Annotated in this window: 57 protein-coding genes (2 of these 57 running past the window's edge); 45 read left to right on the plus strand and 12 right to left on the minus strand. The window is 73.5% G+C overall.

The annotated features are described in order from the left end of the window. A protein-coding gene (locus tag ACQPZA_RS10795; RefSeq protein ID WP_433280153.1) for a class I SAM-dependent methyltransferase crosses the window boundary here: on the plus strand, positions 1 to 181 show its end. 572 nt of this gene lie to the left of the window's left edge; 181 of the gene's 753 nt are visible here — the last part of the coding sequence; its start codon lies off the left edge, out of view; its stop codon occupies positions 179 to 181. A gap of 11 nt (positions 182 to 192) precedes the next feature. On the opposite strand, the gene ACQPZA_RS10800 is transcribed toward ACQPZA_RS10795, so the two are convergent. The 3 genes from ACQPZA_RS10800 to ACQPZA_RS10810 are packed head-to-tail and all read right to left on the minus strand — an operon-like array spanning position 193 to position 2,953. Beyond that, positions 193 to 972, minus strand: coding sequence for a DUF4097 family beta strand repeat-containing protein (locus ACQPZA_RS10800; RefSeq protein ID WP_433280155.1), 780 nt, complete (start codon positions 970 to 972; stop codon positions 193 to 195). Positions 973 to 974: 2 nt separating this feature from the next. Beyond that, on the minus strand, positions 975 to 1,658 hold the full coding sequence (locus ACQPZA_RS10805; RefSeq protein WP_433280157.1) for a response regulator transcription factor: 684 nt from the start codon (positions 1,656 to 1,658) through the stop codon (positions 975 to 977). Further along, positions 1,655 to 2,953, minus strand: a complete 1,299-nt coding sequence (locus ACQPZA_RS10810; RefSeq protein WP_433280159.1) for a sensor histidine kinase — start codon at positions 2,951 to 2,953, stop codon at positions 1,655 to 1,657. Before ACQPZA_RS10810 ends, ACQPZA_RS10805 begins: the two co-directional genes overlap by 4 nt. 148 nt (positions 2,954 to 3,101) lie before the next feature. Here ACQPZA_RS10810 and ACQPZA_RS10815 point away from each other — a divergent pair, with 148 nt between their 5' ends. The 7 genes from ACQPZA_RS10815 to ACQPZA_RS10845 all read left to right on the plus strand — a co-directional run bounded on the left by ACQPZA_RS10815 (position 3,102) and on the right by ACQPZA_RS10845 (position 9,846). Continuing rightward, on the plus strand, positions 3,102 to 4,595 hold the full coding sequence (locus tag ACQPZA_RS10815; RefSeq protein ID WP_433280161.1) for a potassium/proton antiporter: 1,494 nt from the start codon (positions 3,102 to 3,104) through the stop codon (positions 4,593 to 4,595). 4 nt (positions 4,596 to 4,599) lie between these two features. Further along, positions 4,600 to 5,193 carry a signal peptidase II gene (gene lspA, locus ACQPZA_RS10820; protein WP_433280163.1) on the plus strand — a complete coding sequence of 198 codons (594 nt, stop codon included), beginning with the start codon at positions 4,600 to 4,602 and terminating at the stop codon, positions 5,191 to 5,193. A gap of 37 nt (positions 5,194 to 5,230) precedes the next feature. Further along, complete coding sequence (locus ACQPZA_RS10825) at positions 5,231 to 6,115, plus strand: RluA family pseudouridine synthase (protein WP_169399539.1); 885 nt, start codon at positions 5,231 to 5,233, stop codon at positions 6,113 to 6,115. 13 nt (positions 6,116 to 6,128) lie between these two features. After that, positions 6,129 to 6,806, plus strand: coding sequence for a hypothetical protein (locus ACQPZA_RS10830; protein WP_433280165.1), 678 nt, complete (start codon positions 6,129 to 6,131; stop codon positions 6,804 to 6,806). 96 nt (positions 6,807 to 6,902) lie between these two features. Beyond that, positions 6,903 to 7,619, plus strand: coding sequence for a DUF998 domain-containing protein (locus ACQPZA_RS10835; RefSeq protein ID WP_433280167.1), 717 nt, complete (start codon positions 6,903 to 6,905; stop codon positions 7,617 to 7,619). After that, a complete protein-coding gene (locus ACQPZA_RS10840; RefSeq protein ID WP_169400147.1) occupies positions 7,616 to 8,596 on the plus strand; it encodes a hypothetical protein in 981 nt (326 codons plus the stop codon). Before ACQPZA_RS10835 ends, ACQPZA_RS10840 begins: the two co-directional genes overlap by 4 nt. A 53-nt stretch (positions 8,597 to 8,649) precedes the next feature. Beyond that, on the plus strand, positions 8,650 to 9,846 hold the full coding sequence (locus ACQPZA_RS10845; protein ID WP_312859561.1) for a glycosyltransferase: 1,197 nt from the start codon (positions 8,650 to 8,652) through the stop codon (positions 9,844 to 9,846). Between the two features lie 92 nt (positions 9,847 to 9,938). Here the strand turns inward: ACQPZA_RS10845 and ACQPZA_RS10850 are convergent, their stop codons facing one another. From ACQPZA_RS10850 to ACQPZA_RS10860, 3 genes are all read right to left on the minus strand, one after another. Next, complete coding sequence (locus tag ACQPZA_RS10850) at positions 9,939 to 11,045, minus strand: glycosyltransferase family 4 protein (RefSeq protein ID WP_433280170.1); 1,107 nt, start codon at positions 11,043 to 11,045, stop codon at positions 9,939 to 9,941. Then, positions 11,042 to 11,971, minus strand: a complete 930-nt coding sequence (locus ACQPZA_RS10855) for an alpha/beta fold hydrolase (RefSeq protein ID WP_433280172.1) — start codon at positions 11,969 to 11,971, stop codon at positions 11,042 to 11,044. The genes ACQPZA_RS10850 and ACQPZA_RS10855 overlap by 4 nt, the downstream gene beginning before the upstream one ends. Before the next feature lie 176 nt (positions 11,972 to 12,147). Then, positions 12,148 to 12,279, minus strand: a complete 132-nt coding sequence (locus tag ACQPZA_RS10860; RefSeq protein WP_433280174.1) for a hypothetical protein — start codon at positions 12,277 to 12,279, stop codon at positions 12,148 to 12,150. 154 nt (positions 12,280 to 12,433) lie between these two features. Between ACQPZA_RS10860 and dnaE the strand changes: the two genes are divergently transcribed. Together dnaE and ACQPZA_RS10870 are read left to right on the plus strand one after the other, a co-directional pair. Then, positions 12,434 to 15,982, plus strand: a complete 3,549-nt coding sequence (dnaE, locus tag ACQPZA_RS10865; RefSeq protein WP_433280176.1) for a DNA polymerase III subunit alpha — start codon at positions 12,434 to 12,436, stop codon at positions 15,980 to 15,982. Positions 15,983 to 16,085: 103 nt separating this feature from the next. Further along, positions 16,086 to 16,418: a GYD domain-containing protein gene (locus tag ACQPZA_RS10870; protein ID WP_433280178.1), complete on the plus strand. Its 333-nt coding sequence runs from the start codon at positions 16,086 to 16,088 to the stop codon at positions 16,416 to 16,418. Between the two features lie 46 nt (positions 16,419 to 16,464). Here the strand turns inward: ACQPZA_RS10870 and ACQPZA_RS10875 are convergent, their stop codons facing one another. After that, the gene (locus tag ACQPZA_RS10875; RefSeq protein WP_433280180.1) at positions 16,465 to 17,328 is read right to left on the minus strand and encodes a PaaX family transcriptional regulator; all 864 of its coding nucleotides are present in this window, start codon (positions 17,326 to 17,328) and stop codon (positions 16,465 to 16,467) included. Between the two features lie 216 nt (positions 17,329 to 17,544). On the opposite strand from ACQPZA_RS10875, the gene ACQPZA_RS10880 reads away from it, so the two are divergent. The 7 genes from ACQPZA_RS10880 to ACQPZA_RS10910 all read left to right on the plus strand — a co-directional run bounded on the left by ACQPZA_RS10880 (position 17,545) and on the right by ACQPZA_RS10910 (position 23,868). Then, positions 17,545 to 18,813, plus strand: coding sequence for an adenosylmethionine--8-amino-7-oxononanoate transaminase (locus ACQPZA_RS10880; protein WP_433280182.1), 1,269 nt, complete (start codon positions 17,545 to 17,547; stop codon positions 18,811 to 18,813). 137 nt (positions 18,814 to 18,950) lie between these two features. Next, entirely contained in the window at positions 18,951 to 19,958 is a 1,008-nt protein-coding gene (locus tag ACQPZA_RS10885) for a GNAT family N-acetyltransferase (protein WP_433280183.1), read from the plus strand. A 173-nt stretch (positions 19,959 to 20,131) separates the two neighbouring features. Beyond that, positions 20,132 to 21,283 carry an 8-amino-7-oxononanoate synthase gene (locus ACQPZA_RS10890; RefSeq protein ID WP_433280185.1) on the plus strand — a complete coding sequence of 384 codons (1,152 nt, stop codon included), beginning with the start codon at positions 20,132 to 20,134 and terminating at the stop codon, positions 21,281 to 21,283. Next, the gene (bioD, locus tag ACQPZA_RS10895; protein WP_433280187.1) at positions 21,280 to 21,987 is read left to right on the plus strand and encodes a dethiobiotin synthase; all 708 of its coding nucleotides are present in this window, start codon (positions 21,280 to 21,282) and stop codon (positions 21,985 to 21,987) included. The genes ACQPZA_RS10890 and bioD overlap by 4 nt, the downstream gene beginning before the upstream one ends. After that, positions 21,966 to 22,991: a biotin synthase BioB gene (bioB, locus tag ACQPZA_RS10900; protein WP_433280189.1), complete on the plus strand. Its 1,026-nt coding sequence runs from the start codon at positions 21,966 to 21,968 to the stop codon at positions 22,989 to 22,991. The genes bioD and bioB overlap by 22 nt, the downstream gene beginning before the upstream one ends. After that, entirely contained in the window at positions 22,988 to 23,194 is a 207-nt protein-coding gene (locus ACQPZA_RS10905) for a hypothetical protein (RefSeq protein ID WP_433280191.1), read from the plus strand. Before bioB ends, ACQPZA_RS10905 begins: the two co-directional genes overlap by 4 nt. Before the next feature lie 182 nt (positions 23,195 to 23,376). After that, positions 23,377 to 23,868, plus strand: a complete 492-nt coding sequence (locus ACQPZA_RS10910; protein ID WP_433280193.1) for a type II toxin-antitoxin system PemK/MazF family toxin — start codon at positions 23,377 to 23,379, stop codon at positions 23,866 to 23,868. Positions 23,869 to 23,970: 102 nt separating this feature from the next. Here the strand turns inward: ACQPZA_RS10910 and ACQPZA_RS10915 are convergent, their stop codons facing one another. Both ACQPZA_RS10915 and ACQPZA_RS10920 read right to left on the minus strand, forming a co-directional pair. Continuing rightward, positions 23,971 to 24,648 carry an LON peptidase substrate-binding domain-containing protein gene (locus tag ACQPZA_RS10915; RefSeq protein ID WP_433280195.1) on the minus strand — a complete coding sequence of 226 codons (678 nt, stop codon included), beginning with the start codon at positions 24,646 to 24,648 and terminating at the stop codon, positions 23,971 to 23,973. Between the two features lie 4 nt (positions 24,649 to 24,652). Beyond that, positions 24,653 to 25,351 carry an NUDIX hydrolase gene (locus ACQPZA_RS10920; protein WP_169399395.1) on the minus strand — a complete coding sequence of 233 codons (699 nt, stop codon included), beginning with the start codon at positions 25,349 to 25,351 and terminating at the stop codon, positions 24,653 to 24,655. 166 nt (positions 25,352 to 25,517) lie between these two features. On the opposite strand from ACQPZA_RS10920, the gene nadA reads away from it, so the two are divergent. The 3 genes from nadA to nadC are packed head-to-tail and all read left to right on the plus strand — an operon-like array spanning position 25,518 to position 29,043. Continuing rightward, complete coding sequence (gene nadA, locus ACQPZA_RS10925) at positions 25,518 to 26,525, plus strand: quinolinate synthase NadA (RefSeq protein WP_433280197.1); 1,008 nt, start codon at positions 25,518 to 25,520, stop codon at positions 26,523 to 26,525. Continuing rightward, on the plus strand, positions 26,522 to 28,180 hold the full coding sequence (locus tag ACQPZA_RS10930) for an L-aspartate oxidase (protein ID WP_433280199.1): 1,659 nt from the start codon (positions 26,522 to 26,524) through the stop codon (positions 28,178 to 28,180). Before nadA ends, ACQPZA_RS10930 begins: the two co-directional genes overlap by 4 nt. Beyond that, positions 28,177 to 29,043 (plus strand): carboxylating nicotinate-nucleotide diphosphorylase, encoded by an 867-nt coding sequence (gene nadC / locus ACQPZA_RS10935; protein ID WP_433280201.1) that lies wholly within the window; start codon positions 28,177 to 28,179, stop codon positions 29,041 to 29,043. The genes ACQPZA_RS10930 and nadC overlap by 4 nt, the downstream gene beginning before the upstream one ends. 95 nt (positions 29,044 to 29,138) lie before the next feature. On the opposite strand, the gene ACQPZA_RS10940 is transcribed toward nadC, so the two are convergent. Continuing rightward, a complete protein-coding gene (locus ACQPZA_RS10940) occupies positions 29,139 to 30,314 on the minus strand; it encodes a macrolide family glycosyltransferase (RefSeq protein ID WP_433280203.1) in 1,176 nt (391 codons plus the stop codon). 98 nt (positions 30,315 to 30,412) lie between these two features. Between ACQPZA_RS10940 and hisD the strand changes: the two genes are divergently transcribed. From hisD to hisB, 3 genes are read left to right on the plus strand one after another with little or no spacing between them, the layout of a single operon-like run. Continuing rightward, positions 30,413 to 31,732, plus strand: a complete 1,320-nt coding sequence (gene hisD / locus ACQPZA_RS10945; RefSeq protein WP_433280205.1) for a histidinol dehydrogenase — start codon at positions 30,413 to 30,415, stop codon at positions 31,730 to 31,732. Beyond that, positions 31,729 to 32,859 carry a histidinol-phosphate transaminase gene (locus ACQPZA_RS10950; protein WP_433280207.1) on the plus strand — a complete coding sequence of 377 codons (1,131 nt, stop codon included), beginning with the start codon at positions 31,729 to 31,731 and terminating at the stop codon, positions 32,857 to 32,859. Before hisD ends, ACQPZA_RS10950 begins: the two co-directional genes overlap by 4 nt. Then, a complete protein-coding gene (hisB, locus tag ACQPZA_RS10955; protein ID WP_433280209.1) occupies positions 32,856 to 33,458 on the plus strand; it encodes an imidazoleglycerol-phosphate dehydratase HisB in 603 nt (200 codons plus the stop codon). The genes ACQPZA_RS10950 and hisB overlap by 4 nt, the downstream gene beginning before the upstream one ends. Positions 33,459 to 33,491: 33 nt before the next feature. Here the strand turns inward: hisB and ACQPZA_RS10960 are convergent, their stop codons facing one another. Next, entirely contained in the window at positions 33,492 to 34,838 is a 1,347-nt protein-coding gene (locus ACQPZA_RS10960; RefSeq protein ID WP_433280211.1) for an MFS transporter, read from the minus strand. Positions 34,839 to 34,899: 61 nt separating this feature from the next. On the opposite strand from ACQPZA_RS10960, the gene hisH reads away from it, so the two are divergent. From hisH to ACQPZA_RS10995, 7 genes are all read left to right on the plus strand, one after another. Then, a complete protein-coding gene (hisH, locus tag ACQPZA_RS10965) occupies positions 34,900 to 35,535 on the plus strand; it encodes an imidazole glycerol phosphate synthase subunit HisH (RefSeq protein ID WP_169399386.1) in 636 nt (211 codons plus the stop codon). A gap of 246 nt (positions 35,536 to 35,781) precedes the next feature. Then, the gene (locus ACQPZA_RS10970) at positions 35,782 to 37,356 is read left to right on the plus strand and encodes a GMC family oxidoreductase (RefSeq protein ID WP_433280213.1); all 1,575 of its coding nucleotides are present in this window, start codon (positions 35,782 to 35,784) and stop codon (positions 37,354 to 37,356) included. A 62-nt stretch (positions 37,357 to 37,418) separates the two neighbouring features. Further along, on the plus strand, positions 37,419 to 38,189 hold the full coding sequence (gene priA, locus ACQPZA_RS10975) for a bifunctional 1-(5-phosphoribosyl)-5-((5-phosphoribosylamino)methylideneamino)imidazole-4-carboxamide isomerase/phosphoribosylanthranilate isomerase PriA (RefSeq protein WP_169399384.1): 771 nt from the start codon (positions 37,419 to 37,421) through the stop codon (positions 38,187 to 38,189). 1 nt (position 38,190) lies between these two features. Then, positions 38,191 to 38,964: an imidazole glycerol phosphate synthase subunit HisF gene (gene hisF, locus ACQPZA_RS10980; protein WP_169399383.1), complete on the plus strand. Its 774-nt coding sequence runs from the start codon at positions 38,191 to 38,193 to the stop codon at positions 38,962 to 38,964. Then, positions 38,961 to 39,332, plus strand: a complete 372-nt coding sequence (gene hisI / locus ACQPZA_RS10985; RefSeq protein ID WP_433280216.1) for a phosphoribosyl-AMP cyclohydrolase — start codon at positions 38,961 to 38,963, stop codon at positions 39,330 to 39,332. The genes hisF and hisI overlap by 4 nt, the downstream gene beginning before the upstream one ends. A gap of 295 nt (positions 39,333 to 39,627) precedes the next feature. Beyond that, entirely contained in the window at positions 39,628 to 40,287 is a 660-nt protein-coding gene (locus tag ACQPZA_RS10990; RefSeq protein ID WP_433280218.1) for a response regulator, read from the plus strand. 114 nt (positions 40,288 to 40,401) lie between these two features. After that, the gene (locus ACQPZA_RS10995; protein WP_433280220.1) at positions 40,402 to 41,421 is read left to right on the plus strand and encodes an amidohydrolase family protein; all 1,020 of its coding nucleotides are present in this window, start codon (positions 40,402 to 40,404) and stop codon (positions 41,419 to 41,421) included. Between the two features lie 28 nt (positions 41,422 to 41,449). On the opposite strand, the gene ACQPZA_RS11000 is transcribed toward ACQPZA_RS10995, so the two are convergent. After that, positions 41,450 to 42,103, minus strand: coding sequence for a TetR/AcrR family transcriptional regulator (locus ACQPZA_RS11000; protein ID WP_169399736.1), 654 nt, complete (start codon positions 42,101 to 42,103; stop codon positions 41,450 to 41,452). Between the two features lie 81 nt (positions 42,104 to 42,184). Between ACQPZA_RS11000 and ACQPZA_RS11005 the strand changes: the two genes are divergently transcribed. The 15 genes from ACQPZA_RS11005 to ACQPZA_RS11075 all read left to right on the plus strand — a co-directional run. Continuing rightward, complete coding sequence (locus ACQPZA_RS11005; RefSeq protein ID WP_433280222.1) at positions 42,185 to 43,798, plus strand: anthranilate synthase component I; 1,614 nt, start codon at positions 42,185 to 42,187, stop codon at positions 43,796 to 43,798. After that, on the plus strand, positions 43,795 to 44,382 hold the full coding sequence (locus tag ACQPZA_RS11010) for a Trp biosynthesis-associated membrane protein (protein WP_433280224.1): 588 nt from the start codon (positions 43,795 to 43,797) through the stop codon (positions 44,380 to 44,382). Before ACQPZA_RS11005 ends, ACQPZA_RS11010 begins: the two co-directional genes overlap by 4 nt. A gap of 43 nt (positions 44,383 to 44,425) precedes the next feature. After that, positions 44,426 to 45,250, plus strand: coding sequence for an indole-3-glycerol phosphate synthase TrpC (gene trpC / locus ACQPZA_RS11015; protein WP_169399739.1), 825 nt, complete (start codon positions 44,426 to 44,428; stop codon positions 45,248 to 45,250). 89 nt (positions 45,251 to 45,339) lie between these two features. Further along, positions 45,340 to 46,680, plus strand: coding sequence for a tryptophan synthase subunit beta (gene trpB, locus ACQPZA_RS11020; RefSeq protein WP_433282761.1), 1,341 nt, complete (start codon positions 45,340 to 45,342; stop codon positions 46,678 to 46,680). Then, entirely contained in the window at positions 46,677 to 47,489 is an 813-nt protein-coding gene (trpA, locus tag ACQPZA_RS11025) for a tryptophan synthase subunit alpha (protein WP_433280225.1), read from the plus strand. Before trpB ends, trpA begins: the two co-directional genes overlap by 4 nt. A gap of 156 nt (positions 47,490 to 47,645) precedes the next feature. Further along, positions 47,646 to 48,599 (plus strand): prolipoprotein diacylglyceryl transferase, encoded by a 954-nt coding sequence (lgt, locus tag ACQPZA_RS11030; protein WP_246267701.1) that lies wholly within the window; start codon positions 47,646 to 47,648, stop codon positions 48,597 to 48,599. Continuing rightward, on the plus strand, positions 48,596 to 49,231 hold the full coding sequence (locus ACQPZA_RS11035) for a DUF2461 domain-containing protein (protein WP_433280227.1): 636 nt from the start codon (positions 48,596 to 48,598) through the stop codon (positions 49,229 to 49,231). Before lgt ends, ACQPZA_RS11035 begins: the two co-directional genes overlap by 4 nt. Positions 49,232 to 49,294: 63 nt before the next feature. Next, a complete protein-coding gene (gene pyk / locus ACQPZA_RS11040; RefSeq protein WP_169399743.1) occupies positions 49,295 to 50,716 on the plus strand; it encodes a pyruvate kinase in 1,422 nt (473 codons plus the stop codon). 62 nt (positions 50,717 to 50,778) lie between these two features. Then, entirely contained in the window at positions 50,779 to 51,249 is a 471-nt protein-coding gene (locus ACQPZA_RS11045; RefSeq protein ID WP_433280229.1) for a GNAT family N-acetyltransferase, read from the plus strand. Next, positions 51,246 to 52,154, plus strand: coding sequence for an acyl-CoA thioesterase (locus ACQPZA_RS11050; RefSeq protein WP_433280231.1), 909 nt, complete (start codon positions 51,246 to 51,248; stop codon positions 52,152 to 52,154). Before ACQPZA_RS11045 ends, ACQPZA_RS11050 begins: the two co-directional genes overlap by 4 nt. A gap of 144 nt (positions 52,155 to 52,298) precedes the next feature. After that, on the plus strand, positions 52,299 to 52,868 hold the full coding sequence (locus ACQPZA_RS11055; protein ID WP_433280232.1) for a DUF3558 domain-containing protein: 570 nt from the start codon (positions 52,299 to 52,301) through the stop codon (positions 52,866 to 52,868). A gap of 218 nt (positions 52,869 to 53,086) precedes the next feature. Beyond that, a complete protein-coding gene (locus ACQPZA_RS11060; RefSeq protein ID WP_433280234.1) occupies positions 53,087 to 53,422 on the plus strand; it encodes a hypothetical protein in 336 nt (111 codons plus the stop codon). Next, on the plus strand, positions 53,419 to 54,792 hold the full coding sequence (locus tag ACQPZA_RS11065) for a hypothetical protein (RefSeq protein WP_433280236.1): 1,374 nt from the start codon (positions 53,419 to 53,421) through the stop codon (positions 54,790 to 54,792). The genes ACQPZA_RS11060 and ACQPZA_RS11065 overlap by 4 nt, the downstream gene beginning before the upstream one ends. A gap of 126 nt (positions 54,793 to 54,918) precedes the next feature. Then, a complete protein-coding gene (locus tag ACQPZA_RS11070) occupies positions 54,919 to 56,220 on the plus strand; it encodes an O-acetylhomoserine aminocarboxypropyltransferase/cysteine synthase family protein (protein ID WP_433280238.1) in 1,302 nt (433 codons plus the stop codon). Then, positions 56,217 to 56,285, plus strand: partial view of a CoA-binding protein gene (locus tag ACQPZA_RS11075; RefSeq protein WP_433280240.1) — the 5' end (the start) only. The gene runs 414 nt beyond the window's last position; only the first 69 of its 483 coding nucleotides appear in the window; the start codon lies at positions 56,217 to 56,219; the stop codon falls past the right edge of the window. The genes ACQPZA_RS11070 and ACQPZA_RS11075 overlap by 4 nt, the downstream gene beginning before the upstream one ends.

The raw sequence follows: 56,285 nt of genomic DNA on the forward strand, positions 1-56,285 counted from the left end.
GCGTGAGCTCGGGATCGAGCCGGCCGTGCAGCGGTGGGAGCGCGCGTCCGACCGCCGCGACCCGGTGTGGGTGGCCCGCAGGCTGTGCCTTCCCGAGGACAGGGTCCCGGAGGTGGACGCCGTGCTCGACGACCTGGACCGCGTCCGCACCGCGGCCACGCTGTCCTGGACGGTGGGCTGAGCGCCGGAGGATCAGAGCGAGGGACGGACGCGAACGTCGCCGTTCTCGCTGTCGAGCACGATCATGCCGGGTGCGGCGGCGTCCACGGGCACCAGCACCGACGCCTCACCGGTGGTGCTCCGCGCGTCGACCCGGTAGCCGGTGGCCGGCACCGTGACGTCGATCTGTCCGCTGAGGGAGTCCACCGCCAGCGAGCTCGGCGGCTCGCGCAGCTCCAGCCGCACGTCGCCCGACCTCGTCTCGGCGCGCACCACGTCGCTGCGCAGACCCCGGCCGCTGATCACCCCGGACATGACGGTGGCGTCGATCGGTCCGGCGAGGTCGACGAGTGCGATGTCGCCGGTGGCCCGCTCCACGGTGACCGGCCCGGTGAGGCCGCTCACCGTCACGTCCCCGGCGGTGCCCTCGACGTACACCGGGAACGACGGCGGGAGCTCCACGGCGTAGTCGACGTCGCAGTGGGTGGCCAGCAGCCCGCTGCAGGTGGCGTCGAGCCGCACGCCGGCCGAGGTGGTCTCCTCGGTCAGCTCCGGCTGGCCGAGCCCGTAGCGGACCACCGTGCGGATGTGTACGGCACCGTCGCTGCTGGGGGAGAGGGTGACCGTGCCGGCGTCGCTGGCCACGGTGAAGCGTTCGCCCGTGGGCGTGAGGGTGCTCGTCCGCTCGTAGGTGCCCGTCGCCGCTTGGGAGAGCAGCTGCAGCGCGCCGGTGCCGACCACGAGGACGACGAACAGCACGGCCGCCACCAGGACGCCCCGGCGGAGCCCTGCGGTCGGTTCGGTGGAGATCACGGTCAGTCCTCCAGGTATCTGAGCACGGCGAGGACCCGCCGGTGGTCGCTCGGCGCCGCCGGGAGGGCGAACTTGCCGAAGATCCCGCTGATGTGTTTCTCCACGGCCCCCTCGGTGACGGTCAGCGCCTCCGCGATGCCGTTGTTGGAGCGCCCCTCGGCCATGAGGGTCAGCACGTCGCGTTCCCGGGGCGTCAATCCGGCGAGCGGCTGGGCCCGCCGGGACCGCGCGAAGATCTGCGAGACGACCTCGGGGTCGAGTGCGGTGCCGCCGGTGCGCACCCGGTGCAGCGCCTCGACGAAGCTCTCGACGTCGGCGACGCGGTCCTTGAGCAGGTAACCGACGCCGCGGGTGTCGCCGGCGAGCAGTTCGGTGGCGTAGCGCTCCTCCACGTACTGGGAGAGCACGAGCACGGCCACCGCGGGCCAGCGGGAGCGGATCACCAGCGCAGCGCGCAGGCCTTCGTCGGTGTGGGTGGGTGGCATCCGCACGTCGGCGACGACGACGTCCGGCTGGTCGGCGGTCACGGCGCGCAGCAGCTCCTCACCGTCTCCGACGGCGGCCACGACGTCGAACCCGGCCTCGGCCAGCAGGCGGCAAAGTCCTTCGCGCAGCAGCACCGAGTCCTCGGCGACGGTGACCCGGGGGCGGGGGGACGCGGCCGGGCCGATGGGCGCGGCCGTCATCGGGCGGGCTCGCTGGTGGGCAGCTCGACGGTGAGCACGGTGGGGCCGCCGACGGGGGAGTCGACGCGCAGCTGGCCGTCCACTCCGGACACCCGGTCGGCCAGCCCGCGCAGCCCGGTCCCCCGCGCCGGGTCGGCGCCTCCGACCCCGTCGTCGCTGATGACGATCCAGACCGGGCCGGAGCCCTCCCGGCGCACGGTGACCGAGGCGTGGGCGGCGCGGGAGTGGCGGGCGACGTTGGTGAGGCCCTCGGCCACCACGAAGTAGCCGATCGCCTCGATGGTGGCGCTCGGCCGCTCGTCGAGGGCCACGGTGAGGTCGACCGGGACGGGACAGCGCACGGCGATGGCCGAGAGCGCCGCATCCAGCCCACGGTCGGTGAGCACCGGGGGGTGCAGCCCGCGGATGAGCCCGCGGAGGTCGGTGACGGCGTCCTTGGCCTGCTGGTGGGCGTCGTCGAGCAGCTCGCCGATGCCGCCGGGGTCCTGCTTGTAGCGGGCCTTGGCCCGGCCCAGCGTCATCCCCAGCGCGACGAGCTGCTGTTGCGTGCCGTCGTGCAGGTCGCGCTCGAGGCGCCTGCGCTCGGCCTCCCCGGCGTCGACGACCCGGGCGCGGCTGCGCTCCAGCTCGTCGACGCGGCGGGCGAGCGCCCCGGGCACCGGCCCCAGCAGCGCACGGGCGATCGCGATGTCGAGCGCCACGAGCCCGCGCACCACGGCGGGGGAGACGAGCAGCAGGACCAGTCCGAGGCCGGCGAGCAGGGCGCGGCCGCTGCCGGTGTCGGCGAACGGGATGCCGAACACGGTGGCGCCTTGGGAGGGCACCAGGAAGGTGAGCAGCGGCATCGCGAGCATCGCCACCGCGCCCGACAGCAGGAAGTACACCGCCCCCGAGGTCAGCACGCCCAGCGGCAGCGCCACGAGCTGGTACACACCGCGGCGCCGCACTCCGGGGTCACGCCACAGCGCGCCGCCGTAGCGCAGCGGGTTGAGGTCGCGCGGCGGCATCGACTGCGGGGCGATCCGGACGCCGAGGAGCAGGCGCAGCCGGGCGCACTCGATCCGGGCCAGCGCGACGCTCACCCAGGCCGTCAGGATCCACACCGGCAGCCCGAGCAGCGCGAACGGGAGCAGCATCACGGTGAAGAAGAGGCCGGTGAGCAGGACGAACGCGTAGGCCGCGCCGGCCACGCCGTCGAGGAGCAGGTGGGCGGCACCGAGCCAGGTGGACGGAGTGAGCAGGGCCCGCAGCGGATCGGGCCGTGCTCCGCCCACCGCCGGGGTGGTGATGACCATGCGAGCAGGCTAGGGACGGTCGGGGTGCGCGCACCATCCCGCAGGTCCCCGGTCGGGTCTCGGGATAACCCCCCGTCCTGATGACCGTTACGTCCCCCCGTACAGGCCCACCACCTGCGCCGATAACGTGTGGGAACGGAGGTGCGGGATGGCGAGCCTGGAAGTCGTGCTCGGCGTCGTGGCCGCCGTGGTGCTGCTCGGTGTGCTGGCCGTCCGCGCGTCGGTGCGCCTGGGGCTGCCCTCGCTCCTCATCTACCTCGCGATCGGCATCCTGCTCGGCGAGTCCGTGCTGGGTGTCCAGTTCAACGATGCCCCGCTCACCGAGTCGCTCGGGCTCGGGGCCCTCGTGCTCATCCTCGCCGAAGGTGGCCTGACCACGCGGTGGGCCGCGGTGCGGCCGTCGCTCGGGGTCGGCATCGCGCTCTCGACCGTGTCGGTGGTGGTGAGCATCGCGGTGGTCGGGGTGGCGCTGCACCTGCTGCTGGGCCTGGACTGGCGCGCGGCGTTCCTGTGGGGTGCGGTGCTCTCCTCCACCGATGCCGCGGCCGTGTTCAGCGTGCTGCGCGGCGTCGGCGTGCGGCCACGCCTCGCCGGCGTGCTGGAGCTGGAGTCCGGGATGAACGACGCGCCGGTCGTGCTCGCGGTCGTCCTGCTGGCCTCCGGGGAGGCGTTCAGCTGGACCACGCCGTTCCTCGTCGTGTACGAGCTCGCGGCAGGCGCGCTGATCGGTGCCGTGCTGGGCCTCGGTGGGGCCTGGGCGCTGCGGCGCGCCGCCCTGCCCGCCACCGGCCTGTACCCGCTGGCCGCGATCGCCGTCTGCGTCCTGGCCTACTCCGCAGGTCAGCTCGCGCACGCCTCGGGCCTGCTGGCCACCTACGTCGCCGCGCTCGTGCTGGGCAACGCCGACCTGCCGCACCGCGGCGGGGTGCGCTCCTTCGCCGAAGGGCTGGGCTCACTCGCCCAGATCGGGCTGTTCGTCCTGCTCGGGCTCTACGCCTCACCGCCCCGGCTCCTCGACGCGGTGGTGCCCGCGATCGTCGCCGGGCTCGTGCTGATCCTCGCGGCCCGCCCGATCTCCGTGGTGGCCGCGGCCCTGCCGTTCCGCGTGCCGTGGCGGGAGCAGGCCTTCCTGTCGTGGGCCGGCCTGCGTGGGGCGGTGCCGATCGTGCTGGGGCTGATCGCCCTGGTCGAGGGCGCGCCCAGCGCGCAGGCGCTGGTCGACGTCGTGTTCGTGCTCGTCGTCGTGCTCACGCTGGTGCAGGGTCCGACCCTGCCGTGGGTGGCCAGGCGGCTCGGGGTCGCACGCAGCGCCGAGCCGCGCGAGCTCTCCGTCGACGCCGCGCCGCTCGACGAGCTGAGCGCCGACCTGCTGCAGGTGCGCGTGCCGGTGGGCTCGCAGCTGCGCGGGGTGTACCTGAGCGAGCTGCGGCTGCCGCGGGGCGCCACCGTCAGCCTGGTGGTGCGCGACGAGGAGGCGTTCACCCCCACTCGGGAGACCCGCCTGCGCGAACGCGACCAGCTGCTCGTCGTCACCACGGCGCTGGCCCGCCAGGCCACGGAGGAGCGGATCCGCGCCGTCGACCAACGGGGCAGGCTCGCCCGCTGGCACGGCGATCGGGAGCCGAAGGGCCGTAGGGGATGATGGGGTGGTGAGCGAGTCAGCGAGCGAACCGACCACCCGGACCGACCAGGGTCTGGTCGCCAACCCCAAGGTCCGGTTGCTCGCCCTGATCGCCCTGCTGGTGCTGGCCGTCGACATCGTCACGAAGGTGCTGGCGGTCGCGGAGCTCGAGGACCGCGCGCCGGTGCAGCTGCTGGGCGGCCTGGTCTACCTGCAGCTCGTCCGCAACCCCGGAGCCGCGTTCTCGCTGGCCACGGGCTACACGTGGGTGCTCACCATCGTCGCCATCGCCGTGGTGGTGGTGATCCTGCGGGTGGCCAGGCGGCTGCGCTCCACGGGCTGGGCCGTCGCACTCGGCCTGGTGCTCGGGGGTGCGCTGGGCAACCTCACCGACCGGATCTTCCGGGCGCCGGGGCCGCTGCAGGGCCACGTCGTCGACATCGTCTCGCTGTTCACCCCCGACGGCCGCGCCTGGCCGGTGTTCAACACGGCCGACTCCTCGATCGTCTCGGGCGGGGTGCTGCTCGTGCTGCTGGCCCTGCTCGGCCGCGAGCTCGACGGCCGTCGCACGTCCGGCGAGAGCAAGGACCGCGCGGAGGACGGGTCAGTCGGTGAGTGACACCCGCCAGCTCCCCGTACCCGACGGCCTCGACGGCATGCGTGTCGACGCCGGCCTCTCCCGGCTGCTGGGCCTGTCCCGCACCGTGGTCGCCGCGCTCGCTGAGGACGGCCGCGTGGCCGTGGACGGCCGCGCCGCCGGGAAGTCCGACCGGCTGACCGCCGGGTCGTGGCTCGAGGTCGAGCTGCCCGAACCGGAGGCGCCCGCGGTGATCGCCGGGCCGGCCGAGGTCGTCGCCGGGCTCACCGTCCTGCACGCCGACGACGACATCGTCGTGGTCGACAAGCCGGTCGGCGTCGCCGCCCACCCGAGCCCCGGCTGGACCGGGCCCACCGTCGTCGGCGGCCTGGCCGCGCTCGGCTTCCGGGTCTCCACCTCCGGGGCGGCCGAGCGGCAGGGCATCGTCCACCGGCTCGACGTCGGCACCACCGGGGTGATGGTGGTGGCCACCTCGGAGCACGCCTACACCGTGCTGAAGCGGGCGTTCAAGGAGCGCACCGTCGACAAGCGCTACCACGCCGTCGTCCAGGGGCACCCCGACCCGTCCAGCGGCACGATCGACGCCCCGATCGACCGCCACCCGAAGCACGACTACCGGTTCGCGGTGGTGGCCGGGGGCAAGGCCAGCGTCACCCACTACGACACGATCGAGGCGTTCCGCGCCGCCTCGCTGCTGGACGTCCGGCTCGAGACGGGCCGCACCCACCAGATCCGCGTGCACCTCTCCGCACTGCGCCACCCGTGCGTCGGCGACCTCGCCTACGGTGCCGACCCGACGCTGGCCAAGCGCCTCGGCCTCGAACGGCAGTGGCTGCACGCCCGCTCGCTCGGCTTCGAACACCCCGCCGACGGCCGCTGGGTGGAGTTCACGAGCCCGTACCCGGCGGACCTGGCGCACGCGCTGGACCTGCTCACCGACTGATGTCGGCAGGGCGATGACGCCGCGACAGCGGCTGGCCGTGCTCGGCGCCTGCATCGTGGTGGCCCTGCTGGTCGCCCTGTACGGGGCCACGCAGTTCACGCCGCCCGCGCCGCAGCCGTCCCCGGGCTCCGTGCGGCTCGGTCCGGAGCCGGGTGACGACGTCTCCGCGTACCTGGCCGGGCTGCCGGCGGAGCTGCCGCCGCCGGGGGTCGAGACGCTCGCACTCGTGCAGTTCGGCGCGGAGCTCACCGTGCCCGACGCGGTCGCCGCCGCGTCGGGCTCCGTGATCGACACGGCCGTCCTGCGGGTGCCGCTGACCAGGGTGCAGACCGCGCTGCGGTTCGAGCCCCTCGATCCCGGGGTCGCGCCGGAGACCGCGCTCGACACCGTCCGGCGGCGCGCGCAGATGCAGGCCGACGCCGACGCGGCCCGGCTCACCGGCCGGCCGCACGACGTGGCCGCGGCCGAGGCGGCGGCGCTCGCCGACCCCGGGTGCCGGTGCGTCCTCGCGCTCGTCGTCCGATCCGACCGGGCGGGACTGCAGACGCTCGCCGCCCGACCCGGGGTGCGGGCGGTGGAAGCCGCACCCCCGGGCACCACGGACCGCGAGCTCGCGCTGGCTCCGCTGCTGCCCGAGCAGACGGTCCGGGCCGACCCGCCTCCCGACGACGGGCCCGTCCCCCCGGGCTGAGGGCCATCCCGATCCGGACAATGGGGGGATACCCCCGGGTCGACTCGGTGGAGATCCTGATGTCCGTCTCAGCCGCGGCCTGGCACGGTGATCCGCGTGACCAGCATCGGGGGGGCCGGGCGGGACGCCCGGGGCACAGCGTGGGTGGGTGAGACCACCGTCGTGGCGTGCGTGACAGGGGCGTTCCTGTCGCTCGTCGTCCTGCACCTCATCGGCAGCGGGACGCTCGACCCGCTCAGCCGGACTATCAGCGACTACGTCTTCCTTCCGGGCGGCTACGCCCTGCTGGGGGTGGCCGGGGTCGCCCTCGCCGTCGCGGCCATCGTGCTCGCGGGCGGGCTGCGCCGGGGGGCGCTGCCCGACGCGGGGCCGCCCAGCGCGCTGCTGATGAGCATGGCCGGGGCGTTGGCGCTGGTTGCGGTCTTCCCCACCCACGACCCCTCGACCAGTGCAGGCCTGGTCTCCACCGTGCACCGGGCGGCGGGCGGGTGGGTGCTCGTGGTCCTGCCGCAGGCGGTCTGGATGATCGCCCGCCGGGCCCGGACCGCTCCCGGCTGGACGGCCGCAGCCCCCGTCCTGGCCCGGTGCGCGGTCGTCACAACGGCGTTGAGCGCCGGCTTCCTGCTGCTCCTGCTACCGATTGTTATCGGCCTTTCACCCGGATTTCCCCTGCTCGGGGGGGTCCAGCGTGTTCTCTACGCGGTAGTGATGCTGGTACTGGTTGTGACCGCCCGGGCAACCCGGTTGGCAGTGGAACACATGCCGGCCCCGGCGGTCCTTCCGTCCGGCGTCGAGCTCAGGGGTGCGGTGTGATCGACCTCCTCACAGGTCCCGGCGTCGCCATCGCCCTCGCCATGCTCGGCGCCGTCTGCTTCGCGGGTGCCGCCGTCCTCCAGCACCGTGCCGTCTCGGACCGGTCCGGCCCGTCCGGTGCCGGGCAGGAGGGCAAGGTGCTGTCCCTGCGCGGGCTCGGCGCCATCGCCCGCAGGCCCGGCTGGCTCGCCGGTCTGGCGCTGGCCGCGGGCGGATCGGCCCTGCACGCCGGCGCGCTGGTGCTGGCGCCACTGTCGGTCGTCCAGCCGATCGGCGTGCTGGCCGTCCCCATCGCGGTGCTGCTCACCGCCGTCCAGCGGGGCAGCGTGCCGGCGCTCGGGGTGTTCGTCGGCGTCCTGCTCAGCATCGGCGGCGTGGCCGTGTTCGTCCTCACCGCCGCGAGCACCGCCGTCAGCACGCCCCCGCCCGACCAGGCCACCCTGTTCGCGAGCCTCGTCGTCGCCGGGATCGTGCTGTTGCTGGCCGCGCTCGGCATGGCCCGTCCCGGCTGGGTCCGGTGCGTGGCCTGTGCCACGGGCGGAGCGGCGGCGTTCGGCCTCGTCTCCGCGCTCGTGCGGGCCGTCTCCCAGTCGGTCGCGTCCGGCGACGTCGGGGCCTTCGAGCCCCCCGTCCTCGCGGCGGCGGCCGGCATCGGTGTGGCGGTCCTCGTGGGCGGCTGGCTCGTGCAGCAGGCCTTCGCCTCCGGGCCGCCCGAGGTGGTCATCGCCTGCCTCACCGTCGTCGACCCGATCGTGGCCGTGCTCCTCGGAGCGGTGCTGCTCGGCGAGGGGGCCGCCACCCCGGCCGAGACGTGGCTCCTGCTCGTCGTCGCCGCCGCAACGGCCACGGCAGGCGTCATCGCACTGGCCCGCCACCACCCGGACGCGGTGGCGGCCCGCGCTGCCCGCTCCGCTCGCGAACGAACCTCGACTCCGGCTGCTCACACGCGGTCGGCGCACTCCCTGCACCGCCGGTGATCCCCAGCGCCGGTTCGCCCGCACTGCTTCACTCATCTGAGAGGACCCGTCCCGTGAAGCCTGCCGCCGTGAAACCACTGCGGATACTGATCGGCGCCGAGACGTACCCCCCCGACGTGAACGGGGCCGCGCGTTTCGCCGAGCGACTCGCCACCGGGCTGGCCCGCCGTGGCCACGAGGTGCACGTCGTGGCGCCGTCTCCCACCGGCCCCCGCACCCGCGACACCAGGGACGGCGTCACCGTCCACGGGGTCCGCTCCCACCGCTACTTCATGCACTCCGGCTTCCAGGTCTGCATGCCGTGGGAGGCCGGCCCGGACACCGCCGCCCTCATGGAGGAGATCGACCCCGACGTCGTCCACACCCAGGCGCACATGGTGGTCGGCCGCGGCGTCGTGAAGGCCGCGCACCGCGACGGGCGACCGCTCGTGGCCACCAACCACCTCATGCCCGAGAACCTCGTCGCCTACTCGCCGATCCCCCGGGCCCTGCGGCGGGCCTTCGCGACGGTGGCGTGGAAGGACCTCGGCAACGTCTTCGGCCGGGCCACCGTCGTCACCGCGCCCACCCCCCGCGCGGTGGAGCTGCTCGTGCGCCACGCCGGGCTCGTCGACGCGATCCCCGTGTCCTGCGGCATCGACGCCGACCGCTACCGCGCCACCCCGCAGGCCCCCGGCGCCGTCCCGACCGTCCTGTTCGTCGGGCGGCTCGACCAGGAGAAGCGCGTGGACGAGCTGATCAGGGCATTCGCCGCGCTGCCGCCGGAACTGCCGGCGCGGCTGGAGATCATCGGTGACGGTGCCCGCCGTGAGGAGTGGACGGCGCTGGCCGACGGTCTCGGGCTCGCCGAGCGCGTGCGGTTCCGCGGGTTCGTCGCCGAGCAGGAACTGCTCGACGCCTACGCCGGTGCCGCGGTGTTCTGCATGCCGGGGGTGGCCGAGCTGCAGAGCCTCGTCACGCTGGAGTCGATGGCCGCGGGCCTCCCGGTGGTCGCCGCCGACGCGATGGCGCTGCCCCACCTCGTGCGCCCCGGCCGCAACGGCTGGCTGTACCCGCCGGGCGACGTCCCCGAGCTCACCACCCGCCTCGCCGCGCTGCTCGCCGACCCCGCCCTGCGCCGCCGGATGGGGGCGGCCAGCCGGGACCTCGTCGCCGAGCACGCCATCGACGCCACCCTGAGCACGTTCGAGGGGATCTACGAGCGCGCGCTGGGCCGCGACGACCGCGTGCAGGTGACGAGAGCGGCCTGACGGCCTCACAGGTTCAGGAAAGCCACTTTCCCGCCCTCTGCGGGCAGGAAAGTGGCTTTCCTGAACGTCGGGGTGCGCTGCGCGGGGGCGGGTCAGTGGGGGTGCGTCCGAGCCGCGGCTACGCGTTCCAGCAGGGCCAGCAGCACCCGGGCCGAGTTCTCCCAGCTGTAGTGCGCGGCCCGGGCCCGGGCCGCCACCGAGCGCTCCTCCCAGCAGCCGGGCTCGCCGAGCTCCCGGACGGCGCGGACGAAGCCGCCCACGTCGCCCGCGGTGACGTAGGCCCCGGCGTCCCCGCCCACCTCGCGGAACACCGGGATGTCGGTGACGACCACGGGAGTTCCCAGTGCCATCGCCTCCACCAGCGGGATGCCGAACCCCTCGTCCCGCGACGCCGAGACCAGCGCCGTCGCGCCGCGCAGCACCTCGCGGTAGGTCTCGTCGCTCGCGCCGTCGTGGAACACCAGGCGTCCGCCCGGGGCCAGCGCGGTGAGCCGCGCCCGCTCCTCGGGGGAGATCCGGCTCATGAGGTGCAGCTCGTGGTCGGGCAGTGCCGGCATCGCGCTCGCGAGCGTCCCCACGTCCTTGTAGGGCATGAACGAGCCCATGTAGACGAGCGCGCCGGTGCGCGGTGCCCGCGGGAGGTCGGGGCCGAGGTCGGGGGCGTTCGGGACGACGGTCACCGGGCGCCGGGTCAGGCGGTGCTCCGCGATCTGCGCGGCCGTGGCCGCCGAGACGGTGACCACCGCGTCGGCCCGGTTCAGCAGGAGCCGCTGCGGCCACCACGCGAGGTGGTAGAGCCGCCACAGCAGCCGGATCGGGGCCGCGAACTGCGGCGGCGGGGTGCGGTTGCGGTAGTAGATGAGGTCGTGCAGCGTCAGCACGAGGCCGTAGTCGCGCCCCCAGCTGCCCATCGTCTGCATCGGGGAGAACACCACGTCCGGCTTGAGGCGCCGCACCTGCCGGGCCACCAGCGGCTCACGCGGGCCGGTGGGGCTGCTGACCAGGTGCCAGGGCAGGCCGGACGGCAGGTGCGCGAGCTGGCGCCGGTCGCTCACCAGCAGCTCGATGCTGGGGCCCGCCGCGCTGCCGCTCCGTTCGGCCTGCAGGTGGGCCAGCCCGGCCGCCAGCCCCGCCGTGTAGCGGCTGATGCCGTCGTGCCGGTCGATCCGGACGTACCGGCAGTCGACGAGAATCCTCACGGGACCGGCAGCGCGGTGAGGAACGCCGACATCGCGGCGGCCACCGCGGCGGGTGCCTCGTAGTGGGCGAGGTGACCGGTGCCCGGAACCATCGCCAGCCGCGCGTCCGGGAACCGTCCGGCCAGTGCGCGCTGCGCGGCGGGCGGTGCGATGTCGTCGCGCTCGGCGGCCACCAGCAACGTCGGCACCGCGATGCCGGCCGCGAACTCACCGACGTCGTGGCCCACCGAGGCGTGGAAGGCCTGCAGCAACGTCGCGCGGTCGGCGAACGTGCTGAAGTACCGGTCGTGCTCGGCGTGGATCCAGCGGCGCAGGCCGGGATCCCTCGTGGTGGCCATCGCCGTACTGGCCACCCGCGTCATCAGCCGGTGGCGCAGCAGCGCGGTGCCCGCGCGCTCGGGCAGGGCGGCGGCGAGGCGGTGGTAGAGCACCGTGAGCCGCGTGACCACCACCCGCGGCCCGGCCAGAGCGGACGCCGCGATCGGGTTGACGAGCACGAGGCCCCGCACCCGCGGCGCGGGGAGACTCCCGGCCGCCGACGGTGCCGGACGGCCGAGTGCCGCGGCGGCCACGATCGAGCCGAAGGAGTGGCCGGCGAGCACCACGTCCCCCGCCGGTGCGACGGCGGCGAGCAGGTCGCGCGTCCAGGCCGCGTAACCGGCGACGTCGTGGGCGTCGCCGGGGAGCGGTGAGGACTGCCCGAACCCGGGCAGGTCCGGCACCACCACCCGCGCACCCGTCAGGTGCGCCACGATCGGCTCCAGCCCGTGGTGGTCACCGCGCAGGCCGTGCAGGAGGACGACGCGGTGCGGTGCGTCGTCGGCGCCGTAGACCCAGAACCGGGTGCGGCCGCCGCGCAGCTCCACCTCGTCCTCCCGTACGGGAACGCGCGCGATCGCCGCCGCGTACGGGGAGGGCTCGCTCATCGCGGCGAGTCTAGGGCGGCCCCCGCCCCGTCCCCTGCCCGCCCGCGAGTCGCCCGGATCCGACCCGCGAGTCGCCCGGATCGGGCCCGCGAGTCGCCCGGATCCGACCCGCGAGTCGCCCGGATCCCGTGCGCGAGTCGCCCGGATCAGGCCTGCGAGTCGCCCGGGCCAGGCGCTCAGGTGCTGGCCCTGGCCCTGGCGCCGGCTCCGCGTGGCCGGGGTGGGCGCGTGTGGGCCGTCCCGGCGGCCACGCTGCGCAGCGCCGCCGCGCCGGCCGGTGAGAGGGCGGGCAGCGCGGTGCGGGCCACCGCACGGGCACGGAAACTTGTCGGGGGCCGGGGTTAGCCTGTGTCCATCCCAGCGGCCGAGGTGCCGGTGCCGTCCCCAGGACGGCCGGCGCGGCGACCGCATCGATTCCAGCGCTGCCCCGGCGGCCGCGCCAGAAGGGAGCTCACCACCCCGATGGCCGGTCCCAGCCGCGGCGACAGCTTCGTCCACCTCCATACGCACACCGAGTTCTCCATGCTCGACGGAGCGGCCCGGCTGGACGACCTGTTCACCGAGGCCGCGCGCATGGGGATGCCGGCGCTGGCGATGACCGACCACGGCAACGTCTACGGCGCCTACGAGTTCTGGCGCAAGGCCAAGGCCCACGGGGTCAAGCCGATCATCGGCATGGAGGGCTACCTCTCGCCGGGCAGCCGCCACGAGCGCAAGCGCGCCACCCTCGGCGGCCAGACGGTCAGCGACGACAACCCGGGTGAGATGTACACCCACATGACGCTGCTGGCGGAGAACACGGAGGGGATGCACAACCTCTTCCGGCTCTCCAGCCTCGCGTCGCTCGAGGGCTACTACTACAAGCCCCGCATGGACCGCGAGCTGCTGGAGACCTACGGCAAGGGGATCATCGCCACCACCGGCTGCCCGTCGGGCGAGGTCCAGCGGCTGCTGCAGCGGGGCAAGTTCGACGCCGCCTGCCAGGCGGCGAGCGACTACCGCGACATCTTCGGCAAGGACAACTTCTTCTGCGAGCTGCTCGACCACGGCATCGCGATCGAGCGCCAGGTCCGCGACGCGCTCTACGACCTCAAGAAGAAGCTCGACCTGCCGGGCCTCGCCACCAACGACCTGCACTACACCTATGCCGAGGACGCCAAGCCGCACGAGGTGCTGCTCTGCGTGCAGACCGGCAAGACGCTCGCCGACCCCGGCCGCTTCAAGTTCGACGCGTCCGACTTCTACCTCAAGTCACCGGCCGAGATGCGGGCCCAGTGGGATCCGGTGTTCCCCGAGGCCTGCGACAACACGCTGCTCGTCGCCGAGCGGGTCGATGTCGGTTTCACCGAGGGCCAGGACCTCATGCCGCGCGCGCCCGTCCCCGCCGGGGAGACGGAGGAGAGCTGGCTGATCAAGGAGGTCGAGCGCGGGCTGCACATGCGGTTCCCCCACGGGATCACCGAGCGGTACCGCAAGCAGGCCGACTACGAGGTCGGGATCATCATCCAGATGGGGTTCCCCGGCTACTTCCTCGTGGTCGCCGACCTCATCCAGCACGCCAAGTCGGTCGGCATCCGGTGCGGTCCCGGTCGCGGTTCCGCGGCGGGCTCGCTGGTCGCCTACGTCCTGGGCATCACTGACCTCGACCCGATCGAGCACAAGCTGATCTTCGAGCGGTTCCTCAACCCCGAGCGCATCTCGATGCCCGACATCGACATGGACTTCGACGAGCGCAGGCGTGGCGAGATGATCCGCTACACCACGGAGAAGTACGGCGAGGACCGCATCGCGCAGATCATCACGTACTCCACGATCAAGGCGAAGGCCGCGATCAAGGACTCAGCGCGTGTGCTGTTCGGTCAGCCCGGCTACGCGGTGGCCGACCGCATCACCAAGGCGATGCCCCCGGCGATCATGGGCAAGGACATCCCGCTCTCGGGTGTGTTCGACCCCGCCCACAAGCGCTACTCCGAAGCCACGGAGGTGCGGGCGCTCTACGAGACCGACCCGCAGGTCAAGGAGATCATCGACACCGCCCGTGGCCTGGAGGGCCTCAAACGGCAGTGGGGCGTGCACGCGGCCGGCGTGATCATGTCGAGCAAGCCGCTGATCGACGTCATCCCGATCCAGCGCCGCGACTCCGACGGCGCCATCATCACGCAGTTCGACATGGGCGCCTGCGAGACGCTCGGGCTGCTGAAGATGGACTTCCTGGGGCTGCGCAACCTCACGATCATCGACGACGCGGTGGAGAACATCGAGCGGAACGGCAAGCCGAAGCTCGAGATCGAGAGCGTCCCGCTCGACGACCGGACGACCTACGAACTGCTCGCCCGCGGCGACACTCTCGGGGTCTTCCAGCTCGACGGTGGCCCGATGCGCGACCTGCTGCGCCGCATGGCCCCCACGGAGTTCGACGACATCTCCGCCGTCGGCGCCCTGTACCGGCCCGGTCCGATGGGCGCCAACGCGCACAACGACTACGCCGACCGCAAGAACAAGCGCCAAGAGGTCACGCCGATCCACCCGGAGCTGGCGGAGCCCCTGAAGGAGATCCTCGGCGAGACCTACGGCCTGATCGTGTACCAGGAGCAGGTCATGGCGATCGCGCAGAAGCTCGCCGGCTACACGCTCGGCAAGGCCGACCTGCTGCGCCGTGCGATGGGCAAGAAGAAGAAGGAGATCCTCGACAAGGAGTACGCGGGCTTCGCCCAGGGCATGAAGGACCACGGCTACTCCGAGGCCGCGGTCAAGACGCTCTGGGACATCCTGCTCCCGTTCTCCGACTACGCGTTCAACCGCGCCCACTCCGCCGCGTACGGCCTGGTCTCCTACTGGACCGCCTACCTCAAGGCCAACTACCCGGCCGAGTACATGGCCGCGGTGCTCACCTCGGTCCGCGACGACAAGGACAAGGCCGCGGTCTACCTGGCCGAATGCCGCCGGATGGGCATCACGGTGCTCGCGCCCGACGTCAACGACTCGGTGCGCAACTTCGCCCCGGTCGGGGGCGACATCCGCTTCGGCCTCGGCGGCATCCGCAACGTCGGCGTCAACGTCGTCGACGCGATCGTCGCGGCGCGCACGGAGAAGGGCGCGTTCACCGACTTCTCCGACTTCCTCCGCAAGGTCGACGCGGTGGTCTGCAACAAGAAGGTCATCGAGTCGCTGATCAAGGCGGGCGCGTTCGACTCGCTCGGCCACCCGCGCAAGGGCCTGCTGCTCGTGCACGCCGACGCGATCGACGCGGTGATGAGCACGAAGAAGGCCGCGTCGATGGGCCAGTTCGACCTGTTCGGCTCCATGGACGGCTCGGGCCCGTCCGAGCTCGACTCCGTGTTCGACGTGAAGGTGCCCACCGACGAGTGGGACACCAAGCACAAGCTCGCCGTCGAGCGGGAGATGCTCGGGCTGTACGTGTCGGGCCACCCGCTCCACGGGGTGGAGCAGATGCTCACGGCCAGGTCCGACACGGCGATCTCCGCCATCCTCGAAGGCACCGTGCCCGACGGCCGGCAGGTCACCATCGGCGGCATCCTCGCCAACGTGAACCGCCGGGTGAACAAGAACGGCGAGCCGTGGGCGTCGGCCCAGCTGGAGGACCTGGCGGGCGGCATCGAGGTGTTGTTCTTCCCGCGCTGCTACCAGGTGGTCGGTGTCGACGTCGCCGAGGACGCGATCGTGCTGGTCAAGGCCAGGGTCAACCGGCGCGACGACCGCGTCTCACTCATCGTGAACGACCTGGCGGTGCCCGACCTGACCCCGGCGAGCGGCGGCACGGGCGCCCCGGTGAAGGTCAGCATGCGCACCGAGCTGTGCACCCCGCAGCGGGTGTCGAAGCTGAAGGACGTCCTGCGCAACCACCCGGGCACCTCGGAGGTGCATCTCGCGCTGGTCAACGGCAGCGGCACCCCCAAGGTGTTCCGGCTCGACCAGGCGTTCACGGTCACGCGGTCGCCGTCGCTGCTGGGCGACCTCCAGGGCCTGCTCGGCCCCGGCTGCCTGGGCTGACGGGCCACCACGCCCGCCGGCGACCACACCGACCCCTCCGAGGGATGACACCGCAGGTCGCAGGTGGTGCACTGGCTGACCCATCGCTGTCGGGAGGGTCGCCATGGCCGCCTACGCCATCTTCTTCAGCTACACACCGCAGGCCTGGGCGCGCATGATGGTCAAGGCGGATGACCGGGCCGCGGCCGCCCGGGCCATGATCGAGAGCGCGGGCGGCACCCTCGAGTGCCTGTACTACATGCTCGGTGACCGTGACGGCTTCGCCGTGGTGCACGTGCCGAGCAACGAGGACGTGGCGGCGCTGTCCATCGCCATCGCCGGCAGCGGTGCCTTCACCCACGTCGAGAGCCGGGCCCTCGTGGCGCCGCAGGACCTGGCCGGGGTGCTCGAGAAGGCCGCCGCGGCGCGCGGCGCCTACACCCCGCCGGGGGAGTAGCTCTAGGAGCGCGCTGAACAGCTCCGCTCTTCAGCACCCTCCTGGCTCAGGTGGCGGTGGCCACCAGCCGGAGCCAGTGAGCCTGGGCGCCCTGGTCCCACCGGGCGTGCAGCGTGTCGAACAGCTCGGCCGCACGGGCCCCGGCCCAGCCGGCGGGCAGCAGCTCGCCGGGCAGCTTCGGGTCGAGGAACGGGAAGCGCCGCCACGCGTGCACGAGGTGGATCTGGTGGGTGAGCACGTCCAGCGGGTCGCTCGGCTCCGCGCAAGAGAACGCGTCGAGGAACTCCTCGTACGCGGCCTCCACCTCGGAGAGGTTCCAGGCCTGCTCGACCACCTGCCGCTCGGCGCCGATCACCCCGAACGGCCCGACGAAGGAGCTGGTCACGCCCGTGAGCTCGAGGTCGGCGACCACGTCGGCCACCTCGTCCTGCTTGGTCGGGTCAGGGGTGAGCCACACCCCCGGCGCGGGGGAGCCCAGCCCGGCCCAGGCCAGGCGGGTGCGCAGGCGGTGCCGGAGCTGGCGGCGCGCCTCCGGCACGCTGATGAGCAGCACCAGCCACCGGCCGTCCCACTGCCCCGCCTCGGCGCCGAACCCGTAGATGCGGGCGGCGCCGTCCGAGAGCAGCCGGCGGCCCTGGTCGCTGAGCGCCCACCGCACGCGGCGTCCGGCCCGGTCGGACACGAGCAGGCCCTCGGCCGCGGTGCGGGCCAGCGCCTGGCGGGCCGACTTGGACTCCACCCCGAGGCCGCCGAGCACGTCGATGAGCACCTGCGTCCACACGGCGTCGGTGCGTGGCAGCACGAACTCCCCGAGCACGGTGAGAAGCAGGGAGCGTGCGCTCGTGGCTCCGAGCTCGCGGCGTCGGGACAGCGCGGGGTGCACGGTCGCGGGCTCGGCGGCGGTGGACATGACCCGGCACCTTAGCCGGACCTGCGACGACGTGAGCCGAGTGTCGAGGAAACGAGGTCGTCTTACCTGCCTCCGGCGCCCAGGCGGCGCCTTGCGGCGTTGTCGTCGGCGCCGATACAACAGCGGTATCGGCGCCTCCTCCGCCTTGCGATCCATCCGTCTGGACACCGGATTCGGGCAAGGAACCTCGTTTCCGCGACACTAGGCTCCCTCGTCGTGACGACCGAGGACCTGCTCGCCGCCGACAGCGCGCACGTGTGGCACCCCTATGCGCCGATGCCCGCGACAGCCACGCCGCTCGTGGTCGAGTCGGCCGCGGGGGTCCGGCTGCGGCTGGCCGACGGCCGGGAACTGGTCGACGGGATGTCGTCGTGGTGGGCCGCGATCCACGGCTACGCCCATCCGGTACTCGACGCCGCCGTGCGTGACCAGCTCGGCTCCATGAGTCACGTGATGTTCGGTGGCCTCACCCACGGGCCTGCCGTCGACCTCGCGCGGCTGCTCGTCGACATCAGCCCGGCCGGGCTGGAGCACGTCTTCCTCGCCGACTCGGGCTCGGTGTCGGTGGAGGTCGCGATCAAGATGTGCCTGCAGTACTGGCGCTCCCGGGGGCGCCCGGGTAAGCACCGGCTGCTGACGTGGCGCGGCGGGTACCACGGCGACACCTTCGGGGCGATGAGCGTCTGTGACCCCGACGGCGGCATGCACACGCTGTGGCGTGACGTGCTGCCCCGGCAGGTCTTCGCGGGACCGCCCCCCGTCGCCTTCGAGCAGGCCTACGTCGCCGAGCTGGCCGACCTCGTGGAGCGCCACGCCGACGAGCTGGCGGCCGTGATCGTCGAGCCCGTGGTGCAGGGCGCTGGCGGTATGCGGTTCCACGACCCGCGCTACCTGCACGTGCTGCGCGAGCTGTGCCTCACCCACGACGTGCTGCTGGTGTTCGACGAGATCGCCACCGGTTTCGGCCGGACCGGCGAGCTGTTCGCCGCCGACCACGCCGGCATCGCCCCCGACGTGATGTGCGTGGGGAAGGCCCTGACCGGCGGTTACCTGACGATGGCGGCCGCGCTGTGCAGCGGTGAGGTCGCGCGCGGGATCACGGAGGGCGAGGCGGGCGTGCTCATGCACGGCCCGACGTTCATGGGCAACCCGCTCGCCGCGGCGGTGGCGGCGGCGTCGACCCGGCTGCTGGTGAGCGGGGACTGGCGGGCCCGCGTCCGCGGGATCGAGTCGGCCCTGCGCAGCGGCCTGGCCCCGGCGCGGCAGCTTCGCGGCGTCGTCGACGTCCGGGTGCTGGGCGCGATCGGCGTGGTCCAGCTCGACCGCGAGGTGGACATGGCCGCGGCGACGGCAGCGGCCGTCGACGCCGGGGTGTGGTTGCGGCCCTTCCGTGACCTCGTCTACACGATGCCGCCCTACGTCTGCGAGCCGGCGGACCTCGCGGTCATCAGCGCCGCGGTGGTGGCCGCGGCCGCCGCGGCCTGACCCACCCCCGCGAGTCGCCCGTCCCCACCCCGCGAGTCGCCCCATTTCCGCGCGCGAGTCGCCCTGTTCGAGCGCGCGAGTCGCCCGTCCGGCAAACCGTGTGCGGACCGTGGCCGGGATGTCCTAGCGTCGCCGCCGTGACCTTGCCCGTCCTTCCGTCGACGCTGCGGTCCAGACTGCACGGCCGTCCGATGCGCCCCGACGACGCGGGTCGGTGGGCAGATCTGCTCGCCGCGATCGAGGACGCCGACCAGCGCGGCGAGCACTACGACGCCGCCGACTGCGCCGAGGAGCTCGCCGATCCCGAGCTCGACGTCGAGCGCGAGACCGTCCTGCTGCTCGATGGACCGGCGGGTGCCGACGCCAGGGCGGTCGCCTACCAGGTGCTGCGGTCGCGCAGTGGGCGCGCGGAGGGCCCGTCCCTGATCTCGGACGCCGGTGTCCATCCCGCCTACCGGCGCCGGGGGATCGGGAACGCGCTGCTGGCCGCGGCGCGGGAACGGGCAACCGAGCTCGGTGCGACCCTGCGTATGCGGGTGCCCGAGTCGAATACGGGTGCGGTCGCGCTGGCCGAGGCCGCCGGGATGGTGCCCCTGCGGTGGTGGTCGGAGCTCGATCGCACCCTCACCGAGCCGATCGTGGCTGTTCCGGCCCCGGCCGGCCTGGCCGTCTCGTCGCTGGGCCTCGACTACGACGCGGCGCGCTGGGACGGGCCGCTGCGGACCGCGCACAACAGCGCCTTCGCCGACCACTGGGGCTCCGCGCCGGTCAGCGCCGAGGGCTGGGCGCACTCGCGCACCGGGAGCCGGGCTTTCCGCCCAGCCTGCTCGGCGGTCGCGACGACGGCGGACGGTGGGATCGCGGGCTACGTGCTCAGCTACGAGTACGACGCCGACACGGCGCGCACGGGCAGGCGTGACCTCTACGTCGCCACGGTCGGCACCGTCGCGGCGCACCGGCGGAGAGGGGTCGCGGCCGCGCTGCTCGCGCACGTGCTGCGGACGGCCCGTGACTGCGGCTACGACACCTCGTCGCTCACCGTGGATGCCCAGAACCCGACCGGCGCCCTGGGCGTCTACGACCGGGCGGGCTACCGGTTGAGACGCCGCGAGATCACCTTCGCTCTCACCTCGCCCCGCCCCTGATCCCGCCGCCCGGGCGACTCGCGCGCGGAATCCGGGCGACTCGCCGGCGGGTTCCGGGCGACTCGCGCGCCGAATCCGGGCGACTCGCGGGGGGTGGATCCGGACCTGCGCGCACAGAGGGCCCCAGACCACCGTCCCGCCCGCCCGCAGCCCGGTCGCTACCGTGGGCGCCCGTGCCTCCCTTCCCACCGTCGCACCCGTTGGCCTGGCTCGATCCGCACGCCGCCGGCCGGCGGGAGGCCGGGCTCCGCCGGGAACTGCGCCCGCGTGGCGTCGCCGACGGCCTGCTCGACCTCGCCGGCAACGACTACCTCGGGCTCACCGGCGACCCGCGGGTGGTCGAGGGGGCCGTGAGCGCGGTACGGACGTGGGGGGCGGGCTCGACCGGGTCCCGTCTGGTCACCGGCACCACGGCGCTGCACGCCGAGCTGGAACGCGAGCTCGCGGACTTCTGCGGGGCCCAGTCCTGCCTCGTGTTCTCCTCCGGCTACGCCGCGAACCTCGGGGTGGTGACGGCGCTGTCGGGTCCGGGCGCGCTGATCGTCTCCGACGCCGCGAACCACGCCTCGCTCGTGGACGCCTGCCGGCTGTCGCGCGCCCGCATCGCGGTCGTCCCGCGCGACGATCCCGCCGCCGTCGACGCGGTGCTCGCGGCCCGGACCGAGCCGCGGGCGCTCGTCGTCACCGAGAGCGTCAACAGCGTCGACGGCGGGCTCGCCCCGGTCCGGGAGCTGCATGGCGTCTGCCGGGAACGGGGCGCCCTGCTCGTGGTGGACGAGGCACACGGACTCGGCGTGGTCGGTCCCGGCGGCCGGGGGCTGCTCACCGGCGTCGGCCTGGCCGGAGCGGACGACGTGGTCGTCACCGTGACGCTGTCGAAGGCGCTGGGCAGCCAGGGTGGCGCTGTGCTCGGGCCGGCCGCGGTCACCGAGCACCTGGTGGACACGGCCCGCTCGTTCATCTTCGACACCGGCCTCGCGCCCGCGTCCGTCGGTGCCGCGCTGGCGGCGGTAAAGGTGCTGCGGGCCGAACCGGACCGGCCGCTCGCCGTGCTGCGGGCCGCAGCGGAGCTGGCCGCGGCAGCAGGGGTGCCCGCACCCCCGTCGGCGGTGGTGTCGGTGGTGCTCGGAGACCCAGAGCGGGCGGTCGGCGCCGCGCGCGCCTGCGCCGCCCGCGGGGTGCGGGTCGGCTGCTTCCGCCCGCCGTCGGTGCCGGAGGGGACGAGCCGGTTGCGGTTGACGGCCAGGGCGACCCTCACCGCGGAGGACACCGCGCTGGTCCGCGCCGTCCTGGCCGAGGTGCTGGCTCCGGCGGCGGCCCGATGACCGGCGGACAGGTCCTCGTCGTCAGTGGGACGGGAACCGGGGTCGGCAAGACCGTCGTCACCGCGGCGGTGGCCGCGCTCGCCCGCGCCCGCGGGGAGCGGGTGGCCGTGCTGAAGCCGGCCCAGACCGGCGTCGGGCCCGACGAGCCGGGGGACCTCGCCGACGTGGTCCGGCTCGTCCCCGGCATCACGCCCCGCGAGCTGGCGCGCTATCCCGACCCCCTCGCGCCCGCCACGGCCGCCCGCCGGGCCGGCGCTGCGCCCGTCACGCCGAAGGAGGCTGCCGAGGCGGCGCGGGAGCTGGCCGCCGGCCACGATCTCGTGCTCGTGGAGGGTGCGGGCGGGCTGCTGGTCAGGTTCGACGACGACGGCGGCACGCTCGCCGACACCGCCGCCGCGCTCGACGTCCCGGTGCTGGTGGTGGCCACCGCGGGTCTCGGCACGCTCAACCACACCGCGCTCACCGTCGAGGCGCTGCGGGCCCGCGGCCTGACCTGCCCGGGGGTGGTGGTCGGGGCCTGGCCCGCCGACCCCGACCTGGCCGCCGTCTGCAACCTGGTCGATCTCCCCGCCGTCACCGGGGTGCCGCTCCTCGGCGCGATGCCCGACGGTGCGGGCGCGCTACCGGCAGAGGAGTTCGCGGTCGCCGCCCGCCACGGGCTGGCCGCGGCGCTGGGTGGCGAATGGCAGACTGCACACCCGTGACGACGACCGAGACCGGCATCCTGGCCACCGCGCGCACGCAGGTGCTGGAGGAGGGCATCGGCCTGTCCGAGGCGCAGGTCCTCGACGTGCTGCGGCTGCCCGACGACGCGCTCGACGACCTCCTCGAACTCGCCCACCAGGTGCGGATGCGGTGGTGCGGCCCGGAGGTGGAGGTCGAGGGGATCATCTCGCTCAAGACGGGCGGCTGCCCCGAGGACTGCCACTTCTGCTCCCAGTCGGGACTGTTCGACTCACCGGTGCGCTCGGCGTGGCTCGACGTCCCGTCGCTCGTCGAGGCGGCCAAGCAGACCGCCAAGACGGGTGCCACGGAGTTCTGCATCGTCGCGGCCGTCCGCGGTCCGGACGCCCGGCTGATGGCGCAGGTCGCGGCGGGTATCGCGGCGATCAAGGACGAGATCGACATCAACATCGCCTGCTCGCTGGGGATGCTCACCCCCGAGCAGGTCGACGAGCTCGCCGCGATGGGCGTCCACCGCTACAACCACAACCTCGAGACCGCGCGCTCGCACTTCCCGAACGTCGTCACCACGCACTCGTGGGAGGAGCGCTGGGAGACGCTGCGACTCGTGCGCGAGGCCGGCATGGAGGTGTGCTGCGGCGGGATCCTCGGCATGGGGGAGAGCCTGGAACAGCGCGCGGAGTTCTCGGCGCAGCTCGCGGCGCTGACCCCCGACGAGGTGCCGCTCAACTTCCTCAACCCGCGCCCCGGCACCCCGTTCGGCGATCTCGAGCCGATGGCCGGGCCGGACGCCCTGCGTACGGTCGCGGCGTTCCGGCTGGCGTTGCCGCGCACGGTGCTCCGGTTCGCCGGAGGCCGGGAGATCACCCTCGGCGACCTCGGCGCGCGCAAGGGGCTGCTCGGCGGGATCAACGCGGTGATCGTCGGCAACTACCTGACCACGCTCGGACGCCCTGCCGAGTCCGACATCGACCTGCTCGGCGAGCTCCAGATGCCGATCAAGGCCCTGAACGAGACGCTGTGACGGCCCCGGTGTTCTGCGACCAGTGCGGCGAGCCGTCCGACGAGGGCGACCACCCGCGCTGCGCGGGCCGCCGTGAGCTCGAGCCACCGCGGTTCTGCCCCGACTGCGCCCGCCGCATGGTGGTGCAGGTGACGCCCATCGGCTGGACCGCGCGCTGCAGCCGCCACGGCGAGCGCCGCAGCGCCGACCCTCTCCACGCCTGACTCCGCCGATGCCCGGTGGAGCGATCTGACGCGCTCGACGTCAGGACCAGGTGAGCCTTGCGGGGGATTTCGGCGGTTTCGGGCGGCCTGTGGACGTAGCCAGGCCACGATGCGGTACCGAATTCGGTTGATCATGACAGGACCCTACGGACACCGGACGCGTTGTCGTCCATGCTGTCGCCATGGCGAACTGGAGAGGTGCCCTGCGGCAGGCCACGAAGATCGGTATGGACCTGTTGTCACCCGGCAGGCAGGAGCCGCCCCCTCCGCCGAGAGTGCCGGCCCGCAGCGCATCCTCCCTCGATCGGGCGCGCACGATCATCTACTCGCCCGACCCCGACGGCACCGCCGACCCCGGCGAGATCGTGTGGGCCTGGGTCCCGTTCGAGGAGGACGACGGGCGGGGCAAGGACCGGCCGCTCCTGGTCGTCGGCCGCCAGGGTGGTGAGCTCGTCGGCCTGATGTTGTCGAGCCAGGCTGACCGTGCCGGTGACTGGGACTGGATCTCCATCGGATCCGGCTCGTGGGACCGCGAGGGCCGGGAGTCGTTCGTCCGGCTGGACCGGGTCCTCGAGATCGGTGAGCACGACATCCGTCGTGAGGGCGCCATCCTGGACCGCCGTCGCTTCGAGACCGTCGCGGCGGAGCTGCGCACGCGCTTCGGCTGGCGCTGACCGGGATCACGAACCTGCGCGCGCGGTGGGCGACTCGCGGGTGCGTAACGGGCGACTCGCGGACGGAATGCGGGCGACTCGCGGAGCTCGCGGGTGGGGCGGTCAGTTGGCGCTGGTCTCCACCGCGAAGGTGGTGATGGGGGCGGGGACGGCGCGGAGCTGGCTCAGCAGGCCGGTCTCGCGGGCCAGCAGGGCGCGCACCATGCGTAGGCGCTCGACGGGGGAGGTCTGCTCCAGGAGGCTCTGGCGGTCGCCGATGGGGAGCAGGCAGTCGGCCGCGAGCACGTGGGGGAGGGTGTCGGGCTCCAGGTCGGCATCGGGCTCGGACCAGTCGCCGGTCTTCCACGCGGTGTCGCAGTAGCGGCGATGGGCGGCACGGGCGGCGGCGGTGAGCATCTGCGTCATGCCGTCGGCGACGGGCGCCTCGGTGTCGGGCAGGAACTCCACCGACCCCATCAGATAGGGCTTCGACTCCTCGTCCACGTCGAGCAGCCGGAACCGCCGCGCCCCACGCGTGACGAGATCGAACCGCCCGTCGGGCAGGCGGCGGACATCGCGCAGCTCCGCCGTGCAGCCGACGGTGTGCAGGCCGGCGATGCCGTCCTCGTCGGGTGCCCAGCCTTCCCGGACCGCCACGACCCCGAACTCCTTGTCGGGGACCGCGCCGGTCACGAGATCGACTGTGAGCTGGCGGTACCGGGGCTCGAAGATGTGCAGCGGCAGCGAGGCCCCGGGCATCAGCACCGTGCCCAACGGGAACAGCGGGAGCGTCTCGGCCACTCGACTACGGTACGGCGCCGCGCAGTTGCTCGCTCGGCGGCCGTAGTACCGCAAAGGCGTCGGTCACGCGGAGTGTCCGGTCGGTGAACCGGAACAGCGCCGCGGGACGTCCGCCCGCCGGACCGGGCGGGGAGACCTCGCCGGTCGGCTCCAGCAGCCCGCGCCGGGTGAGCACCCGCTGCAGGTTGGTGGCGGACACGGGGTGGCCGAGCGCGGCGGCGTAGAGATCGCGCAGCGCGGAGATCGTGAACTCCCGCGGGGCGAGCGCGAACCCGAGGTTCGTGTAGGACAGCTTCGCCCGCAGCCGGTCGTGGGCCGCCTCGACGATCGCGGCGTGGTCGAACGCCGTCGGGGGCAGCGCGGTGAGCGGGTGCCACGCCGTGTCGGCGGGGACCGCGGGGTCGCTGTCGGACGGCACGAGCCCGAGGAACGCGGTCGCGATCAGGCGCGGGCCGGGCACGCGGTCGGGGTGGCTGAACACGGATATCTGCTCGACGTGGGTCACCTCGCGGACGTCGACCTTCTCCGCGAGCTGCCGCCGGACCGACCGCTCGACGTCCTCGTCGTCCCCGAGCCGGCCGCCGGGCAGCGCCCACCGGCCCGAGTCGGGCGGCAGGGCCCGCTGCCAGGCCAGCACCTGGAGCGAGTCCGCGCGGATCTGCAGTACCGCCGCCAGCACCTCGTGCTCGGTGGGGCGGGTCATGCGCGGATCGTAGGCGCCGGGGTCGTGACGGTGTGTCGGGGCACGTGAACGGCCGGTTGCCGTGCGGTGAGTTCCCGGTCACGAGAACGGTGTGCCGGCCTGAACCCGCTGCTACCATCGCCGCTGTTTGCGACTGATAGTCGAAAACAGGAGATGGAGGGACACCGTGACGCTCACCGAGGTCACCGCCTCGCCGACCGAGGCACCGACACCGGACGCGGGGTGGGCGGACGAGGTCCGCGAGCTGGCCCGCCGCCGGAATGCCGTGCTGCTGGCGCACAACTACCAGCTCCCGGCGATCCAGGACGTGGCCGACCACACCGGCGACTCGCTGGCGCTGTCGCGGATCGCCGCCGAGTCCGACGCCTCGACGATCGTCTTCTGCGGCGTCCACTTCATGGCCGAGACGGCCAAGATCCTGGCTCCGGACAAGACCGTCCTGATCCCGGACGCGCGCGCCGGGTGTTCGCTGGCCGACTCGATCACCGCCGACCAGCTGCGGGAGTGGAAGGCCGAGCATCCCGGCGCGGTCGTCGTCTCCTACGTCAACACCACCGCAGCGGTGAAGGCCGAGACCGACGTCTGCTGCACCTCGTCCAACGCGGTGGAGGTCGTGGAGTCGATCCCGGCGGACCGCGAGGTGCTGTTCCTGCCCGACCAGTTCCTCGGAGCCCACGTCCGGCGCGTCACCGGCCGGACGAACATGCACGTCTGGGCGGGGGAGTGCCACGTGCACGCCGGGATCAGCGGGCCGGCGCTCACCGCCCAGGTCGAGGCGCACCCCGACGCCGAGCTGTTCGTCCATCCCGAGTGCGGCTGTGCCACCTCGGCGCTCTACCTCGCCGGTGCCGGCGCGGTGCCCGACGACCGGGTCAAGATCCTCTCCACCGGCGGCATGCTCGACGCGGCCCGCGCGAGCACCGCCGCCAGCGTGCTCGTGGCCACCGAGGTCGGCATGCTCCACCAGCTGCGCAAGGCGGCGCCCCAGATCGACTTCCGCCCCGTCAACGAGCGCGCATCCTGCCGCTACATGAAGATGATCACCCCGGAGAAGCTGCTCCGGTCTCTGCGTGAGGGCACCGACGAGGTGCACGTCGACCCCGATCTGGCCGCCCGCGGCCGGGCCGCCGTCCAGCGGATGATCGCGATCGGGCAGCCGGGGGGCGCGGAGTGAGCGCGGCGCTCTGGGAGGCCACCGCCGACCTCGTCGTCGTCGGGTCCGGCGTCGCCGGTCTCACCGCGGCGCTGGACGCCACCGAGCTCGGGCTGCGCGTCGTCGTCGTGACGAAGGACGCCGCCGACGCCGGGTCCACCCGGTGGGCGCAGGGCGGGGTCGCCGTGGTGGTCGGCGACGTGCCCGGCGACACCGTCGACGCCCACGTCACCGACACCCTCGTCGCGGGCGCTGGCCTGTCCGACGCCCCGGCGGTGCGGGAGATCATCACCGACGGCCCGGCCGCCGTCGCGCGGCTGCGGGCGAGGGGCGCCGTCTTCGACCCGGGCGACGACGGCAGGCTCGCCCGCGCCCGGGAGGGCGGCCACTCCGCGTTCCGCGTGGTGCACGCCGGCGGCGACGCGACGGGTGCGGAGATCGAGCGGGCACTGGTTGCCGCGGTCTCCGACCGGCGGCTGCCGCTGCTCACCGGACACGTCGCGGTGGACGTCCTGCTCGACGAGTGCGGCTCGGTCGCGGGCCTCTCCGTGCTGGACGACGCCGGTCGGCCCGGGCTGCTGCAGGCGCCCGCCGTGCTGCTGGCCACCGGCGGGTACGGGCAGCTCTACGCGAGCAGCACCAACCCGGCGACGGCCACCGGCGACGGCGTCGCGCTCGCGCTGCGGGCCGGAGCGACCGCGGCCGACCTGGAGTTCGTGCAGTTCCACCCCACCGCGCTCTACACACCCGGCGTGCAGGCGGGGCCGAGCATCAGGACCCAGGGGCTGCAGCTGACGTCGAGCGTCAGGAGAGCTCCCGCCGTCGGCAGGCTCCCGCTGGTGACCGAAGCCGTACGCGGGGAGGGCGCGGTGCTGCTCGACCGGGCGGGGCGGCGCTTCATGACGGCGGTGCATCCGCTCGCCGACCTGGCCCCGCGCGATGTGGTGGCCGCGGCGATCACCCGCACGCTCGCCGAGACCGGTGCCGACTGCGTCCATCTCGACGCCACGGCGATCCCGCACTTCGCCCGCCGCTTCCCGACCGTCCACGCCGCCTGCCTGGCCGTGGGGGTCGATCCGGTGCGGGAACCGATCCCGGTGACGCCGGCCGCGCACTACGCGTGCGGCGGGGTGGTCACCGATCTCGACGGGCGCACCACCGTCCCGGGGCTGTACGCCGCGGGCGAGGTGGCCCGCACCGGCCTGCACGGAGCCAACCGGCTGGCGTCCAACAGCCTGCTCGAGGGCCTTGTGCTCGGTGCGCGCGCCGCCCGCGCCGTCGCCGCCGACCACCCGGTCCCGCGCGCCGCGAATGCCGCGCTGCCGGTGCCGTCCCCCGCGGTGGCGTTCGCGCCGCGTCCGGTGGTGCAGCGCGCGATGACCGGTGCGGCGGGGATCGGGCGTGACGCCGCAGGGCTCGCCGCCGCGTCGGACGCCGTGGAGGCGGCCACGGCGCTCGGGGTGCCCGTGGACCGGGCCGGGGTGGAGGATGCCGCGCTGACCCTGCTCGCGCAGGCCGTGCTCGCGGCCGCCGGGCACCGCACCGAGAGCCGCGGCTGCCACGTGCGCACCGACTTCCCGGAACGCGACGACGTGTGGCAGCGAACGAGCCTGGTGGTCGGGCTCGACCGGTCGGGTCGACCGACCGTGCAGGAGGAGACGGCGGTGGCGGCATGACCGTGACGATCGAGGCACCCGACCGGGACGACCTGCGTCGCGTCGTCGGGATCGCGCTGGAGGAGGACCTGCGCTACGGCCCGGACGCGACCACGGCGGCCACGGTCCCGGCCGACGCCGTGGCCGTCGCCGCCTTCACCGCACGCCGGCCGGGGGTGCTGGCCGGGATTCCAGCCGTGCTCGCGGTCCTCGACACGGTCCTGGCCCCACCCGCCGCCGTCGAGGTGCTCGACGCGAGAGCCGACGGTGACCGCCTCGAGGCGGGCGACGTCGCCCTCACCGTCCGGGCGCCGGTGCGCGGGATGCTCACCGCGGAGCGCACGGCACTGAACCTGCTGTGCCACCTCTCGGGCGTGGCCACCGCGACGGCGGCCTGGGTGGACGCCGTGGCGGGCACGAACGCCCGCATCCGCGACACCCGCAAGACGATGCCGGGGCTGCGGCTGCTGGAGAAGTACGCGGTGCGCTGCGGCGGCGGGGTGAACCACCGCCTCGGCCTCGGTGACGCGGTGCTGATCAAGGACAACCACGTCGCCGCCGCCGGTTCGGTCGGCGCGGCGCTGGCCGCGGCCCGTGAGCACGCTCCCGACCTGCCGTGCGAGGTGGAGGTCGACACCCTGGGACAGCTCGACGAGGTGCTCGCGCTCGGCGCGGAGCTCGTGCTGCTGGACAACTTCTCCGTGGAGCTCACGCGGGAGGCGGTGCGGCGCCGGGGTGACCTGCCGACGCGGCTGGAGTCGTCCGGGGGGCTGGTGCTCGCCAACGCGCGGGAGTACGCCGAGACCGGGGTGGACTACATCGCGGTCGGGGCGCTGACCCACTCGGTCACGGCGCTGGACATCGGGCTCGACCTGCGGCCCTGACGCCGGGCTGCACCGGGGCGACTCGCGCGCTCGAAACGGGCGACTCGCGCGCTGGAACGGGCGACTCGCGGGGTGGGCGGCGCAGGGGGCCGGGGTCAGGTCGCCGCGGCCTCGAGCACGTCCGCGGCGGCGGGGGCGCCACCCGCCGCCCTGGCCAGCGCGCCCATCCGGGCGCAGGCCGCGCGGTATGCCGGGTCGGAGACGACGGTGTCGACGGCCTTGGCCAGCGCGCCGGGGGTGGCGTCCGCGGGATCGAGCTGGACGCCGAGGCCCAGCTCGGCCACCCGGTCGGCGGTGGCCTCCTGCTCCACCATCTGCGGGACCACCACCATGGGCACCCCGTGGAAGATCGCCTCCATCGTGCTGCCCATCCCGCCGTGGGTGACGAACGCGGCGGCGTGTTCCAGCACCCGCAGCTGGGGCACGTGGGATGCGAGCACGACGTTGTCCGGGACGTCGGGGAAGTCGGCCGCGCCGAGCCGCCTCCCGTGGTTGACCAGCACCGGGCGGTCGCTGTGCGCGAACGCCTCCAGGCAGGCCTGGAAGAACTCCTTGCGCTCGTTGAACGCGGTGCCCAGCGACACGTAGACCCCCGGCGTGGTCTCCCACGCCGACAGGTCGAACCCGTCGGCGGGCTCGGGACGGCCCAGTGCCGGACCGACGAAGTGCACCGCGGCGCCGAGCGCCTCGTGGTCCGGGTGGAACTCGGCGGGCATGAAGACCACGGTCGGGAGCGTGTGCCCCCAGATCAGGGAGGCGGGATCCGCCACCCGCACGCCGTAGCGGTCGGCGACCGCGGCCAGCCGGATGGTGTCGACCGGTGGCGGCCCGGCGTTCCCCGCGGCGGGGAAGCGCCGGGTGACCGGGGAGTGCGGTCCCGGCGGGTAGGACGCCGACAGCTGCACCGCCCTGGCCGACCGCGCCGCGACGAGCAGCGTGCCCCAGATCGAGAAGTTCTCGCCCACGACGAGGTCGGGGCGCTGCCGGTCGTACAGGTCGAGGAGCAGGGGAGCCACCTGTTCCGCGGTGGCCATGAGCTGCTGCATCAGTACGGCGAGATGGCCCTCGACGGCCTCGCCCGGCTTCGGCGGCTGGAAGGGCGGGGCCGTGTACTCGACCAGCTCGGCCCCGGTGGCCGCCACGGTGTCCCGGAACTGGTCGGGCAGCAGGTAGGTGACCTGGTGCCCGCGGGCCACCAGCTCCGTCGCCACCGCGAGGGTGGGGTTCACGTGGCCGAGGCCGGGCATCGGCAGGAACAGGAAGCGGCTCACGAGGCACCGGACAAGATCGTCACGCGCGGTGAGAGTACGCCCGGAGGCGGCCCCGCCTCCCCGGCCCGGTGACGAAGCCGCCCCCGTACTCTGGCACCATGCTCCGCCGACTCGACCTGCGTGCCGCCCCCCTGCCCCGCACCGCCGACCTGCGCGGCCTCCTGCCGCGTGCCGACGTCGACGTGGACGCGGTGCTGCACCAGGTGCGCCCGATCGTCGACGCGGTGCGCGAGCGCGGGGTCGAGGCCGCGCTGGAGTTCGCCGAGCAGTTCGAGAAGGTGCGCCCGTCCGGGGTCCGGGTGCCGGTGCAGACGCTCAACGGGGCGCTGGCCGCGCTCGACCCGTCGGTGCGCACCGCGCTGGAGACCTCGATCGAGCGGGCCCGGAAGGTGCACGACGAGCAGCGCCGCGCCGACATCGTCACCGGCGTGGTGCCCGGGGGCACCGTCACCGAGCGGTTCGTGCCGGTGCGCCGGGTCGGTCTGTACGCGCCCGGCGGGCTCGCCGTCTACCCGTCGAGCGTGGTCATGAACGTGGTTCCGGCGCAGGCCGCCGGCGTCGAGTCGCTGGTGGTGGCATCGCCGCCGCAGGCCGAGCACGGGGGGCTGCCGCACCCCACCATCCTCGCCGCGGCCGCGCTGCTCGGCGTCGAGGAGGTGTGGGCGGTCGGCGGGGCGCAGGCCGTGGCGCTGCTGGCCTACGGCGGCACCGACACCGACGGCGCCGAGCTCGCGCCCGTCGACATGGTCACCGGGCCGGGCAACGTCTACGTCACCGCCGCCAAGCGGCTGCTGCGCGGCTTCATCGGGATCGACGCCGAGGCCGGCCCCACCGAGATCGCCGTGCTCGCCGACCACACGGCCGACCCGGTACACGTGGCCGCCGACCTGATCAGCCAGGCCGAGCACGACCCGAACGCGGCGTCGGTGCTGGTCACCACCTCGCCCGCCCTCGCCGACGCCGTCGACGCCGAGCTGGGGCGGCAGGTGCCCCAGACCAAGCACACCGAGCGGATCCGCACCGCGCTCACCGGCCCGCAGTCCGGAGCCGTCCTGGTCGACGGCCTCGCCGACGGCATCACGGTCGTCGACGCCTACGCCGCCGAGCACCTGGAGATCCAGACCGAGGACGCGCGCTCCGTCGCGCTCCAGGTCCGCAACGCGGGCGCGATCTTCGTCGGCCCCTACGCCCCGGTGTCGCTCGGCGACTACTGCGCGGGCTCCAACCACGTGCTGCCCACCGGCGGCTGCGCCCGCCACTCCGCGGGCCTGTCGGTGCAGACGTTCCTGCGCGGCGTGCACATCGTCGAGTACACCGAGGACGCGCTGCGCGACGTGGCCGACCAGGTGGTCACGCTCGCCACCGCCGAGGACCTGCCCGCGCACGGTCAGGCCGTCACGGCGAGGTTCGCCCCGTGACCGCGCTCCTCCCCGCGGTGGGCGCCGAGGTCTCCCTCGACGACCTGCCGCTGCGTGAAGACCTGCGCGGCCGCAGCCCCTACGGCGCACCGCAGCTCGACGTGGCCGTGCGGCTCAACACCAACGAGAACCCGTACCCGCCGCCGCCCGAGCTGGTCGCCGACGTCACCGAGGCCGCCCACGCCGTCGCGGCCGAGCTGCACCGCTACCCCGACCGGGACGCGCTCGCGCTGCGCACCGATCTCGCCGCCTACCTGACCAGCGCCACCGGCGTCACGCTCGGTGCCACCAACGTCTGGGCCGCCAACGGCTCCAACGAGATCCTGCAGCAGATCATGCAGGCGTTCGGCGGGCCGGGGCGCACGGCCGTGGGCTTCGAACCCTCGTACTCGATGCACCCGATCATCGCCGCGGGCACGCGCACCGAGTGGCTGCCCGCCCCGCGCCGCGACGACTTCTCCGTCGACATCCGGGCCGCGGCGGCGGCACTGCGCGAGTACGCCCCCGACCTGACGTTCCTCACCAGCCCGAACAACCCCACCGGCCAGTCGCTGGAGCCGGCCGAGCTGGCCGCCCTGATCGACGCCGCCCCGGGGATGGTGGTGGTCGACGAGGCCTACGCGGAGTTCTCCGACCGCCCCAGCGCGATCACGCTGCTGGCCACGCACGGCCACAAGCTGATCGTCTCGCGCACGATGAGCAAGGCGTTCGCGTTCGCCGGCGGCCGGCTGGGCTACCTGGCGGCCGCTCCCGCCGTCGTCGACGCGTTGCAGCTGGTACGGCTGCCCTACCACCTCTCGTCGCTCACGCAGGCCGCGGCGCGGGCGTCGCTGCGGCACGCCGACGCCACGCTCGCCACGGTGGCGCTGCTGCGCGCCGAGCGCGACCGGGTGGTGGCCGACCTCGCCGCCACCGGCTTCGACGTCGTGCCGAGCGACGCCAACTTCGTCCTGTTCGGCCGGTTCGCCGACGCCCCGCGCGCCTGGCGGGCCTTCCTCGACCGCGGAGTCCTCATCCGCGACGTCGGTATCCGCGAGCGGTTGCGTGTCACGATCGGCACGCCCGAGGAGAACGACGCGTTCCTGCAGATCGCAGCGGACGTGGTGGAGCAGGAGTTGCGGACATGACCAGCAGGATCGGCCGCGTGGAGCGGGTCACCAAGGAGTCGAAGGTCCTCGTCGAGATCAACCTCGACGGCACCGGCACCACCGATATCGCGACCGGAGTCCCGTTCTTCGACCACATGCTCGACGCGCTGGGCAAACACGGGGCGTTCGACCTCACGGTCCACGCCCAGGGGGACGTGGAGCTGGACGCCCACCACACGGTGGAGGACGTCGCGATCGTGCTCGGGCAGGCGATCCGGCAGGCGCTGGGCGACAAGAAGGGCATCCGCCGCTTCGGCGACGCCTGGATCCCGATGGACGAGGCGCTCGCGCAGGCCGTGGTCGACGTGTCGGGCCGCCCGTACACCGTGCACACCGGCGAGCCCGACGTCATGCAGGGCTTCGTCGTGGGCGGTCACTACCCGACGGTGCTCAACCGGCACGTCTTCGAGTCGCTGGCCTTCCACGGCCATCTCGCCCTGCACATCCGGGTGCTCGACGGCCGCGACCCGCACCACATCACGGAGGCCGAGTACAAGGCGGTCGCCCGGGCACTGCGTGCCGCCGTGGAACCGGACGCGCGGCTCACCGGGATCGCGTCCACGAAGGGCACGCTCTGACCCGCACGCTCTGACCTCGTCCCGGAGGCCGGCTCAGGCGGGCGCCCCGCCTGCCCGGCGGGCCGCGAGCACCGCGGCCAACGCCGGCACCACGGCCACCGCGGTGCCGGTGGCGAAGGCCACGGCGCCGGCGCCGACGAGCGCGGCGAACAACGCTCCGGTCAGCGCGAGGACGACCGCGGCGAACAGGGCGTCGGCGATCTGCAGCGCCGAGCTGTTGGCGCCCTGCTCCCCGGGAGCGGACAGCTCGAGCGTCAGCACCGACAGCGTCGGGTAGGCGAGCCCCATGCCGAGCCCCGCAGCGGCCCATCCGAGGACCCCGACGGCCACCGGCACGGCGGGCAGCACGGTCGCCCCGGCGGTGAGGACACCGACCCCCACGAGAGCCGTGCCGCACCGCAACAGCGTGGTGCGCGACGGCGCGCGGTCGCGGCCCTGGAACCAGGAACCGGCCGACCACGTCACGGCGGCCGCGGTCAGGACCAGGCCGGACACGGTGGGCGACAGGCCCCGCTCGCGGGAGAGCAGCAGCGGGAGGAACGCCTCCTCGGCCAGGAACGCGGCCGAGAGCAGGCCGCGCACCGCGATCACCGCGGGCAGCCCGCGGCGGGCGAGCAGCGCCCCGGCCGGCAACAGCGCGGGGGCCGCCACGGCGACCGCGACCACCGCCCCGGCGCCGAGCACCACGGCGAGCGTCCCGTCGAGCTGACCGGCCTGGTAGAGCGCTCCCGCTCCGATCGCCGCGACGACCGCCCAGCCGACGCGCCGCCACCGGTGGCCACCCGCGCCCGCCTTTCCGGCGAGCCCACGCAGGGCCGGCTCCACCAGCAGCGCCGCGGGCACGGCCAGCACCGCCGCGAGCAGGAACACCCAGCGCCAGCCGACGGTCTCGACCAGCAGGCCGGCCAGCGGCGGCCCGACGACCGCGGGCAGGACCCACGCGGCGGCGAAGGCGGCGAACATCCGAGGGTGCAGCCCGGGCGGGACGGCCCGGGCGACCACCACGTAGAGCGCCACCGAGAACAGCCCCGACCCCAGTCCCTGCACCGCCCGGCCCACGGCGAGGACGGGCATCGCGGGCGCCAGCCCGGCCACGAGCAGGCCCCCCACGAACGCGGCGACGCCCACCCGCATCGCGCCGCCCGGTCCTCGCGCGTCGCTCCACACCCCGGCGAGCACCATTCCGACCACGCTCGTGGCCAGCGGCAACCCGAACGCGAGTGCGTAGGCGGCGAGCCCGTCGAGCGCGACGGCGACGGTCGGCATCGCCGTCGCCACGGCGATCGCCTCGAACGCACCGAGCGACACGAGCGCGACGGAGCCGACGGTGAGCGTGCGCAACCGCCCGCTGAGGAGGCCGGGGGCGGCTGCGGTCGTCATGCGCAGAGGGTGCAACTTCGACCGGGGTCGAGGTCAATCGAGTTGCCGCTATCCTGGCCGGGTGTCACGGATCGTCGTGCTGGACTACGGGTCGGGCAACCTCCGCTCAGCCGAGCGCGCGCTGCAGCGGGTCGGTGCCGACGTCACGGTCACGGCCGACGCCGATGCCGCGATGGAGGCCGACGGCCTCGTCGTGCCCGGGGTGGGCGCCTTCGCGGCCTGCATGAGCGGCCTGAGCGCCGTCAACGGCCCGCGGATCATCGAGCGCCGCCTCGCCGGTGGGCGTCCGGTGCTGGGCATCTGCGTGGGGATGCAGGTGCTGTTCGACCTCGGTGTGGAGTGGGGGGACCGCACCACCGGCTGCGGGCAGTGGCCCGGCACCGTCGAGCGGATCAAGGCCGACGTGCTGCCGCACATGGGCTGGAACACCGTGCGCGCGCCCGTGGGCTCCACCCTGTTCGCCGGCCTCGACGCCGACACCCGCTTCTACTTCGTGCACTCCTTCGGGGTGCGGCGCTGGGAGATGGAGGAGTCGGAGGTGCTCCGGCCGCCCCTGGTCACCTGGGCCCACCACGGTGAGGACTTCGTCGCCGCCGTGGAGAACGGCGCACTGGCCGCCACCCAGTTCCACCCGGAGAAGTCGGGTGACGCCGGTGCCGCCGTCCTGCGCAACTGGCTGCGCGACGTCGTCGGCTGATCTCTCGTTCCCGATCCGGCTTCGTCCGCGGAATGTGAACGATTTGATCCGGTTGTCGGTTGTCGGTGATCCGGTGCGCGGTCGACTGGTGGCCAAAGAAATGGCGAGTTGCTAGATTCCTCGCAAGGAGTCTCGGTACGCGGGCTGTTTGCCCAGGTGACGGGCCGTGATCGGATTCGACGGTGTGGTGCTTCCGGTTCCGTTCTGATCGGCTCTGGTGAATTCGGCGACCCGTGGAGACCGGCGATGGAATCGTTCGACTACGTGATCGTCGGTGCCGGCAGCGCTGGTTGCGTGCTGGCCAACCGGTTGTCCGAGAACAGCGCCATCCGCGTGTTGTTGCTGGAGGCGGGCGGTTCGGACGACGTTCCCGAGGTGCATATTCCGGCCGCGTTCCTCGGAATGCTCAAGGGTGAGCGGGACTGGAGCTATGCGTCCGTTCCCCAGGCTCGCACCGGCCGTTCCGTGTACGTGCCACGAGGACGGATGCTGGGCGGCTGCTCGTCGATGAACGCCATGATGTACATCCGGGGCAACCCCGCCGACTACGACAGGTGGCTCGACCACTTCGGCGCGCGGGGCTGGGGCTGGAGCGACGTGCTGCCCTACTTCATCCGGTCGGAGGGGAACGCGCGGCTGTCCGGGCCGCTGCACGGCTCGGACGGCCCGCTGCTGGTGCAGGACCAGATCTTCGTCCATGACCTGTCGCGGGCGTGGATCGACGCCGCCGTCGAGTGGGGCCTGCCCGCTAACGACGACTTCAACGGTCCCTCGCAGCTCGGCGCCGGGAAGTACCAGCTGACGTGCCGGGACGGCAGGCGCTGGTCCGTGGCCGACGCTTACCTGCATCCCGTTACGGATCGGCCCAACCTGACCGTCCTCACCGGCAGCACGGTGGACCGCGTCCAGGTGCGGGACGGGCGCGCGGTGGGCGTGACCTACCGCGCCGACGGGATCGACCACGTCGCCCAGGCGCAGGAGGAGGTGCTGCTCTGCGCGGGGGTCATCGCCTCGCCCCAGCTGCTCATGCTCTCCGGCATCGGCCCGGCCGACGATCTGCGCGACCACGGCATCCCGGTGGTCCTCGATGCCCCCGGAGTGGGCGCCGGGCTGCAGGACCACCCGGCCGTCCCGCTGGTCTGGACGACCCGGGGCACCACCGACTTCCGGGATCTCGTCGCCACCGAGGACGCCGCGCTGCAGTGGCAGCGGGACCGCCGGGGGCCGCTCACCTCGGTGGTCGGCGACGTCGCGATGTTCTTCGCCACCGACGGAGCCGCGGCGCCGAACATCCAGGTGTTCGCCGGTGCCACCTCGTACTGGCACGACGGTTTCGGCTACGCCGACGTGCCGTGCTGTACCGCCGCCGTCGCCCTGGTCGAGCCCGCCAGCCGCGGCCGGCTGCGGCTGCGCTCGGCCGACCCGTCCGCCAAGCCGGTCATCGACTTCGCCTTCTACGAGGAGCAGTCCGACCTGGACGCGATGGTGACCGGGCTGCGGACCCTGGTCGACGTGGCCCGCATGCCGTCGTTGGCGCCGTCCATCTCGGGGCCGTACCTGCCGGCGAACGCCGTACCCGACCGGTCGGTGCTGCTCGACCTCGTCCGGTCGCGGACCCAGACGATGTACCACCCGGTCGGGACGTGCGCGATGGGCGCTGCCGACGCGGCGGTGGTGGACCCCGAGCTGCGGGTGCGCGGAGTCGACCGGCTCCGGGTGGTCGACGCCTCGGTGATGCCGGCGATCGTGCGGGGCAACACCAACGCTCCCGTCGTCATGATCGCGGAGAAGGCCGCCGACATGATCCTCGTGGATGACTGACCACCGCCGCCCCGCGTGTATTGCGGGCCGGGGCCGGAGACGTCACCGGTAGGCTTCCTGGCGTGAGTTTCACGCTGCTTCCCGCCGTCGACGTCGCCGACGGCCAGGCCGTGCGGCTGGTGCAGGGCGAGGCCGGCACCGCCACCGGTTACGGCGCCCCGCGGGATGCCGCGCTGCAGTGGCAGAACGACGGCGCGGAGTGGATCCACCTCGTCGACCTCGACGCCGCGTTCGGCCGCGGCTCCAACGCCGAGCTGCTGGCCGCCGTCGTCGGCGAGCTGGACGTGGCGGTGGAGCTGTCGGGCGGCATCCGCGACGACGCGTCGCTCGAGCGGGCCCTGTCCACCGGCTGCGCCCGGGTGAACCTGGGCACCGCGGCGCTGGAGAACCCCGACTGGTGCGCCAGCGCCCTCGCGGCCCACGGCGACCGGATCGCGGTCGGCCTCGACGTCCGGATCACCGCTGCAGGCCACCGGCTCGCCGCCCGCGGCTGGACCACCGACGGCGGCGACCTCTGGGAGGTGCTGGAGCGGCTCGACCGCGACGGCTGCTCCCGCTACGTCGTCACCGACGTGAGTAAGGACGGCACGCTGCGCGGGCCCAACATCGACCTGCTGCGCGACGTCGCGGCCGCCACGAAGGCCCCGGTCATCGCCTCCGGCGGGATCGCCGAGGTGTCCGACCTGGTCGCGCTGGCCGAGGTGGCCGCCACCGGCGTCAACATCGAGGGGTCGATCGTCGGCAAGGCGCTCTACGCCGGGCGTTTCACGCTTCCCGAGGCGCTGGCCGCGGTGCGCGCGGTCGACGCTGCGGCGGGACGGGCGGCCGGCTGAGATGGGCGTCGCCGTTCGCGTCATCCCCTGCCTGGACGTCGACGCCGGCCGGGTGGTGAAGGGCGTCAACTTCGCCGACCTCCGCGACGCGGGCGACCCGGTGGAGATGGCCCGTGTCTACGACGCCGAGGGCGCCGACGAGCTCACGTTCCTCGACGTCACGGCATCGTCGGGGGAGCGTGCCACCATGCTCGACGTGGTGCGCCGCACCGCGGAGCAGGTGTTCATCCCGCTCACCGTCGGCGGCGGCATCCGCGCCACCGACGACGTCGACACGCTGCTGCGGGCCGGGGCCGACAAGGTCAGCATCAACACCGCGGCGATCGCCCGCCCGGAGCTGCTCCACGAGGCCAGCCGCCGGTTCGGGGCGCAGTGCATCGTGCTCTCCGTCGACGCCCGCACGGTGCCCGAGGGCAGCGCACCGACCCCGTCGGGCTGGGAGGTCACCACCCACGGGGGGCGCCGGGGCACCGGCATCGACGCCGTCGAGTGGGCCGCCCGCGGCCAGGAGCTCGGTGTCGGCGAGATCCTGCTCAACTCGATGGACGCCGACGGCACCCGGGCGGGCTTCGACCTGGCCATGATCGCCGCGGTGCGCAAGGTGGTGGACGTGCCGGTGATCGCCAGTGGTGGAGCCGGCGCCGTCGAGCACTTCCTGCCCGCCGTGCGGGCGGGAGCCGACGCCGTGCTCGCCGCCAGCGTCTTCCACTTCGGACAGCTGCGCATCAAGGACGTCAAGGACGGCCTGCGCGAGGGGCAGGTGGAGGTGCGATGACGGCACGCGTGCAGGAGTCCGCCCTCGACCCGGCGATCGCGGCCCGGCTCAAGCGCACCCCCGACGGGCTGGTGTGCGCCATCGCGCAGCAACACGGCACCGGCGAGGTGCTGATGGTGGCCTGGATGGACGACGAGGCGCTGCACCGCACCCTCACCACCGGCCGCGCCACCTACTGGTCGCGCTCCCGCGAGGAGTACTGGGTGAAGGGCGCCACCTCCGGCCACGTCCAGCAGGTGCACGAGGTGCGCCTGGACTGCGACGGCGACGCCGTGCTGGTGGTCGTCGACCAGACCGGGGCGGCGTGCCACACGGGCGAGCGGACGTGCTTCGACGCCGACGTCCTGCTGGCGAGCAACGGCGCCTGACCGGCCCCGCCCGCCCCCCTCGTCCTCGCAGACCCGGCCTGCTCCTCGCAGAGCCCGCAGCATCTGCGAGGAACACACCCGGTCTGCGAGGAGGCGCCGGGCCACTGCCGGCTCGCCCGGCCCCGCCCGCCCGGCATTCGGGCGACTCGCGGGGCACTGCTGGGCGACTCGCGGGGCAGGGGCGGGCGACTCGCGGGGCACGGTCGGGCGACTCGCCGGGCGCGGACGGGCGACTCGCGGGGCGGGGCGGGGTGACCGGCGGGCGGGGCGGGGGGCGATCCGAGATGATGGCGTCATGATCAGGTTGTTGCTGGTGGACGACGAGGATCTCGTGCGGGCCGGGCTCCGCGCGATCCTCGACGCGGAGCCGGACATCACGGTGGTCGGCGAGGCGGCCGACGGTGCCGAGGTGCCCGGTCTGGTGGGCGGGCTCGCTCCCGACGTGGTGCTGATGGACGTGCGCATGTTCGCCGTCGACGGCATCGCCGCCCCCCGGCACCTGGTCACGAGCCTGCCGCAGCCGCCTCGGGTGCTGGTGCTCACGACGTTCGGCAACGACGGTGACGTCTACGACGCGCTGCAGGCGGGCGCCGCGGGGTTCCTGCTCAAGCGGGCCCGGCCCGCCGAGATCGTGCAGGCGGTGCGCATCGTCGCCCGCGGTGAGTCGCTGTTGTTCCCCGCCGCCGTGCGGGACCTGGTGGCCACCCGCGGCCGCGCCGGTGGGGACGCGCTGCGCGGCGTGGGGCTGACCGAGCGGGAGGGCGAGGTGCTGCGCTGGATGGCCCGCGGGCTGTCGAACGCCGAGATCGCCAGGGAGCTGGCGGTCGGCGTGGAGACCGTGCAGGCCCAGGTGGGCGCCCTGCTGGCGAAGCTGGGGGCGCGGGACCGGACCCAGGCCGTGGTGGCGGCCTACGAGTCGGGGTTCATCGACCCGCGCCGGCCCGTCGACGTCTGACGGTGGACCTCGCAGGCGGTCGCTCTGGCGTGTTCCGGTCGCGGACACAGATGATCGCGGGGTCGGGCGCGATCCGGTCCGGTTCTCCGGACATGACCAGAAGGGCGTCGAGGAATGATCATCGACTGTCACGGCCACTACACCACGGTGCCGGCAGCGCACACGGCCTGGCGTGAGGAGCAGCGTGCCGGGTTCGAGGCCGGCACGCCGGTCCCCGGCTACCCGGAGATCTCCGACGACCAGATCCGCGAGTCCGTGGAGGGCAGCCAGCTCCGGCTGATGGCCGACCGCGGAGTCGACCTGACCGTGTTCTCCCCGCGCGCGTCGGCCATGGGCCATCACATCGGTGACGAGCAGGTCAGCGCGTCCTGGTCGCGGGCCTGCAACGACCTGATCCACCGGGTCGTCGCGCTGTATCCGGAGCACTTCATCGGCGTCTGCCAGTTGCCGCAGTCGCCCGGAGTGCCGATCGAGCACGCGATCGACGAGCTGAAGCGCTGCGTGCTGGAACTGGGCTTCGTCGGCTGCAACCTCAACCCCGACCCCAGCGGGGGCCACTGGACGGCACCGCCCCTGACGGACAAGAGCTGGTACCCCTTCTACGAGGCCATGATCGAGCTCGACGTACCGGCGATGGTGCACGTCTCGGCATCGACCAACCCGAACTTCCACGCGACCGGGGCGCACTACCTCAACGCCGACACCACCGCGTTCATGCAGCTGCTCCAGGGCGACCTGTTCGCCGACCTCCCGCAGCTGCGGCTGGTGATCCCGCACGGCGGGGGAGCGGTGCCCTACCACTGGGGCCGCTACCGCGGGCTCGCCGACATGCTCGGCCGGCCCGAGCCGGACGACCACATCATGGCGAACGTCTTCTTCGACACGTGCGTCTACCACCAGCCCGGCATCGACCTGCTCTTCGACGTGGTCGACGTCGACAACATCCTGTTCGGCTCGGAGATGGTCGGAGCCGTGCGCGGGATCGATCCGCGGACCGGCCACCACTACGACGACACCCGCCGGTACGTCGACGCGCTCGGTCTGGCCGACGAGGACCGGGCGAAGGTCTACGAGCGCAACGTCCGCCGGGTCTACCCGCGGCTCGACCAGGCGCTGAGGGCGAGGGGACGGTGACGGCCCACGGCAGGCGCCGCGAGCCCGGCTACGGCAGCGGCCCCGTGAGGTAGCGCTGCAGGTTCGGGGCCACTGCGCCGATCACCGTGGCGTGGTCGGCGGAGGCGAGCGGCTCCACCTTCAGCACGTACCGCACGACCGCGAGACCGAGGACCTGGGAGCCGCACAGGCCCGCCCGCAGCTCGCGCTGGTCCGGCGCCACCGCGGACACCACCTTCGCCACGAGCACCCGGCTCACGAACTCGCGCAGCATGCGGGCCGCGGCGTCGTGGGCGGCCACGCTCTGGAGCACCGCGGCGAGCGGCGCCCCGCCCGTGGCGTCCCAGACCTCCAGCAGCCGGCCGATGATCCGCTCGGCGAGGCGCTCGGGATCACCGGGCACCACGTCGGCGAGGACCGCCCCGGGGTCGACCGGGAGGTCCAGCACCGCGGTGAACAGGGACTCCTTGCCACCGAACCAGTGGTTGACCATGGCCGGGTCCACCCCGGCCCGCTCGGCGATCACCCGCACCGTGGCGCCGTCGTAACCGCGTTCGGCGAACTCGACCCTGGCGGCGGCGAGCAGCTGGGCGCGGGTGTCGGCGCCACCCGGCCTGCGGCCGCGGCGGCGCGGGGCCGGGTCGCCCTGCGCGGTGCCCGTGCCCGCGCGGGACGGGCCGGGGTCGTCGGCTGTGGCTGCCACGGACCCATCCTCCCCCGGTCGCGGCCCGCCGGTGGCGCGGCTCTCGTGCCCGGCGCGCCGCCGGTTGTCACAATGGTCTCCATGACCGTCACCGCGCCTGCGCCCGCTCTGGGTGCGGTCGCCCCCAGCCGCGAAGAGTTCCGTGCGTTGGCCGTCGGGCACCGGGTCATCCCGGTCACCCGGAGGCTGCTCGCCGACGACGAGACCCCCGTCGGGGTCTACCGCAAGCTGGCGGGCGACCGCCCTGGCACGTTCATCCTCGAGTCCGCGGAGAACGGTCGCTCCTGGTCACGGTGGTCGTTCGTCGGAGCGCGCAGTGCCGCGGCCCTCACGGCCGTGGACGGGGAGCTGGTGTGGACGGGCGAGGTACCGGCCGGGCTGCCCACCTCGGGAGACCCGCTCGCCGCCCTGCGCACCGTGGTCGAGGAGCTGCGCAGCGAGCCGCTCCCCGGGCTGCCGCCGCTGACCGGCGGCATGGTCGGCTACCTCGGCTACGACGTGGTGCGGCGCCTCGAGCGCCTGCCCGAGCTCACCACCGACGACCTGCAGCTGCCCGAGCTGGTGATGCTGCTGGCCACCGACCTGGCGGCGGTCGACCACCACGAGGGCACGGTCACCCTGATCGCCAACGCGATCAACTGGGACGCCACCGACGAGCGGGTCGACGAGGCCTACGACGACGCGGTCGCGCGGCTCGACCGGATGACCGCGGAGCTCGCCGCTCCCGCGCCGTCCACCGTGGCCGTCTACCAGCGCGCCACCAAGCCCGAGTTCACCCGGCGGCGTTCCTCGTCGGAGTACCAGGCCGACGTGGAGACGGTGAAGGAGCAGATCCGCGACGGCGAGGCGTTCCAGGTGGTCATCTCGCAGCGGTTCGAGGCGGACTGCCCGGCCGACTCGCTCGACGTCTACCGCGTGCTGCGGGCCACGAACCCCAGCCCGTACATGTATCTGCTGCGGCTGGAGTCCGCCGGCACGCCCGACCGGCCGGCCCGTCGCTTCGACATCGTCGGGTCCAGCCCGGAGGCCCTGGTCACGGTCCGGGACGGGAAGGCGACCACCCATCCCATCGCGGGCACCCGGTGGCGCGGCGACACCGAGGAGGAGGACCTGCTCCTGGAGAAGGAGCTGCGCCACGACGAGAAGGAGCGCGCCGAGCACGTGATGCTGGTCGACCTCGGCCGCAACGACCTCGGCAAGGTGTGCGCACCCGGCACGGTGAAGGTCCACAGCTTCTTCTCGGTGGAGCGCTACAGCCACGTCATGCACCTGGTCTCGACGATCACCGGCACGCTGCGCAGCGAGTGCATCGCGTTCGACGCCGTGCTGGCGTGCTTCCCCGCCGGCACCCTGTCGGGCGCCCCGAAGCCGCGGGCGTTGCAGATCATCGAGGAGCTGGAGCCGACCAGGCGTGGGCTCTACGGCGGGATCGTCGGCTACTTCGACTTCGCGGGCGACGCCGACACCGCCATCGCGATCCGCACGGCGATGGTGCGCGACGGGATCGCCTACGTGCAGGCCGGTGGCGGGATCGTCGCCGACTCCGAGCCGGCGGCCGAGGACACGGAGAGCCTGAACAAGGCGCGGGCGGTGCTGTCGGCGGTCGCGACCGCGGCCACGATCGCGCAACCGCAGATCGGCAGGGCGGAGCCGGGCATCGGCGGCGGACCGGCCGGGCAGGACCGGAGACGGTGACCCAGGTCCCCGCGCGGGACCCGCGCGCGCTGCTCGCGGTGTGCGTGGGCCTCGCGGGGTCCGCGGCCCTGCTCTGGGGCGCCTCCGCCACCACCTGGTTCCGCATCACCGGGCCGCCGGGGCGCCCTGCCACCCAGTCCACCGGAGCGGACGTCGCGCCGTCGCTCACCGGGTTCGCCCTGCTGGCGCTGGCCGCGGTGGCGGCGCTCGTGGCCACCGCCGGGCCGCTGCGCAGGGTCGTCGCGGCGCTGCTCGTGCTGGTGGGGGCCGTGGTGGGCGTCGTCGTGGTGCAGGCGGCGCTCGACCCGCCCGGGGCGCCGGGTGCCGCCGCGAGGACAGCGGCCCCGTTGCTCGCCGTGGCCGGTGCCGCCGTGCTGCTCGCGGTGAGCGTGTTCGTGCTGCTGCGGGAACCGAGGCTGCCGAGGCTCGGCGCGCGGTACGCGGCACCCGGTGCGCGGCGGGTGGAGATGGACCCCGACCGGGCCGCCTGGCAGGCGCTGGACGCCGGGAACGACCCCACCGCCGACGTGCCCGGGAGCAGGGGGGACGATCCTGACGTCGGGGGTCGCACCGGGCCTGGCTAGCATGATTCGCGCCCGGCCCTATCCGGAGAGGGGGACCAACGCCATGGAGCACGGCGGAGCGAGCGTCCTCGATTCCATCGTGGACGGTGTCAGGGCGGATCTTGCGGTACGTGAGGCGGAGGTCGACTTCGCCGAGATCAAGCGTCGAGCGGCGGCGGCGGCACCGCCCCGCGACGTGATGGCGGCGCTGCGGGCGCCGGGTATCGGGGTGATCGCCGAGGTCAAGCGCCGCAGCCCGTCACGGGGCGAGCTGGCCGACATCGCCGATCCGGCCGACCTGGCGGCGGCCTATGCGGGTGGCGGCGCGCGGGTGATCAGCGTCCTCACCGAGCAGCGCCGGTTCGGCGGTTCGCTGGCCGACCTGGCCGCCGTCCGCGCCGCGGTGGACGTCCCCGTGCTGCGCAAGGACTTCGTCGTGAGCCCGTACCAGGTGCACGAGGCCAGGGCCTTCGGTGCCGACCTGGTGCTGCTGATCGTCGCGGCGCTGGAGCAGAACGCGCTCGACTCCCTGCTGGACCGCGTCGAGTCCCTCGGCATGACGGCCCTCGTGGAGGTGCACACCGAGGAGGAGGCCGACCGCGCGCTGGAGGCGGGCGCCAAGGTCATCGGGGTGAACGCGCGCAACCTGCACACGCTCGAGGTCAACCGGTCGATCTTCGGGCAGATCGCGCCCGGGCTGCCCAGCGACGTGCTGCGGGTGGCGGAGTCGGGGGTCCGGGGGCCCGGTGACCTGCTCACCTACGCCGGCTGGGGGGCCGACGCGGTGCTCGTCGGTGAGGGCCTGGTCACCAGCGGCGATCCCGGTGGTGCGGTGCGTAGCCTGGTGGCGGCAGGTTTCCATCCGTCCTGTTCCAGGATGGTGCGGTAACAGGGATGACGCCGTAGCAAGGATGCAGTAGCAAGGATGTTGTGTTGACGACCAGCGGCTCCGGGACCACCAGCAAGGCCAGCGACGGCATCTCCACGCCGTCGGGCCACGAGCCGGACGAGCGCGGCCACTTCGGGCGCTACGGCGGCCGGTACGTCCCGGAGGCGCTCATCGCGGCTCTCGACGAACTGGCCGCGGCGTACGACAAGGCCCGCGGCGACCGGGAGTTCCTCGACGAGCTCGACCGGCTCCACCGGGAGTACTCGGGGCGCCCGTCCCCGCTCACCGACGTGCCGAAGCTCAGCAAGCACGCCGGCGGGGCCCGTATCCTGCTCAAGCGCGAGGACCTCAACCACACCGGGTCCCACAAGATCAACAATGTGCTGGGCCAGGCGCTGCTCACCCAGCGGATGGGCAAGAGGCGCGTCATCGCCGAGACCGGCGCGGGGCAGCACGGCGTCGCCACGGCCACCGCCTGCGCACTGCTCGGCCTGGAGTGCGTCGTCTACATGGGTGAGGTCGACACCGAGCGCCAGGCCCTCAACGTCGCGCGGATGCGGCTGCTCGGGGCGCAGGTGGTGCCGGTGAAGACCGGCTCCCGCACCCTGAAGGACGCGATCAACGAGGCCCTGCGCGACTGGGTCACCAACGTCGACCACACGCACTACCTGCTCGGCACCGCCGCGGGCCCGCACCCGTTCCCCACGATCGTGCGCGACTTCCACCGCATCATCGGCCTGGAGGCGCGCGAGCAGGTGCTGGACCGCACCGGCCGCCTCCCCGACGCGGTGGTCGCGTGTGTGGGTGGCGGGTCCAACGCGATCGGCATCTTCCACGCGTTCCTCGACGACCCGGATGTGCGGCTCGTCGGCTTCGAGCCCGGCGGCGACGGCGTCGAGACCGGCCGCCACGGCGCCACGCTCACCGCCGGCTCGCCGGGTGCGCTGCACGGCGCCATGTCCTACCTGCTGCAGGACGAGGACGGGCAGACGGCCGAGTCGCACTCGATCTCCGCGGGGCTCGACTACCCAGGAGTGGGCCCGGAGCACGCGCTGCTGAAGGACCTCGGCCGTGCGGAGTACCGCCCGATCACCGACGCGGAGGCGATGGACGCGTTCGCGCTGCTGTCGCGCACCGAGGGGATCATCCCCGCCATCGAGTCGGCGCACGCCGTGGCCGGTGCCCTGCAACTGGGCCGCGAGATGGGCCCCGACGCCGTCATCGTCATCAACCTGTCCGGACGCGGCGACAAGGACGTCGATACCGCGGCGAAGTGGTTCGGCATGATCTCGGGCGACGAGAGCGCTGAGGACGCGAGCGGCACGGCCATCGCCGAGGCCTCGCTCGCCGAACCCGGGGCCGCCGCACCGGAGGAGCGGCCCAGCGGGGAGTCCACGGTCACCACCGACGCAGAGGGCGTGCAGAGATGAGTCGCGTCGAGGAGATCTTCCGTGAGTGCCGGGCCCAGGGTCGCGGCACGCTCGTCGGCTACCTCCCGGCCGGCTACCCGACGGTGGACGGCTCGGTGGATCTGCTCCGTGCGATGGTCGACGGCGGCTGCGACCTGCTCGAGATCGGGATCCCGTACTCCGACCCCGTGATGGACGGCCCCACGATCCAGGCGGCCGCCGAGACCGCACTGCGGGCCGGCACCAAGCTGCACGACGTGCTGTCGGTGGTCGAGCGGGTGAGCGCCGCCGGTGGCCGCGCCGTGATCATGACCTACTACAACCCGGTGCTCCGCTACGGCGTCGACGCGTTCGCGCGGGACCTCGCCGCGGCCGGGGGCCTGGGGATGATCACCCCGGACCTCATCCCCGACGAGGCCGACGAGTGGCTGGCCGCCTCCGCCACGCACGGCCTGGACCGGATCTTCCTCGTCGCGCCCTCCTCGGGGGAGGAACGCATCGCCTCCACCGCGGCGGCGGGCAGCGGCTTCCTCTACGCCACCTCGACGATGGGCGTGACAGGCGCGCGCGACACGGTCGCCTCCGTCGCCCCGAAGCTCGTGGCCCGCTGCCGGGCCCACACCTCGCTGCCGATCGGCGTCGGGCTCGGCGTGCGGTCGGCCGACCAGGCCGCCGAGGTCGCCTCCTTCGCCGACGGCGTGATCGTGGGCTCGGCGTTCGTCACGGCGAACGAACGCGGTGGTGCCTCGGGGGTCCACGCTCTGGCGGCCGAGCTGGCCGAGGGTGTCCGGCGCGCAGACGTGCCGTCGGCGGCGCCCGCTCCGGCCTGACATCGCCCGCTCCGCGCCGCTCGTCCGACGGCGGCCGGGACACGGTGGCGGGCGCCTCCCCGACCGTCTGACTAGTGGCGATACCGTGGCGTGGTGAGTTCTGCCGTGGCGACCGCCGTGCTGGCCTTCATCCCGAGCCCGGATCGCGGGGTCTGGATGCTGGGTCCGATCCCGATCCGGGCCTACGCGCTCTGCATCATCGCCGGGATCATCGTCGCGGTGATGTGGGGTGACCGGCGCTTCGTCGCCCGCGGCGGAGAACCGGGCACGGTCACGGACGTCGCGGTGTTCGCCGTGCCGTTCGGGCTGGTGGGCGGGCGGCTCTACCACGTGGCCACCGACTGGTACACGTACTTCGGCCCGGGCGGCGACCCGGTCGGTGCCCTGAAGATCTGGCAGGGCGGCCTCGGGATCTGGGGGGCCGTCGCGCTCGGTGCGGTCGGGGCCTGGATCGGCTGCCGCCGTCGCGGGGTGCCGCTGCCGTTCTTCGCCGACGCCGTGGCGCCCGGCATCGTGGTCGCGCAGGCCATCGGCCGCGTGGGGAACTACTTCAACCAGGAGCTCTACGGCGGGCCCACCACCCTGCCGTGGGGCCTGGAGATCTACCGCCGGGTGGACCCCTCGACCGGACTCCCGGACAGCCTGGGCGGCGTCGCGCTGGACCACACGCCGATCGAGATCGTGCACCCGACGTTCCTCTACGAGCTCCTGTGGAACCTGGTCGTCGCCGCGGTCGTGGTCTGGGCCGACCGGCGCTTCCGGCTCGGCCACGGCCGGGCGTTCGCGCTCTACGTCGCCGGCTACACCCTCGGCCGCTTCTTCATCGAGATGGCCCGCACCGACCACGCCACGCGGGTCTTCGGTGACGTCCGCATCAACGTGGTCGTCGCCGGGGTCGTGTTCATCGGCGCGGTGCTCTACCTCGTGCTCGTCCGCAAGCCGCGCGAGGTGTACCCCGTCCCCGCGGACGACACGCCGGACGGCCCGGTCGACGACGACACGCCCGGCGACGATGCCGCGGATCCGCCTGCCGCCGACGCGTCCGCGCCGGAGGCCGAGACCGCCGACCGGGATCGGGTGGTGGCCGAACCGGGCGAGCGTTCGCCGTGACGTTCACCGGGTTCGGCGAGGGCGCCGTCGAGTTCTACGACGGGCTCGTCGTGGACAACTCGAAGGCCTACTGGAGCGACAACCGCGAGGTCTACGAGAACGACGTGCGGGCCCCGATGCAGGCCCTGCTCGCCGAGCTGGAACCGGAGTTCGGGCCCGGGAAGATCTTCCGCCCGTACCGCGACGTCCGGTTCGCCGCCGACAAGACGCCGTACAAGACCCACTGCGGCGCCACAGCGGGACCGTTCTACGTGCAGATCGGCGCCGACGGGCTGATGGCGGCGGGCGGCTACTACCGGATGGCGTCCGACCAGGTGACGCGCTTCCGCACGGCCGTCGACGACGAGCGGCGCGGCACCGAGCTGGAGAAGCTGCTCGAGGTGTTGCGCGCCGACGGGGTGACGGTGGCGGGGGAGAAGCTCAAGACCCGCCCGCGGGGCTTCGACCCGGATCACCCGCGGATCGACCTGCTGCGCCACAAGGCCCTCTACGGCCACCGCAGCTGGCCGCCCGACGACGTGCTGCACGAGGCGGGCGCCGTGGAACGCGTGGTCACGGCGTGGCGGGCGCTGCGTCCGCTCAGTGAATGGCTGGCCGATCACGTCGGATCCAGCGACCTGCCCCGGCGCTGACACCCCCGGCTGTTCTTCCCCGCGCTTCCTGATCGTTCCAGAACCCGCGCTAGACTGCCTCTTGTGAGCCGTCGCACCAAGATTGTCTGCACCATCGGTCCCGCGACCGCGACGCCGGACCGGATACGCGAGCTCGTAGAGGCCGGCATGGACGTCGCCCGGTTGAACTTCAGCCATGGCAACCGTGATGACCACAAGCGGGTCTACGAGATGGTGCGGGAGGCCGCCGACGCCGAAGGGCGTGCGGTCGGCATCCTGGGCGACCTGCAGGGCCCCAAGATCCGCCTCGGGCGCTTCGCCACCGGCCCCGTCGAGTGGCGCACGGGCGAGGAGGTGCGGATCACCGTCGAGGATGTCGCCGGCACCCACGACCGCGTCTCCACCACCTACAAGGGCCTGGCCACCGACGCCCGGCCCGAGGACCGCCTGCTCGTCGACGACGGCAAGGTCGGCCTGCGGGTCACCGGGGTGGACGGTCTCGACGTGGTCTGCCGCGTCACCGAGGGCGGCCCGGTCAGCGACAACAAGGGAATCTCCCTGCCGGGCATGAACGTGTCCGTGCCTGCGCTGACCGACAAGGACTGCTCGGACCTCGAGTTCGCGCTCGACCTGGGCGTCGACTCGATCGCCCTGTCGTTCGTGCGCAGCCCCGCCGACATCGACATGGCCCACAAGATCATGGACAGCCGCGGGATGCGGTTGCCGATCATGGCGAAGCTGGAGAAGCCGGAGGCCGTCGACAACCTCGAGGCCATCGTGCTCGCCTTCGACTCCGTGATGGTCGCCCGTGGCGACCTCGGGGTCGAGCTGCCGCTGGAGCACGTGCCGCTGGTCCAGAAGCGCGCCATCCAGATCGCCCGCGAGAACGCCAAGCCGGTGATCGTCGCCACCCAGATGCTCGAGTCGATGATCACCAACTCGCGCCCCACCCGCGCGGAGGCGTCCGACGTCGCCAACGCGGTGCTCGACGGCGCCGACTGCGTGATGCTCTCCGGGGAGACCAGCGTCGGGCGCTACCCGATCAAGTCGGTGCGCACGATGGCCCAGATCGTCGAGGCGGTCGAGGACGGGCCGGTCAACGTCCCGCCGCTCAACCACGTGCCGCGCACCAAGCGGGGCGTGCTGTCCTACGCCGCCCGTGACATCGGGGAGCGGCTGTCGGCCCGCGCGCTGGTGGCCTTCACGCAGTCCGGCGACACCGTGCGCCGCCTGGCCCGCCTGCACACCAGGCTGCCGCTGCTCGCGTTCACCCCCACGCCCTCGGTCCGCAGCCAGCTCGCGATGAGCTGGGGTGTCGAGACCTTCCTCGTCGACTCCGTCGACTCCACCGACGCGATGGTCCGCCAGGTCGACCACGCGATGCTCTCGATCGAGCGGTTCCACCCCGGTGACCTCGTGGTCATCGTGGCCGGTTCGCCGCCCAACACCGTCGGCTCCACCAACCTCATCCGGGTGCACCGCCTGGGTGAGGAGGACCACGCCTGATCGGGGTCCGCCGCCTCGGCCCCGACCAGTGGGAACAGCTCCGCGAGCTGCGACTGGCCGCGTTGGCCGAGGCCCCGTACGCCTTCGCGTCCACCCTCGATCGGGAGCGTGACACCCCGCCCGAGGAGTGGCGGGAGCGGGTCCGCCGGATCGCCTGGTTCGTCGCCTACAGCGACGATGAGCCCGCCGGTCTCGCCGCCGGCACCACGTGGCCCGACGAGGTACCGGACCGGCGGCACCTGATCTCCATGTGGGTGCGGCCGTCCCACCGCGGCCTGGGCGTCGCGGCCAGGCTCGTCGACGCCGTCCGGGACTGGGCCGTCGACGCCGGAGCCCGCGAGCTGGAGCTGTGGGTGGCCGACGGCAACGAGGCAGCGGCCAGGGTGTACGCCCGCGCCGGGTTCGTGCCCACCGGCGTCCGCCAGCCGCTCCCGAGCAACCCGGAGATCGGCGAGGAGAACTGGATCCTCGCCCTGACCGGGACGGCGCCGCTCGACCACGCGGCACCTCCGGCTGAGAAGATGCCTGGGTGACCCGACCCTCCACGCCCCCCGCCGCCGAGACTGCCGAGGACGGCGCCACCCGCGGTCAGGACGCGCTGGACAGGTTGGTCACCCTGCTCGACCTCGAACAGCTGGAGGTCAACCTCTTCCGCGGCGTGAGCCCCCCGCACAGCCCCACCCGCGTGTTCGGCGGCCAGGTGGCCGGGCAGGCCCTCGTGGCCGCCGGGCGGACGGTGCCCGCGGACCGCTCGGTCCACTCGCTGCAGGCCTACTTCATCCGGCCGGGCGACCCGCGGGTCCCGATCGTCTACGAGGCCGAGCGCGTGCGGGACGGCCGCTCGTTCACCACCCGCCGCGTCCTCGCGATCCAGCACGGGGAAGCGATCTTCTCCCTGTCGGCCTCGTTCCAGCTGCCGCAGGAGGGTCTGGAACACAGCGACCCCGCCCCGTCCGACGTCCCGGGCCCGGAGAGCCTGCCCGACATCGCGGCCCGCATCGCCGCGGGCGGCGACCCGGGATGGCTCGCGCGCGTACCCCGGCCCATCGACATGCGGTTCGTCGACGAGCCGGTGTGGTCCCCGAGCCGGAAGGGCCCATCGGACGAACCGGTGCGGGTGTGGATGCGGGCAGACGGCGACCTCCCCGACGACCGGCTGCTGCACGTCTGCCTGCTGACCTACGCCAGCGACATGACCCTCCTCGGCTCGGTACTGGCCCGCCACGACCTCTCCTCCAAGACGGTGCAGATGGCCAGCCTGGACCACGCCATGTGGTTCCACCGCCCCTTCCGCGCCGACGAGTGGCTGCTCTACACCTGCTACTCGCCCACGGCGTCCGGATCACGGGGTCTCGCCACCGGCCGCTTCACCACGCGGGACGGTCAGCTCGTCGCCACCACGGTGCAGGAAGGCCTGCTGCGGCTGCGCGCGAAGTGAGCGGCCGGGAGCGGGTCCGCGACATGGACACATAACGCTGATCAAGAGCGACTTCCGAGCGCGATATGTGTCCACGTCGCGATCGAGCGAGCGGGATGCGGTGAAAGTGATCTCTGAAGGTCATCGAGCCGCTACGGTCGTCCCGTGCGACGGGTGTGGGGGGCGCTGCTCGTGGCGGCGGCAATGCTTGCCGGCGGGTGTTCGGCCGACACCCCACCACCCCCGGATCCGGACAAGATCGAGCTTCCCCCGCGCCCGCGCGAGGTGCGGGTGGACGGGGTCGACCCGTGTTCACTGCTGACGGCTGAGCAACGGGCTCAGCTGGGGCTGGACGGCCGGCCGGTATTCGACCTCGGACCGTCCGAGTTGTACCGCGACGCTGGTGTGCCTGCATGCGTGATCGGTGGGTTCACGCCTCGCGCGATCACCGTCGGGGTGAGCATTGTGACGAGCGCAGGTATCGGCCTCTTCTCGTCCGGTGAACTGGCCGTCGACATGCGGCCAGTACTGGTACACGGTTTCCCGGCAGTGACAGCGGTGCCGAAACGGTTCACGGAATGGTGCACGGTGGTGGTGGATGTGGCCCCCGGTCAGTTGCTCGACATTCAATTCGCTGATGGCGGGCGCATGCCGCCGATACCACAACCTCAGCTTTGCGAGGATGCGCAGACCGTGGCCGACGCCGTCATGGAGACACTGCTGGCCTCGCGGTGAGACGGCTCGCCTCATCGAGGATGTCGGGAACAGCGGCAAGTTTCCGCTCAGCCCTGCCGCCGTCGGGCAATGATCCTCGGTTCGGGACGGGGTAGGCCGCACTTGCAGTGCCTCTCGACCGATCGCGATCGCACACGTTCTCCGCCGAACGCTCCTTGAGATCTGAAAGATTGACTAGCGTGAGGGCGCTAGCTGCCCGGTGACCTGAGGAGAGTCTGATGCCCGGCGTCTACCTGCCCGTCACGCTTAGGCTGGAGCCGCAGACGATCCCGGCAGTGCGAGCGGCGTTGGATGACGCGCTGGCGGAACTCAGACCGCATCTGATGCGCCTACGCAGGGATGGCAGCATTCCCGCGCCGTGGCTGGGTGATCCGGTTAGCGAGCAGAGCGTCAGCTACTACCAGGCACGGGTCATGGATGCTCCCGACGGTCCGTATGCCGCCCTTCGGGCCTACGAGGTGGAGTTGCTGAAGGTGCGCGACAACCTCCAGGTCCTGGAGGACCACTACCGCCGCACCGAGGGCGAGAACGCGGCTCTGTGGGGTCGGCTGTGAGCGAGATCCGGTGGGAGGGCTACAGCCACGAGGAGATCTACGCCGCGGTGCACCAGGGCCCCGGGCAGTCGATCTCGGCAGGCGCCGAGGCGGCGTGGGCGGCGACCGAGGCCCTGATCCTGCGCATCGACGAGCGGATCGCCGTGGCGATGGCGCAGTCGGTGGGTGGGTGGGAGGGGAGCGCTGCCGAGGCCGGCCGGACCGCGATGACGCCGCTCGGTCAGTGGGCGCTCGATGCCGCCAACGACGCCAAGATCACCGCCCAGGCGGTGGCGCGGCAGGGCGAGCAGGCGCGGGACCTGCGCAACGCCATGCCCGAACCGAACTCCGCGCAGCTCGACGCCGAGTACGACGCGGCGTTCACCGACCCCACCTATCTCTTCCACGGCCGCGACGATCTGCAGGCCGCCGAACAGGAGAGCGCCAACCGGGCCGCTCGGGCCGTCGACCTGATGAACGGCTACACGAACAACTCCTACGAGAACCGCCGCCACATGGACTACTGGACGCTCCCACCGCAGGTGACGGTGGAAACCACCGCGCCCGCCGCGGCGCCACCCGGCGGTCCGGTCGCGGCGGGAGCCGGGGGGTTCGGCGAGGGGAGTGCGTCGCCCGGGGGAGCAGTCGGGGTCGCGGCGGCGGGAGCGCCCCCGGGAGTCGCCGGCGCCGGGACGTCCGTCCCGGCGCCGGGTCCGGTCGGCCCGCCCGGCCCGGGCGCGGCCGCCGCCGGTGGCGGGGGAGGTTCCGGACCGCCACCGCTCGTGCTCGGAGCCGGCCCGGCCGGGCTCGGCGCCGGGATGCGGACGGGTGGTGCACCGGCGGGAGCCGGCCGTGGCGGGCCCGGGGCAAGCAGTGCGTCGGGGGCGGCGGCGCCGGGTCCGACCATCGCGGGCGGGTCAGGCATCGGAGCCCGCGGCTCGGGCAACGGGGTGCCGGGCGCACGGCCGGGGGTGGGCGGCGTCCGCCCCGTCGTCCCCGGGCCCCCGGCCCGCGGGGGAACCGTGCCGAGCTGGCGGGACCTGGTCCCCCAGCAGCCGGGCCGCGACGGAGCGGCGACCGGTTCGTGGCCGCGCACCGACGAGGAGCGTCGCCTGCCGCCCCCGGGCGGGAGCCGGACCACGGGAGAACTCCGGCCGCCCGGCGGGGAACGGCCCGCAGCCACCGAGCCCGCACCCCGCGGCGCTGCGGCCCGCGTCGCGACCACCGCGCAACCAGGCATGTACCCGCCGCTGACGGCGGCTTCGGCCGGGCGAGCCGACGAGGAGAGGCGCAGGCCCGACTACCTCGTGGACGACGGTGACGCCTTCGCCGACGACCGGTGGTTCACCGCCGCCGTGATCGGCGCGGACGATCCGCTGCCCCCGCGCTGATCGTTCGCGTCACTCGGTGCAGACCGAGATCACCTTCACCGCAGGGAAGGACGCGCACCGGCGGATCGGCGCGTTCTTCCGGGAGCACCTCGGCTGACCGCGGCCCCGCGGGGCAGGATGGACGGTATGAGTGATCAGGACCGCACCTGGGGCTTCCGCACCCGGGCGGTGCACGCGGGGCACGTGCCCGACTCCGCCACGGGCGCCCGGGCCGTGCCCATCTACCAGTCCACGAGCTTCGTGTTCGAGGACACCACCGACGCGGCGAGCCTGTTCGCGCTGCAGAAGTACGGGCTGATCTACAGCCGGATCGCCAACCCGACGGTGGCGGTGCTGGAGGAACGCCTCGCCAGCCTGGACGGGGGGATCGGAGCGGTCGCCACCTCCAGCGGCCAGGCGGCGGAGTTCCTGACGTTCGCCTGCCTCGCCGGGGCCGGCGACCACATCGTCGCGGCCGCCGGGCTCTACGGCGGCACGATCACGCAGCTGGACGTGACTCTGCGGCGGTTCGGGGTGGAGACGACGTTCGTACCCGGTGGGGAGGCCGACGCCTTCGCCGCCGCGATCACGCCCCGCACGAAGCTGCTGTTCGCCGAGGTGGTCTCCAACCCGGGCGGGGAGATCGCGGACATCGCCGCCCTCGCCGACGTCGCCCATGCCGCGGGCATCCCGCTGGTCGTGGACGCCACGCTCGCCACCCCGTACCTGTGCCGCCCGATCGAGCACGGCGCCGACATCGTGATCCACTCGGCGACGAAGTTCCTCGGCGGGCACGGCACCACGCTGGGTGGGGTGGTGATCGAGTCCGGCCGGTTCAACTGGGGCAACGGCAACTTCCCGCAGATGACGGAGCCCGTCGCGTCCTACGGCGGCCTGAACTGGTGGGGCAACTTCCAGGAGTTCGGCTTCCTCACCAAGCTCCGTGCCGAGCAGCTGCGCGACGTCGGTGCCTCGCTGTCGCCGCACAGCGCGTTCCTGCTCATCCAGGGCGTGGAGACGCTGCCGCAGCGGATGGAGGCGCACATGGCGAACGCGCGGGCCGTCGCGGAGTGGCTCGACGCCGATCCGCGGGTGTCCTACGTCCGCTGGGCGGGGCTCCCCGACCACCCCCATCACGCCAGGGCAGCCCGGTACCTGCCGCTCGGACCGGGTGCCGTGTTCTCGTTCGGCGTGCAGGGCGGGCGCGAGGCGGGGCAGCGGTTCATCGAGTCGGTGCAGCTGTGCAGCCACCTCGCCAACGTCGGCGACGCCAGGACGCTCGTCATCCACCCCGGCTCCACCACCCACCAGCAGCTCACCGACGACCAGCTCCGCGACGCCGGTGTGCCGCCGGACCTGGTCCGGATCAGCGTCGGGCTGGAGGACGTCGAGGACATCCTGTGGGACCTCGACCAGGCCCTGTCCGCGGCATCGAAGGGGGAGTCATGAGCTGGGAGAACCCGTCCGCCGTTCGGCGGCAGCAGATCCTGCGCGAGACGCGCACCGTCGCCGTG

This window comes from Pseudonocardia xinjiangensis (genome assembly GCF_050948425.1).
In the GTDB taxonomy this organism is placed as follows: domain Bacteria; phylum Actinomycetota; class Actinomycetes; order Mycobacteriales; family Pseudonocardiaceae; genus Pseudonocardia; species Pseudonocardia xinjiangensis.

Bases quoted from the DNA above. Each gene is read 5' to 3' on its own strand.
- ACQPZA_RS10805 (WP_433280157.1), bottom strand. From the start codon at position 1,658: ATGACGGCCGCGCCCATCGGCCCGGCCGCGTCCCCCCGCCCCCGGGTC.
- ACQPZA_RS10810 (WP_433280159.1), bottom strand. From the start codon at position 2,953: ATGGTCATCACCACCCCGGCGGTGGGCGGAGCACGGCCCGATCCGCTG.
- ACQPZA_RS10815 (WP_433280161.1), top strand. From the start codon at position 3,102: ATGGCGAGCCTGGAAGTCGTGCTCGGCGTCGTGGCCGCCGTGGTGCTG.
- ACQPZA_RS10825 (WP_169399539.1), top strand. From the start codon at position 5,231: ATGCGTGTCGACGCCGGCCTCTCCCGGCTGCTGGGCCTGTCCCGCACC.
- ACQPZA_RS10830 (WP_433280165.1), top strand. From the start codon at position 6,129: ATGACGCCGCGACAGCGGCTGGCCGTGCTCGGCGCCTGCATCGTGGTG.
- ACQPZA_RS10855 (WP_433280172.1), bottom strand. From the start codon at position 11,971: ATGAGCGAGCCCTCCCCGTACGCGGCGGCGATCGCGCGCGTTCCCGTA.
- dnaE (WP_433280176.1), top strand. From the start codon at position 12,434: ATGGCCGGTCCCAGCCGCGGCGACAGCTTCGTCCACCTCCATACGCAC.
- ACQPZA_RS10870 (WP_433280178.1), top strand. From the start codon at position 16,086: ATGGCCGCCTACGCCATCTTCTTCAGCTACACACCGCAGGCCTGGGCG.
- ACQPZA_RS10875 (WP_433280180.1), bottom strand. From the start codon at position 17,328: ATGTCCACCGCCGCCGAGCCCGCGACCGTGCACCCCGCGCTGTCCCGA.
- bioD (WP_433280187.1), top strand. From the start codon at position 21,280: ATGACCGGCGGACAGGTCCTCGTCGTCAGTGGGACGGGAACCGGGGTC.
- bioB (WP_433280189.1), top strand. From the start codon at position 21,966: ATGGCAGACTGCACACCCGTGACGACGACCGAGACCGGCATCCTGGCC.
- ACQPZA_RS10910 (WP_433280193.1), top strand. From the start codon at position 23,377: ATGGCGAACTGGAGAGGTGCCCTGCGGCAGGCCACGAAGATCGGTATG.
- ACQPZA_RS10920 (WP_169399395.1), bottom strand. From the start codon at position 25,351: ATGACCCGCCCCACCGAGCACGAGGTGCTGGCGGCGGTACTGCAGATC.
- nadC (WP_433280201.1), top strand. From the start codon at position 28,177: ATGACCGTGACGATCGAGGCACCCGACCGGGACGACCTGCGTCGCGTC.
- hisD (WP_433280205.1), top strand. From the start codon at position 30,413: ATGCTCCGCCGACTCGACCTGCGTGCCGCCCCCCTGCCCCGCACCGCC.
- hisB (WP_433280209.1), top strand. From the start codon at position 32,856: ATGACCAGCAGGATCGGCCGCGTGGAGCGGGTCACCAAGGAGTCGAAG.
- ACQPZA_RS10960 (WP_433280211.1), bottom strand. From the start codon at position 34,838: ATGACGACCGCAGCCGCCCCCGGCCTCCTCAGCGGGCGGTTGCGCACG.
- ACQPZA_RS10970 (WP_433280213.1), top strand. From the start codon at position 35,782: ATGGAATCGTTCGACTACGTGATCGTCGGTGCCGGCAGCGCTGGTTGC.
- hisF (WP_169399383.1), top strand. From the start codon at position 38,191: ATGGGCGTCGCCGTTCGCGTCATCCCCTGCCTGGACGTCGACGCCGGC.
- hisI (WP_433280216.1), top strand. From the start codon at position 38,961: ATGACGGCACGCGTGCAGGAGTCCGCCCTCGACCCGGCGATCGCGGCC.
- ACQPZA_RS10990 (WP_433280218.1), top strand. From the start codon at position 39,628: ATGATCAGGTTGTTGCTGGTGGACGACGAGGATCTCGTGCGGGCCGGG.
- ACQPZA_RS10995 (WP_433280220.1), top strand. From the start codon at position 40,402: ATGATCATCGACTGTCACGGCCACTACACCACGGTGCCGGCAGCGCAC.
- ACQPZA_RS11005 (WP_433280222.1), top strand. From the start codon at position 42,185: ATGACCGTCACCGCGCCTGCGCCCGCTCTGGGTGCGGTCGCCCCCAGC.
- trpC (WP_169399739.1), top strand. From the start codon at position 44,426: ATGGAGCACGGCGGAGCGAGCGTCCTCGATTCCATCGTGGACGGTGTC.
- trpA (WP_433280225.1), top strand. From the start codon at position 46,677: ATGAGTCGCGTCGAGGAGATCTTCCGTGAGTGCCGGGCCCAGGGTCGC.
- lgt (WP_246267701.1), top strand. From the start codon at position 47,646: ATGCTGGGTCCGATCCCGATCCGGGCCTACGCGCTCTGCATCATCGCC.
- ACQPZA_RS11060 (WP_433280234.1), top strand. From the start codon at position 53,087: ATGCCCGGCGTCTACCTGCCCGTCACGCTTAGGCTGGAGCCGCAGACG.
- ACQPZA_RS11070 (WP_433280238.1), top strand. From the start codon at position 54,919: ATGAGTGATCAGGACCGCACCTGGGGCTTCCGCACCCGGGCGGTGCAC.